The organism is Methanosphaera sp. BMS (genome assembly GCF_003268005.1).
Taxonomy (GTDB): domain Archaea; phylum Methanobacteriota; class Methanobacteria; order Methanobacteriales; family Methanobacteriaceae; genus Methanosphaera.
Genome location: NZ_CP014213.1, coordinates 1,672,467 through 1,730,137 on the forward strand (window position 1 = coordinate 1,672,467; position 57,671 = coordinate 1,730,137).

Annotated in this window: 43 protein-coding genes and 1 tRNA gene (2 of these 44 cut by a window edge); 17 read left to right on the plus strand and 27 right to left on the minus strand. The window is 33.8% G+C overall.

Translation table 11 applies throughout. From position 1 onward, the window contains the following. A protein-coding gene (locus AW729_RS05980) for a heavy metal-binding domain-containing protein (protein ID WP_112124250.1) crosses the window boundary here: on the minus strand, positions 1-46 show its beginning. It extends 773 nt beyond the left edge of the window; only the first 46 of its 819 coding nucleotides appear in the window; its start codon is at positions 44-46; its stop codon lies beyond the left edge, outside the window. Positions 47-257: 211 nt separating this feature from the next. On the opposite strand from AW729_RS05980, the gene AW729_RS05985 reads away from it, so the two are divergent. Together AW729_RS05985 and thiC (AW729_RS05990) are read left to right on the plus strand one after the other, a co-directional pair. Further along, positions 258-1,199, plus strand: coding sequence for a carbohydrate kinase family protein (locus AW729_RS05985; RefSeq protein ID WP_112124251.1), 942 nt, complete (start codon positions 258-260; stop codon positions 1,197-1,199). 429 nt (positions 1,200-1,628) lie between these two features. Further along, entirely contained in the window at positions 1,629-2,933 is a 1,305-nt protein-coding gene (gene thiC / locus AW729_RS05990; protein ID WP_112124252.1) for a phosphomethylpyrimidine synthase, read from the plus strand. A gap of 106 nt (positions 2,934-3,039) precedes the next feature. On the opposite strand, the gene AW729_RS05995 is transcribed toward thiC (AW729_RS05990), so the two are convergent. Then, on the minus strand, positions 3,040-3,693 hold the full coding sequence (locus tag AW729_RS05995) for a TrkA family potassium uptake protein (protein ID WP_112124253.1): 654 nt from the start codon (positions 3,691-3,693) through the stop codon (positions 3,040-3,042). 287 nt (positions 3,694-3,980) lie between these two features. On the opposite strand from AW729_RS05995, the gene lysS reads away from it, so the two are divergent. Then, the gene (lysS, locus tag AW729_RS06000; RefSeq protein WP_112124254.1) at positions 3,981-5,570 is read left to right on the plus strand and encodes a lysine--tRNA ligase; all 1,590 of its coding nucleotides are present in this window, start codon (positions 3,981-3,983) and stop codon (positions 5,568-5,570) included. A gap of 84 nt (positions 5,571-5,654) precedes the next feature. Here the strand turns inward: lysS and AW729_RS06005 are convergent, their stop codons facing one another. Continuing rightward, complete coding sequence (locus AW729_RS06005; RefSeq protein ID WP_112124255.1) at positions 5,655-6,527, minus strand: LysR family transcriptional regulator; 873 nt, start codon at positions 6,525-6,527, stop codon at positions 5,655-5,657. Positions 6,528-6,659: 132 nt separating this feature from the next. On the opposite strand from AW729_RS06005, the gene hxlB reads away from it, so the two are divergent. Next, complete coding sequence (gene hxlB / locus AW729_RS06010; RefSeq protein WP_112124256.1) at positions 6,660-7,244, plus strand: 6-phospho-3-hexuloisomerase; 585 nt, start codon at positions 6,660-6,662, stop codon at positions 7,242-7,244. Between the two features lie 92 nt (positions 7,245-7,336). Here hxlB and AW729_RS06015 read toward each other — a convergent pair whose 3' ends face one another. The 6 genes from AW729_RS06015 to AW729_RS06040 are packed head-to-tail and all read right to left on the minus strand — an operon-like array spanning position 7,337 to position 12,165. Next, positions 7,337-7,609 carry a DUF2097 family protein gene (locus AW729_RS06015; protein ID WP_112124257.1) on the minus strand — a complete coding sequence of 91 codons (273 nt, stop codon included), beginning with the start codon at positions 7,607-7,609 and terminating at the stop codon, positions 7,337-7,339. 4 nt (positions 7,610-7,613) lie between these two features. After that, the gene (locus AW729_RS06020; RefSeq protein ID WP_112124258.1) at positions 7,614-8,405 is read right to left on the minus strand and encodes a formylmethanofuran dehydrogenase subunit C; all 792 of its coding nucleotides are present in this window, start codon (positions 8,403-8,405) and stop codon (positions 7,614-7,616) included. 1 nt (position 8,406) lies between these two features. Next, entirely contained in the window at positions 8,407-10,131 is a 1,725-nt protein-coding gene (locus AW729_RS06025) for a formylmethanofuran dehydrogenase subunit A (RefSeq protein WP_112124259.1), read from the minus strand. Beyond that, entirely contained in the window at positions 10,131-11,474 is a 1,344-nt protein-coding gene (locus tag AW729_RS06030) for a formylmethanofuran dehydrogenase subunit B (protein ID WP_112124260.1), read from the minus strand. The genes AW729_RS06025 and AW729_RS06030 overlap by 1 nt, the downstream gene beginning before the upstream one ends. A 3-nt stretch (positions 11,475-11,477) precedes the next feature. Further along, positions 11,478-11,930: a molybdopterin dinucleotide binding domain-containing protein gene (locus AW729_RS06035; RefSeq protein ID WP_112124261.1), complete on the minus strand. Its 453-nt coding sequence runs from the start codon at positions 11,928-11,930 to the stop codon at positions 11,478-11,480. Between the two features lies 1 nt (position 11,931). Beyond that, on the minus strand, positions 11,932-12,165 hold the full coding sequence (locus tag AW729_RS06040; protein ID WP_112124262.1) for a ferredoxin family protein: 234 nt from the start codon (positions 12,163-12,165) through the stop codon (positions 11,932-11,934). A gap of 714 nt (positions 12,166-12,879) precedes the next feature. Here AW729_RS06040 and AW729_RS06045 point away from each other — a divergent pair. Beyond that, positions 12,880-13,971 (plus strand): formate--phosphoribosylaminoimidazolecarboxamide ligase, encoded by a 1,092-nt coding sequence (locus tag AW729_RS06045; protein ID WP_112124263.1) that lies wholly within the window; start codon positions 12,880-12,882, stop codon positions 13,969-13,971. Positions 13,972-14,184: 213 nt separating this feature from the next. Here the strand turns inward: AW729_RS06045 and AW729_RS06050 are convergent, their stop codons facing one another. The 5 genes from AW729_RS06050 to AW729_RS06070 all read right to left on the minus strand — a co-directional run bounded on the left by AW729_RS06050 (position 14,185) and on the right by AW729_RS06070 (position 18,389). After that, positions 14,185-14,373: a 4Fe-4S binding protein gene (locus AW729_RS06050; RefSeq protein ID WP_112124264.1), complete on the minus strand. Its 189-nt coding sequence runs from the start codon at positions 14,371-14,373 to the stop codon at positions 14,185-14,187. A gap of 9 nt (positions 14,374-14,382) precedes the next feature. Beyond that, positions 14,383-14,580: a 4Fe-4S binding protein gene (locus AW729_RS06055; RefSeq protein ID WP_112124265.1), complete on the minus strand. Its 198-nt coding sequence runs from the start codon at positions 14,578-14,580 to the stop codon at positions 14,383-14,385. A 313-nt stretch (positions 14,581-14,893) separates the two neighbouring features. After that, entirely contained in the window at positions 14,894-16,549 is a 1,656-nt protein-coding gene (locus AW729_RS06060) for a DUF128 domain-containing protein (RefSeq protein ID WP_112124266.1), read from the minus strand. 103 nt (positions 16,550-16,652) lie between these two features. After that, complete coding sequence (glnA, locus tag AW729_RS06065) at positions 16,653-17,990, minus strand: type I glutamate--ammonia ligase (protein WP_112124267.1); 1,338 nt, start codon at positions 17,988-17,990, stop codon at positions 16,653-16,655. Between the two features lie 290 nt (positions 17,991-18,280). Then, positions 18,281-18,389 (minus strand) — tRNA-Met (locus AW729_RS06070). Between the two features lie 381 nt (positions 18,390-18,770). Between AW729_RS06070 and AW729_RS06075 the strand changes: the two genes are divergently transcribed. The 3 genes from AW729_RS06075 to AW729_RS06085 all read left to right on the plus strand — a co-directional run bounded on the left by AW729_RS06075 (position 18,771) and on the right by AW729_RS06085 (position 22,059). Next, complete coding sequence (locus tag AW729_RS06075) at positions 18,771-20,327, plus strand: sodium-dependent transporter (protein WP_394339555.1); 1,557 nt, start codon at positions 18,771-18,773, stop codon at positions 20,325-20,327. 171 nt (positions 20,328-20,498) lie between these two features. After that, positions 20,499-21,776 carry a phosphomethylpyrimidine synthase gene (gene thiC / locus AW729_RS06080; RefSeq protein WP_112124268.1) on the plus strand — a complete coding sequence of 426 codons (1,278 nt, stop codon included), beginning with the start codon at positions 20,499-20,501 and terminating at the stop codon, positions 21,774-21,776. Between the two features lie 112 nt (positions 21,777-21,888). Next, positions 21,889-22,059 carry a preprotein translocase subunit Sec61beta gene (locus tag AW729_RS06085; protein ID WP_112124269.1) on the plus strand — a complete coding sequence of 57 codons (171 nt, stop codon included), beginning with the start codon at positions 21,889-21,891 and terminating at the stop codon, positions 22,057-22,059. Positions 22,060-22,442: 383 nt separating this feature from the next. On the opposite strand, the gene AW729_RS11265 is transcribed toward AW729_RS06085, so the two are convergent. After that, on the minus strand, positions 22,443-22,652 hold the full coding sequence (locus tag AW729_RS11265) for a hypothetical protein (RefSeq protein ID WP_162685818.1): 210 nt from the start codon (positions 22,650-22,652) through the stop codon (positions 22,443-22,445). Positions 22,653-22,677: 25 nt separating this feature from the next. Between AW729_RS11265 and AW729_RS06090 the strand changes: the two genes are divergently transcribed. The 6 genes from AW729_RS06090 to AW729_RS06120 all read left to right on the plus strand — a co-directional run bounded on the left by AW729_RS06090 (position 22,678) and on the right by AW729_RS06120 (position 34,625). Next, positions 22,678-23,379, plus strand: coding sequence for a hypothetical protein (locus AW729_RS06090; protein ID WP_162685819.1), 702 nt, complete (start codon positions 22,678-22,680; stop codon positions 23,377-23,379). A 287-nt stretch (positions 23,380-23,666) separates the two neighbouring features. Beyond that, positions 23,667-24,857 (plus strand): Mtc1 family protein, encoded by a 1,191-nt coding sequence (locus tag AW729_RS11270; protein ID WP_162685820.1) that lies wholly within the window; start codon positions 23,667-23,669, stop codon positions 24,855-24,857. A gap of 21 nt (positions 24,858-24,878) precedes the next feature. Beyond that, positions 24,879-25,283 carry a DUF126 domain-containing protein gene (locus tag AW729_RS06105; protein ID WP_112124272.1) on the plus strand — a complete coding sequence of 135 codons (405 nt, stop codon included), beginning with the start codon at positions 24,879-24,881 and terminating at the stop codon, positions 25,281-25,283. A gap of 168 nt (positions 25,284-25,451) precedes the next feature. After that, on the plus strand, positions 25,452-25,673 hold the full coding sequence (locus tag AW729_RS06110; RefSeq protein ID WP_112124273.1) for a heavy-metal-associated domain-containing protein: 222 nt from the start codon (positions 25,452-25,454) through the stop codon (positions 25,671-25,673). A gap of 23 nt (positions 25,674-25,696) precedes the next feature. Continuing rightward, entirely contained in the window at positions 25,697-27,883 is a 2,187-nt protein-coding gene (locus AW729_RS06115) for a cation-translocating P-type ATPase (RefSeq protein WP_162685821.1), read from the plus strand. A gap of 2,347 nt (positions 27,884-30,230) precedes the next feature. Then, complete coding sequence (locus AW729_RS06120) at positions 30,231-34,625, plus strand: Ig-like domain-containing protein (RefSeq protein ID WP_112124275.1); 4,395 nt, start codon at positions 30,231-30,233, stop codon at positions 34,623-34,625. Between the two features lie 787 nt (positions 34,626-35,412). On the opposite strand, the gene truD is transcribed toward AW729_RS06120, so the two are convergent. Further along, the gene (gene truD / locus AW729_RS06125; RefSeq protein ID WP_112124276.1) at positions 35,413-36,663 is read right to left on the minus strand and encodes a tRNA pseudouridine(13) synthase TruD; all 1,251 of its coding nucleotides are present in this window, start codon (positions 36,661-36,663) and stop codon (positions 35,413-35,415) included. A 67-nt stretch (positions 36,664-36,730) separates the two neighbouring features. Next, complete coding sequence (locus AW729_RS06130) at positions 36,731-37,201, minus strand: hypothetical protein (protein ID WP_112124277.1); 471 nt, start codon at positions 37,199-37,201, stop codon at positions 36,731-36,733. Between the two features lie 456 nt (positions 37,202-37,657). Between AW729_RS06130 and AW729_RS06135 the strand changes: the two genes are divergently transcribed. Beyond that, the gene (locus AW729_RS06135) at positions 37,658-38,731 is read left to right on the plus strand and encodes a DUF1616 domain-containing protein (protein WP_162685822.1); all 1,074 of its coding nucleotides are present in this window, start codon (positions 37,658-37,660) and stop codon (positions 38,729-38,731) included. Between the two features lie 29 nt (positions 38,732-38,760). Here the strand turns inward: AW729_RS06135 and AW729_RS06140 are convergent, their stop codons facing one another. The 8 genes from AW729_RS06140 to AW729_RS06175 form a co-directional block, all read right to left on the minus strand. Further along, on the minus strand, positions 38,761-40,080 hold the full coding sequence (locus AW729_RS06140; protein ID WP_112124279.1) for a UDP-glucose/GDP-mannose dehydrogenase family protein: 1,320 nt from the start codon (positions 40,078-40,080) through the stop codon (positions 38,761-38,763). Positions 40,081-40,229: 149 nt separating this feature from the next. Then, the gene (locus AW729_RS06145) at positions 40,230-41,801 is read right to left on the minus strand and encodes a glycosyltransferase family 39 protein (RefSeq protein WP_112124280.1); all 1,572 of its coding nucleotides are present in this window, start codon (positions 41,799-41,801) and stop codon (positions 40,230-40,232) included. 32 nt (positions 41,802-41,833) lie between these two features. Beyond that, entirely contained in the window at positions 41,834-43,225 is a 1,392-nt protein-coding gene (locus tag AW729_RS06150; protein WP_112124281.1) for an undecaprenyl-phosphate glucose phosphotransferase, read from the minus strand. 118 nt (positions 43,226-43,343) lie between these two features. Continuing rightward, positions 43,344-44,195, minus strand: a complete 852-nt coding sequence (locus AW729_RS06155; RefSeq protein ID WP_112124282.1) for a glycosyltransferase family 2 protein — start codon at positions 44,193-44,195, stop codon at positions 43,344-43,346. Positions 44,196-44,206: 11 nt separating this feature from the next. After that, positions 44,207-45,154: a glycosyltransferase family 2 protein gene (locus AW729_RS06160; RefSeq protein WP_112124283.1), complete on the minus strand. Its 948-nt coding sequence runs from the start codon at positions 45,152-45,154 to the stop codon at positions 44,207-44,209. A gap of 47 nt (positions 45,155-45,201) precedes the next feature. Beyond that, positions 45,202-45,957, minus strand: a complete 756-nt coding sequence (locus AW729_RS06165) for an ABC transporter ATP-binding protein (protein ID WP_112124284.1) — start codon at positions 45,955-45,957, stop codon at positions 45,202-45,204. A gap of 12 nt (positions 45,958-45,969) precedes the next feature. Continuing rightward, positions 45,970-46,758 carry an ABC transporter permease gene (locus AW729_RS06170; protein ID WP_112124285.1) on the minus strand — a complete coding sequence of 263 codons (789 nt, stop codon included), beginning with the start codon at positions 46,756-46,758 and terminating at the stop codon, positions 45,970-45,972. Between the two features lie 162 nt (positions 46,759-46,920). Beyond that, positions 46,921-49,776, minus strand: coding sequence for a glycosyltransferase (locus AW729_RS06175; RefSeq protein ID WP_112124286.1), 2,856 nt, complete (start codon positions 49,774-49,776; stop codon positions 46,921-46,923). A gap of 137 nt (positions 49,777-49,913) precedes the next feature. Here AW729_RS06175 and AW729_RS06180 point away from each other — a divergent pair, with 137 nt between their 5' ends. Continuing rightward, the gene (locus AW729_RS06180; RefSeq protein WP_112124287.1) at positions 49,914-50,621 is read left to right on the plus strand and encodes a DUF4012 domain-containing protein; all 708 of its coding nucleotides are present in this window, start codon (positions 49,914-49,916) and stop codon (positions 50,619-50,621) included. 80 nt (positions 50,622-50,701) lie between these two features. Here the strand turns inward: AW729_RS06180 and AW729_RS06185 are convergent, their stop codons facing one another. Both AW729_RS06185 and AW729_RS06190 read right to left on the minus strand, forming a co-directional pair. Further along, positions 50,702-54,751 carry a glycosyltransferase gene (locus tag AW729_RS06185; protein WP_112124288.1) on the minus strand — a complete coding sequence of 1,350 codons (4,050 nt, stop codon included), beginning with the start codon at positions 54,749-54,751 and terminating at the stop codon, positions 50,702-50,704. 66 nt (positions 54,752-54,817) lie between these two features. Next, positions 54,818-56,095 carry an amidohydrolase family protein gene (locus tag AW729_RS06190; protein WP_112124289.1) on the minus strand — a complete coding sequence of 426 codons (1,278 nt, stop codon included), beginning with the start codon at positions 56,093-56,095 and terminating at the stop codon, positions 54,818-54,820. 434 nt (positions 56,096-56,529) lie between these two features. On the opposite strand from AW729_RS06190, the gene AW729_RS06195 reads away from it, so the two are divergent. Then, a protein-coding gene (locus AW729_RS06195; RefSeq protein ID WP_112124290.1) for a 2-isopropylmalate synthase crosses the window boundary here: on the plus strand, positions 56,530-57,671 show its 5' portion. 358 nt of this gene lie beyond the right edge of the window; 1,142 of the gene's 1,500 nt are visible here — the first part of the coding sequence; its start codon is at positions 56,530-56,532; its stop codon lies beyond the right edge, outside the window.

Consider the following 57,671-nt stretch of genomic DNA (forward strand, 5'->3'; position numbering starts at 1 on the left):
TAAGAAATGATAATTTTTTATTATTTATTTTATCATAAACACTCATGATTAATTCCTCTGATTAATTATTAGAATGACATTATTTAAATCATTTCGTAATAATTATAAAAACATAAATTGTATAATATGAAAGGTACATAATAATAAAATAGCGAAAAATTTTTGGATAATATAAAATTAATACCTTGAAAGAAAGACATGATTATACGCTTTAAAATTAATCATATTATCATAAATAACGTTAAGAGGATAGAACAATGAAAGACGTAGATTTACTAGTATTAGGACACACAGCATTTGATTACATAATGCAAGTAGAAGAATTTTCAAAAATTAACACATCCGCCATAGTTAATAAAATGGAAACATTTAATGGTGGTGCTGCCGGAAATGTAGCGGTTGTTGCAAGTAAACTTGGATTAGACGTAGGATTAATATCCTGTATAGGTAAAGATTTTAAAGATAGTGATTATGAGAATTATTTAAAAGATTTGGACATCGACATATCAGACATGATAGTATCAACAACTGCCAATACCCCTACCGCATTTGTCTTGACGAATCCCGAAGATGAACAGATGTTCTACTTTTACTGGGGAGCAGCAGAGATGTATGAAAAATCAGACATTCCTAAAGAGGCAATCGACAAATCAAAAGCTGTTCACTTAGCAACCGGTGATCCGGAATTCAATATTAAAGCTGGAAAATATGCATATGAACAGAATAAATTAGTATCCTTTGATCCAGGGCAAGATTTACATTTATACACTACAAATAACCTGAAAGAGGTAATATCCAACTGTAACATCCTATTCGGTAATGAACACGAAATCGAACATATATGCTTCCTCTTGGACAAGGATGTTAATGAATTACTTGAAGCCGGACCGGAGATGATTGTAAAGACTCTCGGTAAGAATGGAAGCATAATTTATGTTAAAGATGAAGACCCAATGGAAATAGAGGTAGTGTCCACTGAAGCATTTGATCCTACAGGTGCAGGAGACTCATATCGTGCAGCATTTTTAAGAATGTATTTAAGAGACAATGACATTAAAACCTGTGGCCGCTTTGCAAGTACGGTTTCATCATACATTGTTGAAAGTCAGGGCACACAGACAAACATCCCAACGATTGACCAGGCCCTCGACAGAATGGACTACAACTGGTCAAAAAGTACAGACAACATTAATCATTAAACCCCCTCTTTTTATCCCCTTTTTTTATCAGATTTAATCAGATATTCTTTTTACTAAAGGTTTAACCATCCAATCCAAAGAAAGTAATCAGCCTGCATTTTAAAAAAGTACCCCTCAATCACACCATAACTATTTTTTAAAAATGCATAAATAAACATAATACTGTTATATAAAAAATAATTGAAAATCATTGGAAAAAATAAAGGATTAGTTTATTGAAAATAAATAATGCTTTATGTAAATCAATCAGAATGGATAAAAAAGCTGTTAAAATCATTGATATAACCTAATCTATATATAGTATTAATCATTAAGTAAGTATTAGTTTGTATGAAAGCAATCGTTGAATAATTCAACTTTTCATAAAAACAAAAAATCTAAAAAAAATCTAAAAAAAATCTAAAAAAAATCAATAGTGGAGTAATTATCATGACACAGATGCAAGAAGCAAAAAAAGGTAATATTACAGAGGCCATGAAAAATGTGGCCGAAAATGAAAAATTAGATGTTGAATACATAAGAAAAATGGTTGCAAAAGGATACATTGCCATTCCTGACAACAATCAGAGAGAAAGCGTTGCAGTTGGCATAGGCCAAAACCTACGTACCAAGGTAAATGCGACAATCGGTACATCCACCGACATCATCGATGTGGATATGGAACTGGAAAAGGCAAAGATAGCCGAAGAAGCTGGTGCCGATACACTGATGGAATTAAGTATCGGAGGAGACCTGGATGCCATAAGAAGACGCGTACTTAAAAATACCGAAAAACCTGTTGGAAGCGTACCCATATATCAAACAGCGGTTGAATCAATACAAAACAATGGATCTGCAATATACATGGATTCAGATGATATGATAAAGAATATTGAAAAACAGGCCAAAGATGGAATAGACTTTATGGCAATACACTGCTCCGTTAACAGGGAGACATTGAAAAGATTAAAACATGAAGACAGAAAAGGCGGACTGGTAAGCAGGGGAGGATCATTCATATCCTCATGGATGGTTGAAAATGATGCCGAAAACCCGTTATATGAAAACTATGACCAGATATTGGACATCACAGAGGAGTATGATGTATGTTTAAGTATGGCAAATGCCATGAGAGCAGGGGCCTTGACCGATTCTACCGACAGGGCACAAATCCAAGAACTAATAGTTCTCGGAGAACTTGTGGACAGAGCCAGGCAAAGAGGAGTTCAAACAATAGTTGAAGGACCGGGACATATACCTATAAATGAGATTGAAACGAACATCAACATTCAAAAGAAAATGTGTAAAAATGCTCCATTTTACATGTTAGGTCCAATAGTAACAGATATTGCACCTGCATATGACCATATTGTATCGGCTATTGGAGCTGCCCAATGTGCAAGATATGGTGCAGACTTCATCTGTTATGTAACACCGGCAGAACACTTGGCATTACCTGGACGTCAGGACGTGAAAGATGGAGTAATAGCTACCAGAATTGGAGCTCACGCAGGGGACATAGCAGTCGATATGGACAGATTTGGAGAAGATGACATCAGGATGGCGGATGCCAGAAAATCATTAAACTGGAACAAGCAATACTCATGTGCCTTGTGGCCGGAAGATGCTAAGGCAATAAGGGACAAAAGACCACCTGAAGAGGCAGATACATGTACAATGTGTGGAAATTACTGTGCGATAAAAATAGTTAACAAGTGGTTGGATAAAGCCAGTACCGATACATTTGATGATTAAATCGCTACGGCCTTTAGTGAAATATCCTGACGGATAATGAAAAAAAATTTAATAGGAAGAATATTCCTATTATCACTCCTTTTAAAAAATAGATTAACGTAATTTATTATGGTGCAAAGAACTTTGTAACCTCTTTAACATAGTCTGCCTTTGACAGTACCGATATCTTCTGATTCTTATGGAATACTGTATCTTTTTGTGGTATAATCAAATCGTCATCATCATAAACAGCACATACAACATAATTCTCAGTTGGACTATAATCAAGCACACGTTTTCCATATAGCTGACTGTTTTCTATCCTTAAATCCAAAAGTTCCGTGGAACCTCTACCGAGCACTATCAAATCGGCTACTTTCGGCCTTGTAATAACCCTTTCTAAATATGCTGCCACGGTTGATTCAGGGCTTACTGTAATATCCACGCCTACCTTCTTAAATGCATCCACGTGGGCCAAATCGTTTACACGTGCAATAACCTTTTTTACGTTCTCGTAATCCTGACATAACACTGACGCCAATAGATTTATACTGTCCTTTCCAGTTGCGGCTACAAATACATCCGCATCTGCTATATCCGCATCTTCCAATACCTGAATGGACGTTGCATCACCATGAATTACCATTGCATCTGTCTGTTCGGCTATCTCTTCTGATTTGGAATATTCACTCTCAATTATAGTTACATTTAAACCTTCTTTAATTAATGATTGGGAAAGATTTAATCCAACCCTTCCACCACCAACTATAATCACATACATGAAATAATCACCATAATATAATTCAATATTAATTATTTTATCATAGCTAATATAAAAATAATTACACCATCAAACAATAAAAATATTAAACATCAAAAACAGATATTTATATAATATAGTTTAATGAAAAAAGCTCAGAGAGTAAACTCGAGTTTATAAACTTTAAAATTAATATTTCAAAATAAACATAAATTATTTAATGAAAAACTAATTTTAAGATAACAATAATCAATAATAAAGTTTTATACTTATCTATTTACCTTACAAAAAAATATTTTAGTGATAAAATGAGTAAACATTGGACAGAAAGAATTGCAGAAGAATTAAGTAAAGAAGATAGAGACGAATATGTAGTCGGTAGTGGAACATCAATTTCCGGTTCAATACATATCGGAAACAGTTGTGATGTATTCATTGCAAACGCGGTGAGTAAAGAATTAAGAAAACTGGGTAAAAATGCCAGGACATTATGGATTGCAGATGATTATGATCCATTAAGAAAAGTTCCATATCCATTACCTGAATCATACACACAATATCTGGGACAGCCTTACTATGAAATACCATGTCCTGAAGGTTGTTGTGAAAACTTCGTTGAACACTTCCAAAAACCGTTTACAGATGCACTTGAATCATTTGATATCCAGGATTTGGAAATAAAAAGCGGAGCATACATGTACAAAAATGGCCAATATACCGAAGCTACCAGACTGGCCTTGGAAAATGCCGATAGAATCAGGGAAATATTCAACGAATACAGAGAACATCCCCTTAAAGATACATGGCTACCATATAACCCCATCTGTAGTGAATGTGGAAGGGTAAATACAACAGAGGCATATGACTATGAGGACACCACCGTCAAATACAGATGTGAATGTGGTCATGAAGGTGAAATGGATTATACGACGGGTAAAGGAAAGCTAACCTGGAGAGTAGAATGGGCTGCCAGATGGAAAATATTAAACATTACCTGTGAACCATTCGGTAAAGACCATGCCGCCAGTGGTGGTTCATATGATGTAAGTAAAATAATATCCGAGGAAATATTTGATTATCCTGCACCATATCCTGTTCCATATGAATGGATTACATTAGATGGAGATGCCATGAGTAAATCCAAAGGTGTATTCTTCAGCCCTGAAGCATGGATTAAAATAGGAAAACCGGAAACGTTAAATTACTTTATATTCAGGAACAAACCATTAAAACCTAAGGATTTCTCCCCTAAAATGGGATTCTTAGACTTGATGGACCAATATGATAGAGTAGAACGTATTGCATATGACATTGAAGAGGCAAGCAATGAGAAGGAAAAACAGAAACTGACAAAAATCTATGAAATAGCCCAAATTAATGAAATGACTGATGAAATGCCTTTCCAACCATCATACAGATTCCTGACTGTCAGTTACCAGATAGCTAATGGGGATGCCGCAAAGATTTATGAAATATTAAAAAACAATCACCAGCTTCCTGCAAGATTGGAAGATGTTTCCTATGAGGACTTATCAGACTGGGACAGACAGACCTATCTTCAAAGGCTTGAATATGTACATAACTGGTTAGATACATATGCCCCTAAATTTGTTAAATTCCAGGTAATGAAGAAGATGCCTAGAATTGAAATTACTCCTGAACAGACAGAGTTTTTAAATCAAATAGCAGACGTACTTGAAAACGAGAGCTTTGAAAATGATGTGGCATTCCATGACAGGATGTATGAAGTTCTTGAATCACTTGAGATGAAACCTCAAAAGGCGTTCCAGGCAATATATAAAACAATTCTTGGTAAAAAACAGGGCCCTAAAGCGGCTTCATTTGTATTATCATTGGATAAGGACTTTGTTATAAAAAGATTTAGATTAGAAGAATAGATTATTCTTTTAATAATACTTCTTTTTAAAAACCTTTTTTAACTTTTATTCGACATTTTTTATTTGACTTTTTTTAGTATGAAATTATATGTGTTCAAAGCCATATTTTTCTGTTAATTTTTGTGCACGATGTGATGCATAATTAAGAAATTTATCAATTGAAGTATCATTTTTAACATTCAATGCACTGATTATATGTTGTGTCTGTTTAGAAATTACATCATAAGTGTATTGACATCTATATGACATGCTTTTATTTACAAATGTATACAGTGAATCCTCCTGTTCAACCAGTTTGATAGCTTCATGAAATGAATTGACCACATTAACTATGTCAAAATCCAAATCATAATCTACAAGAGTATTCCATGCAAGCCTATGGGCAGATCCGTCAACTTCAACAAAATTAAGTCCATCAAGATCATGAATATCATTAAATTTCTCCTTTTTATCAGACAATAACAATAAATTATCCCTTGCAAGTGGTACCGGCTCCAAATTCATCATATAAGCACGTACCGGATCGTCAAAACTCAAAATATCAACCATTCCCTGATTCGTAAGTTTGATAGCCGATTGCATATCAGTCTGCAGTATACGGACGTCAATATGATATGCCATGGCCAACTGTCTTAGAAATTCACAGGATACAAATCCACCCGATATCGTGACAACATCATCATCCTTTAAACGCTCTTCGTACAACTCGTAATCGGACAAGATGTCCAATGCATAATCAGTCAAAACAGAACCCTTATTTGAAACCAGGACCAGTTTCTTATCCAACAATTCTTCAGCCTGTAAAATTCTACGATTCAAGACTGTGTGAGCTATATTCAATGAATTTGCAGCCTTTCTCTGAGATTTATGAATATTTATTGCCTTTAACGTGTCAAATAACTTATAATCAAACAGGATGTCATTGACTTCATAATTTAATTTTTTATCTTCAACCATGATAGACACTTCAATTAAAATATTTAATAAAAAGTAAATATATATTTTAATATATAATTAAATAGGAAATGTTAATTTTCCATTAGCAATAATTTTTAAATTATAATCGATAAATAAGAGGGTATTATAAAAATGGTATATTATGATGCTGTTAATGAAATAATAAGTAACGTAAAAAAATCAACACAAGAAGTAAATCAAGACGACCTTAAAGAAATGATAAACACTATAAAAGAAGCAGATAGCATATTTGTAATGGGATTAGGTCGTTCAGGTTTAGTTGCAAAGGCATTTGCAATGCGTCTAATGCACTTAGGATTAAACGTGTATGTTGTAGGTGAAACAATAACTCCTGCAATTACTGAAAAAGACTGTTTAATTGCAATATCCGGTTCCGGTGAAACAAGCTATATTCTTAGTACCACCGATACTGCAATAGACATAGGCTCCAAGATAATAGCTATTACATCCTATCCTGAAAGTAGTTTAGGTAAAAAATCAGATGTTGTTGTTGAAGTAAAAGGAAGAACAAAAAATGAAAATGAGCCTAGTTATATAAAAAGACAAATAAGCGGACAACACCAAACACTATCCCCTCTTGGTACATTATTCGAGATAAGTGCATTAGTATTCCTGGATTCAACTATTGCACAATTAATGTATGAATATGGCCTGACAGAAAAAGATTTAAAAGCAAGACATACCGTGTTAGAATAAAGAATCCTAACACACTTTTTTTATTTGAAAAATCACTTTTTTATATCTTTAATCACATTTTTTAGACTCCATCCATGCCATTAAAAAGTTGGCTATATTACCACCAAATTTATCTGTTCATCCACATCGCTATATCTTATCTCCACTACCTCACTTTTTATTTCATCAATGTTAATATCCACCGTTTGATGAAGCAATTGTCCCTGCAGACGCAGCGTCAGTATCAGTTCATCATCATCATTTATATTCAATAATATTCCGGGAATGAAAACCCTGTTAAATGATATTTCAACAAGCGAGTTTTCAGTGAAGTTATCTATGATAAAATCATTCAGGTTATCTTCCTTAATAGTTATAGTTTCCATAATATTACCTGACTTTTACCCATAGCTGGCCCTTACCGTTTGCTCCGATATCACCAATATATAAATCATAGCTGCCGAAGAAATATTTGTTGTTTATAAGGGGATTACATACTCTTTCCTTACGTTTGAATCCTTGAAGCATATCCTTTATGTGGCCATTTACAACTATGACTCCCTTTTTCATCTGTCCACCGGGCCAGCTTTCAACATCACCGTCTATCTGTATAAATCCTCCGGCCATATGAACTCCGGGCAGTATGTCACAGTTTCCCTTGATGTGTATATAACCGTTCAGCATACAGTCTGCCAGTTGTTTTCCCGCATTTTTTTCAATTATGATTGTTCCACCATTCATTCCACGCCATTCACCCACATATGATGAACCGCAGAATTCACGTACGCTCCCGTTTACCTCTATCAATCCACCGGTCATTTCCCGTCCAAGGTAGCTTTCGGCGTTACCGTTTATTATCAGATGTCCACCTGACATCATTGCCCCCGCATGCAAATCAACATCACCGTTGGCTATGATTATGCCACAGGACATTTCATTTCCAATGTATTTTATCCTGCCAAGCTCTCCATTGATTATTACTTTGCAGTCGCGTGGCTTATCAGCACTGCCCTCTACTTCCACGTCAAAGAATTCATTCAGTTTCTTCTTTCTGTTTCCCTGATAGACTATGACTTCATTTAGTTTATCCATGCTTTTGTCATACAATAGTTCAGGCAGAACATTGTCAAATTCCAGCGGAATTTTTACCTGCCTTTTCAATGACAACCTGATTGTCCTCATATTAATCCACCTCCGAATAGTTTATATCAAACCGCGTGTCCGGTTTAATGTAATGATTGTTTACCCCATAGTTTTCATACTTTATGGTGTAGTACTTGTTAAATAGGGGCCGTATTGATTTGATTAATTCCTTTTCCTTATCCTCCATTCCACATACATTACACCATAGATGATTACTTTTTACCAGTTTAACTATTTGTCCATCCTTTACGAGTATATTTCCATCTTTAATTGTGTATAAACTGTTTAACAGTTTATTCTCCAGTATTTTGGAGTTGGACTTTAATGTAGCGTCAAAGTCATCAACGTCAATATCATATACGCTCACGTCGGCCTTGGCATTTAAGCCCAAATGTCCCCTGTCATTTAATCCAAGTATCTTTGCCGGACTTGCACGGGTTATTACTGCAATGTCGTTCCAGGAGTATTCCCTATCATATGATGCTATTGCAGTACGTCGTGTTGCCCAATTATGCACATGATTATCAAGCATGTCATTTAATTTTTCATTACTCATAAGCCAGCTTATCACCCTTGGATATCTGATGAATGGCCCACCATTCGGTGAATCTGTAGTCAATGCAATTTTCCATGGATTCTTTACTCCCAGGAAGAATTCCAATCCAACTGCCCATTGCAGTACACTTACGGGTGCCCTTTTGGAGTATATTGATGGTATTAATCCTGATGCCGTTTCCACTTCTATGTCCTTGTTAGCCCATTTTAATCCCGTCAGCCTGAATAAATCATACTCCATCGGTGCATCTGCAGTCATTGTTGTAGTTTCATCAAATGTTATCTGGCCGATATCACATGTCAGGTGATCGTTTTTGTTGATGTAGTCTATCAGTTCTGTAGCACCGGATGTTACATCCCTCCAGCTTGTTCCCTTGTATGCATGGAACTGTACGTGTGTACAGTGGAGTATCTGGTCACGTTCCACATTCTTATTCTTCTTCAATCCCTTGACGCAGTCAAATGTTTCAAGTGTTGTCTCATAGTTTCCAGGATGACCTAGGTCGTTTGTATGAACATGTACGGAATGGGGCAGTCCAAGTCTCTCATTAACCTTTGTCAGTGATGTTATGACCTGTCTTCCTGTTACGTTCCAGTGAGGCTCCGGATCATCCAATCCATCCACGTTCTTTCCCCAACCCCATGCTTCACTTCCGCATGGATTTACAATCTTAATACCGTACCCTTTTGCCAATTTCAGCCATTTGGAGATGAATACTGTTAAATCATCCATGTTGTTGTCTCTTACATACTTCAGCATGAACCAGTTGTTTCCGAATAGGGTTAATGTGGGAATATCCAAGTTTGGAATGCTTTCTATTTCTTCATGTGCATGTTTTGCCTCTAGTGGCGGTACTGCTGCTTCTGTGACTGTAGTGTAACCCATCTTGGTATATCGGTATCCTATTGTCGGACATGACGGTATTGAAAAGCCCGTTTCAAATCCCTGTACAGAGTTTGGTGCCTTCTTAATTCCACGTCTTGTATCCTCCGGTCGGTATAGTCTTCCTACGGCCAACTTTGGACCTGCTATGTGTGAATGCAGATCCACTCCGCCGGGCATTACCAGCTTACCTGATACGTCCAGCACTTTAGCATCTTTTGACACGGCATCCGTGATGAATCCATCCCTGATTAGAATGTCCTTTGTTTCACCATTAATGTTATTTTTGGGATCAAATACGACCCCTCCTTTCAATATATATTCCATTATAATGCCCCATCCTTTTGTTTTAAGGAGTTAACCCTTTGCTTTAACTGATTTAATATCCACCAGTCGGAATGACAATTTTCCGGTTTTTCAACTACCTTTTTCATAAATAGTGGAATTGAATCCATCCTGTATCCGGTACCCTCCGTTTCAACACCTATTCGTGTACTTGGGAGAACTATATCAGATAATTCCGTGTACGGTCCCCAGTGGGTATCTATCTGTACAACCGGTATGTCAACCAAGTGTCTGATTGAATAACCCGGAAATTGAACTCCTGGATCTGCGGCCACCGCTAAAAAGAAGTCCGGTTCTCTCCTGTTTAGTAAATCAATTGTGGTTGTTTCTCCAACCATGTATCGTGGATATCCTCTTGAGAAGTCAACTCCATACGGATAACCTGTCTGTGTTGTCATGGCTATGTTGAAACCGTTTACGTTGAAAAATCCCCTCATAGGCAGCATAGCCCACTTTGTATACCTGTTTAAGTCTTCAATCAATTGAATCAATATGTCCACATTTCTTTGTTTGGCCAATGTCTGTGACAGTCCCAGTCCGAAGAACAATGAACCGCATTCGGCATTTTTCATGATATCTATCAGTTCATATATTTTTTCTTTTTTAACTCCTGCCACTTCGTCAACATCCAACTTATTGCCCTTCAAGACCATTCTCATTGCATTAAAGAGTTCATAGTCCTCATTCATATTGAATTGTATCCACTCGTCAGATACCTTGGCGGTGTTTGTGTATTTGGGATCCAGCGTTATTACTGTTCTGTCATCACGTCCGTTTGGTCTGAAATAGCCCTGCGCAAATGTGGTGTATCGGGATAAGTGTCTTGGATGGTCATCCATTGGATTTGTTCCTATGTATATTATTACATCGGCACGATTTTTTACTTCTCCCAGCGTCATTACAGGATGACCCACATTCTGAAATGCCTGTATGGAAGTTCCGTGACAGATTGTTGACTGGTTATCTATTACAGAACCAGTACTTTCTGCCAGTGATATTCCCTCCTTTATTGCCTCTACTGATGTTTCTCCCCATCCATATAATACCGGCCGTTGACTGTTATACAGCAAAGTAGCCACCTTATCAAGTGCAATATCCCATGTTGTTTCTTCAAGTATTCCATCCGTGTTGCGTATCATTGGATTTAGCAATCTTTGATCCTGGTCGTTTATTATTTTACTTGCACCCAATCTACAGGCATGTCGTACTCCCACGATTTTTTTATCCTTCAGGAGATATGTTATGTCGTCACAGTTGTTTCCACAATAGGAACAGCAGCAGTGTCTTACCTCTTCATCATAATCTGTTATAGGTTTATGTTCCATAATTTAACCTCTTTTTATATAAATTGGTAATTGACCCAATGACTGGTCATTATTTGAGGGATATTTGTTATATGTTTTTCTCATAAGATCAGCTACCAGTAGTACTTGCCTGTCTGATTTTCTGATTTTACCTTTTATTCCCTTATATGTCGGTATGTTACAGCAGTACGTCTCAGGACTGACTATGATGTTTGACCATGGCCCCTTTGGAATAAAAATCATTCCCCTATGTGGTGCGTCATGTGATATATCAACAAATAAGGTAACTTCACCCCATTTCGTGATAACATCTATCTTATCCCTGGGATTTAAGGATAATAATTCCATATCCTCCTGGTCCATAAATGCGACTGCCGTTGCTTGTCGGTATTCATCCTTTAATGTTGAACCTTTCTTTTCATAAAAAGCCTGGATGACGCTTGAACCGGTATTGATTATTATATCTAATTCATCCATTTTAATTCTCCTTATGATAAATAGCCTTTGTTGGACATGTTTGATTACATTTCATACATTTTTGACATTTTTCCGGATGGAATAACGTTACAACACCATTTTCAACTAGCATTATTACTTCCGTTGTATTCGGACCACTTCCACCACTGATTTCCGGACATATACTTTGATTAACCGGACACACTATTACACATGCCCCACATCCTAAACAATACTTTTGATTAACTTTTAACATGAAATACTCCCTAAAAAAATCATAAAATATCCGATGATTAAAATTCATGAAATAATTCTTACTCTGAAAAAAAATCTTTATAATTATAATCCATTGAAGAATTATACCATGAATTCTTTGAATAAAATTATATTGTTTTTAGTTAATAAAATTTATAGGAATATAACACTCCTAGAAAATAAGCTTTTTTAATCTTAAATCCACATATCACTCAGTTATCTTCAAGTTTCAAGTTCATATAATCACCACTTTGAAATAATAGAGAGGAGAGTTTAAAATTACTCGACAAGATGAGTAAAACATGACACTTTTTACTCTACAGGATGAGTAAACATATTAATATAAAAATGAGTATATAAAAATTACGAAAAAATAGAAAGATAGTTTTTATTGACTGATTAGGATAATTTTTTGAATATAAATTGATAGAGCAAGAGTCTCTTGTTTCTTGGATGTTAATTCCCGTTATATTTTAACTTCAAAAATTATAGAAAGAAACAATAATGGGACAATGTTGAAATAAAGCATTTAGATAATCTAAAAGAAATATCTGATATCAAAAAGTTTATTTCCATATAGGATATTATAACTATTTATGAAAATTTGATTTTGTAATTAATTAAAATTCAATTTGAAAATATTGATAATAAATAAAAGTGATAAATTACAAAGATATTATTATAAAAAAATTTTAAAATTACGGATGTAATATATATGGGAAAAGTAAAAAAAGAAGACATATTATCAATCGTGGACAGCTATGACAAAAGTGACATTACCATCGCTACATTAGGTAGCCACACAGCTCTTCATATCCTAAGAGGAGCTAAACAAGAAGGTTTTAAAACAGCAGTCGTATGTGAAAAAGGAAAAGAAGTACCATACGAACGATTTGGCGTAGCCGATGAATTCATATTTGTAGATGAATATAAAGATATTGTTAATGAAGAAGTTCAGGAACAATTAAAAGCTATGAATGCTATCGTAGTTCCTCATGGTTCTTTTGTTGCATATGCAGGATTAAGCAATGTTGAAGATAAATTCAACGTACCAATGTTTGGAAACAGAGATGTTCTAAGATGGGAAGCTGAACGTGACAAGGAAAGAAAAATGATTACTGAATCCGGTATCAGAATGCCTATGAAATATGAAAACCCAGAAGACATAGACGGTGCAGTAATGGTTAAATTCCCAGGAGCCAGAGGTGGACAAGGATATTTCATATGTTCCAGTTACGAGGAATTCCAAGAAAAAATCAATGAGATGAAAGGAAGAAACTGGATTACTGATGATGATGTAAAAGAAGCACATATTGAAGAATATGTATGTGGAACAAACTTCTGTATCCATTACTTCTACTCAGCACTTAAAGATGAAGTCGAAGTGTTAGGTATGGACAGCAGATATGAAACCAACATCGACGGTATCGTAAGAATTCCTGCACAGGAACAAATCGAAGCCAACTTAAGTCCTTCATATGTTGTAAGTGGTAACCACCCAGTTGTTATCAGAGAATCCTTACTTCCACAGGTATTCAAAAACGGTGATCAATTAGTGGAAACTGCTAAAGAATTAGTTAAACCTGGTATGAACGGTCCATTCTGTTTACAATGTATGGTTAACGATGACAGAGAAATTGTTATCTTTGAAATGAGTGCCCGTATCGATGGTGGAACAAACACATTCATGAACGGTTCAGCATACTCATACATCCAATTTGGAGAACCTATGAGTATGGGTCGTAGAATCTCAAGAGAAATTAAAAATGCAATAGAAGAAGATAGATTAGATGTTATTTTAACATAAATCTACCAATTCTTTTTTTTAATGTTCTAAACCCCTTACTCTTGTTTTAAAATTATTACAATTATCCTGATTACTTAAAAATAGACCCATTATGATAAATCGAGTATAAATTTTTTAATTCTTTAACTACACGAAAAAAAGCAAAAAATGTTCGTTTTTAAAAAGAACCAATACAAAAAAAAGTTATCTAAAAAAATATAGAAAAAAAGAGTATTATTTGGATAATGCTCCATTAGGACAGTTCAGAACACATAATCCACAATCAAAACAATTTTCATCATCTATTAGAGGCATATTCTCGCTATCAGATATGGCGTTTAATGCACATATTTTTATGCATACGCCACTTTCTGGACATTGATCTATCCCATTGCATTTATCAGCAAAAACTGATATAGTCATATCTTCACCCTAATCTCCAGATTTAGAGATAGCCTCGTTAGGACAATTCATGACGCATAATCCACATTCAGGACATGCTTCCTCATTTACTTTTGGTTTGCCATTCACATTTTCCATGGCATTCAGAGCACATATCTCTATACATAATCCACCCGCAGGACAAGCGTCCACTCCATTACATTTGGTTGTATCTATAATCACTGCCATAATTAATCACTTATTTAAAACTTTTAAAAAAATATATAACTTAGACTCCCCTTAGTTATACACTTAAATATTAAATCACCTATTATACCCTATTACATATTGGAAATAAATGTTATATAACGCAATAATAATAATGTATAATTTTAGTATATAATCAAGAGTATTTATAAAAATTGATTTTTAGGAATGCTTAAAAAAATTTACTCAAAAAACAATTAATAAAGAAAATCTAATTTAAAATAAAAAAATAATTAAAAAAAAGAACATTAAAGTGAGTTCAACAAAGGACAAATGTAAAAAAAATAAATAAATGTCAGAAGGTTTCAAAATACTTGAAGTCCATGATTTTTTCAATGGATTTGACATCAACACTTACATCTGACTCTTTTACCTTTTCAATAGGATTCAATCCACCCGCAGTCGCATATCCAAAATGATACATGTCAATCTTTGAATTGTATATATATTGATTTGGTTTACCTATATCCAAGAAGTTAAAACCTATATCACTTATTGAGTCAAAGATATCCAACGCATCATCCCTTGCTATATACGGTACCGAGTGGACACTTGCCAATATCTTATCGGAATTTCCGTCAACGGTAGCTATATTACACATGTCCTTATTGATGAATATTTCATGAGGATCCACCGATGAACCTGTATATGATATCAGCTCTATGAATCGAGGCTGTCTTTTGTCAATATCCAATAGTCCACTATAGATTGGTATGGACACTATTCCATTATTTGTCAAAATACCATCAACCGTCAGACCACATATTGTTGCAATACCCACTTTTCCCTCTTTATCATCCAACAATGCATATTTGTCTCCCATAAAGTAATGAGGGTAATCCTTGTACAGGTTATTGATTATCTCCAATGATTCATCCAGATTTTCCTTGTTGACATATGAGATATTTGTTATTATGTCCCCTTCATATGTATTGTAATCAAAGGTTACCTGTGACATCAGATTAAATATTTTTTCAAGTACAAATGAAACGTTGCTTGCTTTTTTAGTGGCATTGGATAATATCGGCCGTGTATTATACTTAACGGATGTCATTGATTCATAACTTACAAATTCATCGGCCAGTTTAACATTCAAGTCGTATCCATCTTCTTGAGCTGCACATACAGGTGTTATGCCCCCTATGATTGACACACCAATCATGCCTTCGGGTACGTTTATACCCAGTACAGACTCACCCGGTTTTCCCATCTTGATTAAGCCACCAATGCCTATGTCATTAAGTTGAGACAAAAGTTGTTTTGCCTGTTTTTGTTTTGTCATTGGTATTGTCCGGAAGTTTGCCGGAATTACTCCGTCACCCGATGATATCACGTCAAGGATGGATGTGTTTCCTTTTCCGGAAAATGCTTCAAGCGGCGTTATCGATGTTTTTTCATAGGCTATCTGTTCTACGAATTCCAGGGGAGTGTTGTCCTCCACCTTTACTAATCCCCCATAGGATGGTCTGGATATGATTCCATTTTTTTGGAAAACTCCATCGATTGTTGTCCCACAGACCGTCTTTATATACTCGGTATCATCCGATTTGGTGTACATTATGTTTTTACTTACTGCCAATCCATATTCAAATACTGATTCAATAGTATCTTTTGCATCTAATTGATTTACTGAGGAAATATTTGCAATAACCAATCCAGTAGCAGATGACAAGTCAAGTGAGATATTATATATTCTTTCCTGGAATCTGGAATATGCAAAGTCAACTTGGTCGAATATCAACCCGTTGTTGAGTTCATTTTTTCCTTCCTGAGTGATTATTCTTCCCTTGTGCCCAATTTTCTCTGTAAATCCTTTTTCATCCAAGATTCTCATATGATATCTTACTGCCCTTTCACCTAAGGAATATCCTCTTTTTCTTAATTCATTGGATATGTGCTTTGCACCTAGAACTTTATCTTCTGAATTTAAAATTCTTAGTATTTCCATCATTTTTAAATCTGTTTCTTGTTTAATAGTGATGATTTAACCTCCATATTCTTTGAAATTGTTTGAAAAAAGAAAATTGAAAAAAAAACTTGGTGAAGAACGTATATTATATGTTTAAGAACTTTTCTCTTTCATAGTCAAATACTTGTATTCTATAATCATCCCATTCGGCACGTTTGATGTTGTAGAATTGATTATATACATGTTCACCCAAAGCATTCTGAACCACTTCGTCTTTTTCAAGTGAATGATATGCTTCCCATAAACTTGTAGGCAATGTATCGACACCTTTTTGGGCCAGTTCCTCAGGAGTATATTCAAATGCATTGAATTCTGTTGGTTCTCCAGGATCTATTTTTTTATCCATTCCTTCAAGACCTGCTTCAAGCAATACAGCAAATGCCAGATACGGGTTACATGATGGATCAGGTGATCTGCATTCTATTCTTGTTCCTAATCCACGAGATGCCGGAATTCTTAGATATGTTGACCTGTTTTTAAGTCCGTAGGCGATGTAACATGGTGCCTCATATCCCGGAACAAGTCTTTTATATGAATTTACTGTTGGGGATAATATTGCGGATAATGCTTTTGCATGTTTTAATAATCCTCCTATGAAGTATAATGCTTCCTGGGACAATTGTGTTTCTGTATCCGGATCATAGAATATGTTTTTACCGTCTTTAAATAGACTTTGGTTACAGTGCATTCCACTACCGTTTACTCCGAAGAATGGTTTTGGCATGAAGGTTACCTTATGACCCAAGTTAGCCACAAACGCCTTGATTGCCTGTTTGAATGTTACTACTGCATCGGCTGTTTTCATTGCATCGGCGAATCTGAAGTCTATTTCATGTTGTCCTGGTGCAGCTTCGTGATGGCTTACTTCTATGTTGAAGTCCAGTTGTTCCAATCCCAGTACTATTTCTCTTCTTAAATCTGTTCCGGAATCCAATGGTTCCACGTCAAAATAATCTGCTTCATCCGCTGGAATCAGATTTCCATATTCATCTTCGTCAACTATGAAGAATTCAGGTTCAGGCCCCATATTGTATTGGTAACCTCTTTCTTCTGCTAGTTTTAATGATTTTTTAAGGACTCCCCTAGGGTCACCTTCAAATGGTGTTCCATCGGTATGGTATACATCACAGATAAATCTGCATGAACCCTTTTCTTCAGGCCTCCATGGTAATGTAGAGAAGGTGGATATGTCCGGTTTTAACAGCAGGTCACTATCGTTTATATCTACAAATCCTGCTACTGATGATCCATCAAATAATAGACCATTGTTTATTACATCTTCAGCATCTTCCGGCTTATTCATGGATATTGCCATGTTCTTTGGCGTACCGTGAATATCACAAAATTGAAATCTTAAAAATTTAGACCCGTATTCATCTATTTTCTTGATTACTTGGTCTATCTGTTCATCTCTTTTTGACATTTGCATAAGTCTCCTAATTATAATTGTAATAAGAACTTGAAATACTTAAATATTTATAGTTAGATTATAATCTACTTTATTATACGCTTTAATCGGAAAGATAATTCCTATAATATTAGTTTATATGATATATGATATAAACATATTGAAAAATAGAATATGCAATTGTAAATTAATTCAAATGTAGAAGAAATAATCATGAAAATTAAACTGATACTAAAAACAATAAAAAAAGATATAAGTGTACAAAAGTACAATTATTTTTTTAACTTATCCCTAATAAAGATAAGTGCCGGGGGCGGGATTCGAACCCGCGACCTCACGGTATCCCAGGAAAAAGTCAGAGCTCTGCTTAATACCCTATGAGCCGTGCGCTCTAACCAGCTGAGCCACCCCGGCGTGGCTACTATTACAATTTATATTAAACATGATATATATAGTTTATGATATTAATGATGTCTGTCAAAACAGAAGTTAGATTTTATTTGAATTGTGTTATAATAATCATTACTCATTTTAATATTCTCCAATCATTAAATGCCGATAAATAATAAACAGAATCCGAAGCTCATTACACATCAATAATTAATACCGGTTGTAGAAAATAACCGTGAAAATCATAAAAAATATACATCATCCCTTATTCCACTTGATTAATCCATTAAACATAAATACCAAGTATTTTAATATAATAAAATATATTGAAAATAGATTAGAATATTTGAATACTATGTTCAAAATATGTCCAATTATTATAAAAAGGATTAACATGGACAATCCATGACTACATATCACTATTTAAGAGTGCTTCTGTGTATCGTTGCAAGTTATTTATCAAATCCGTTATTGGACAAAACTTTAGGTTGTGTTATTATCACTGCAAAAAATGAGTATCAATGGAAGAATTCATTTTCATTTTTAATGGCATTAATTGGAGCCGTAATTGGTTTAGGCAACATCTGGCGTTTCAGTTACGTGTTATACTCCAATGGGGGTGGAGCATTTTTCATACCATACATAATTTCAATACTTATTATGGGAGTGCCATTTTTAATATTGGAATATGGATTGGGAGCAAAGTTCAAGGATTCGCTTTCCAACATTTTAAAGACCATTAACCCACGATTTGAAATAATCGGATGGATAATCTCATTTATCATATTCTTGGTACTTACATATTACATAGTGCTTGTTGGATGGGATTTAATATATTTTGTATTGAGTTTCTTTAAAGGATGGACGAGCAATCCCAATAATTACTTTGTCAATAATATAATAATAGGAACAAATGATTTGAGCGGTATGGGTACTTTTGTATTGCCTACACTTATCTCAACAACCTTCATCTGGATATTGACTTGGCTTATCTCACATAAATCATTGGATGAAGGAGTTTCAAAAGTAGTAAACCTCCTGATGCCCCTTTTGTTTATCATGATGGCTATAATAGTCATATATTCCTTTACACTTGATGGTATGGACATCGGTATCAGAGAACTGTTGAATCCGGACTGGAGTTATCTTGGAAACATCAACATGTGGCTGGCGGCATTAGGTCAGACCGTATTTTCATTATCCATAGGTCAAGCAATAATTGTAACTTATGCTAGTTATCTTCCCGAAAAGACAAAACTGATTGATAATGTACTGTTGGTTGTTGTAGCAAATTCCATATTTGAGATTTTCACTGCATTGGGTGTGTTTAGTATACTGGGATTCATGGTTAATGAAAGCGGAATATCATTAAATGAAATAGCTACAAGCGGTACAGGTCTTCTATTTGTCGTATTTCCTAAAATTTTCAATATAATTGGGGACACGGCATATGTAATTGGACCGTTATTCTTCTTGGCAGTTTTCTTTGCCGGATTAACTTCATTACTAGCGTTTTTGGAACCTTTGAGTTTGGGTATTTCCAAGAAATTTTTAATCCCACGTAAAAAGGCCATGACAATTTTATGCATATTCGGATTCCTGTTATCCCTGATGTACATGACATATTCTGGAAATTACGTTCTTGGAGTTGTAGATGGCTTCCTTAATGATTTTGTAATAATACTAACCGTTATCATTCAAACAGTAATATTTGCATGGCTATTTGATCTTGAAAAATTATTGCCTACATTAAACAAATATTCAAAAATTAAAGTAGGAAGAACTTGGGTTAACTGCATAAAGTATGTTTTACCCATATTTTTATCAATATTATGGGTTTTCGGCATTATTCATTTGATTAATACAGCACATTCATCGGAAATAATTATTGAGGTACTGTTTTTATTGTTGATTATCATAGTACCATTGATTTTAACTATTCTCCCCTCCAAAAAAGTATAATCACCCATTTATACTTTTATAATTATTCTTTTTAAAAATAATTCATTTTAAGCAAATAAAATAATATCTTTTGTAAAATTACAAAAATAAATGAAAAAAATAAGGTAAAATAATAAATAATTTTATCTATAAAAATTATTAATAATAACCAAACAATAGGAGAGTATTCTTTTGACACAAATTGAAGATGCAAAAAAGGGAATTATAACCCCTGAAATGAAATATGTAGCAGAAAAAGAAAATATATCTCAAGAAAAGTTATGTAGATATATAGCAGAAGGAAAAGTAGTAATTCCTAAAAATAAAAATAGAGATACACTCCCTACAGGAATTGGAAAAGATTTACATACAAAAATTAATGCCAATATAGGTTCCTCCACGGAAAAGGAAGACATAAATATAGAACTGGAGAAAGTAGACGTACTTGTAGAGTACGGAGCAGATGCCGTGATGGATTTAAGTACCGGGCCAAAACTTGAAGAAATAAGACAGAAAATACTTGAAAAAACCAACATTCCACTGGGAACCGTGCCGATATACGAAGCAGGTGCTCAAACGTTAAAGGAAAATAAAAACATTGTGGACATGGATGATGATGCAATATTCAAAACCATAGCAAAACAGGCAAAGGAAGGTGTTGACTTCATAACAGTTCACTGCGGAATAAACAGGGAAAATGTGAAGGCCGTTAAAAATTCAGGCAGATTGATGGGAATTGTCAGTAGAGGAGGAGCATTGACTGCTGCTTGGATACTGCACAACGATAAGGAAAATCCGTTATACAAGGAATTTGATTACCTATTGGAGATATGTCATGAAGATGATGTGACATTATCACTCGGAGATGGATTAAGACCGGGCTGTATCCATGATGCAACCGACATAAGCCAGATAAGGGAATTAACGACACTTGGACAACTGGTAAAAAGATCCCGAGAAGCAAACGTACAGGTAATGGTTGAAGGACCGGGACATGTACCCATAACACAAGTAAAAGCCAATATGCAAATACAAAAAACAATATGTGATCATGCTCCATTCTACGTATTGGGACCATTGGTAACGGATGTTGCTCCAGGATATGACCATATTAATGCGGCTATCGGTGCAAGTATAGCCGGTTCAAGCGGAGCCGATTTCCTATGTTATGTTACACCTGCAGAACATCTGTCCATACCAACCGTTGAACATGTTAAAGAGGGCGTGATAGCTTCCAAAATAGCTGCGGAAGTATCGGACATTGCAAAGGAAATTCCATCAACACTCCAACGTGAATATGACATGGCTGTGGCAAGAGAAAACTTTGACTGGGAAAAACAATTTGAGTTGGCAATAGATGGTAAAACCGCCCGTCAAATATATGAAAATGGCGGAGCATCAGATGATGAGATGTGCAGTATGTGTGGAGAATTCTGTGCTATTAAAATGGTTAAAAGGTATGAAAAATAGGGTTATTGAAAAATGACAATATTTAATATAAATAAAGAACATAATACAATATTATTAAATATTATATAATATTATCACATTACAGTACAACAATTTCAGTGGAGGTAAAACAGTGGCACGAAAGGATAAAAAAACATTACCAGCTAGTGGTGCAGGTATAGTAAGATTCTTTGATGATGAAACTTCAGGAATGAAAATAACACCAAACCAAGTGGTAATAGCAACAGTTATAATTGCATTAATTTGTATAGCATTAAGATTCACAGTAAATGTGGGTTATTAAATTTATACATCCCTTCTTTTTACTTATTTTATTAACTAATTTATACTTATTTTATATTTGATTACTCATTACTATCAAACTATTTTATTTAATCATTTTGTTTACTAACATGAAATTAAAATTCCAAAGCAAATGGAGTACTTTAACGCTCTGCATGAAATCAAATCCGACAATATCTTTGAAAAATAAGAGCAAATATAATCACATCCCAATAAATAAGCAAATGTAGCATAAGTGATTTTTAAATATCATTTAACATTAATTTTAATTCAAGTTTATACTATTTTATGACTGATAATAATCTATCGATTATGAAGGATTAAAAAAATACATTTTAATACTTTTTAAAACATATCAATAATTATTGATAAAGATAAAAATAATTATAATAGGAGGAAGAGTATGATAAATACCCGAATAGCATACATTGAACCTAACTCAATGGCCAAGATATCTACCGCGATGACTTTGATTGGAAGCATAATTGCGTTAGTTATTTCAATAATTGCAATGATTTTATTAGTTAGTTCTGTACCACAATTAAAGTCATATGCTTCAAATAATGTTTCATTGTTTGTTATTCTCGGAATCATCATAGGCCTTTTAATAACGTTAATAATGAACTATATTCTGACATACCTAAATGCGTTATTATACAATTACCTGTTAAAATATTTTACAGGAATACAAGTTGAATTAACGCCTCATAATGAAATCAAAGAAATAGATATCATTCCAACGTTAAGTATAAACATAATCATCTCGGCGATTTGGTTTATAATTATAGGAATAATATTATTTTTAACATTTTCAGTAGTATTGTCAGCGTTAAGTCACGTGACAAGTGTATTTGGTAACTTAAACCTTGCCACAATTACTACCAGTTCATTAGTGGTCGTTACATTAGTCGTGTTAATAGCGTTGATCTTTTTGGGAATTATATTGGTTATCACAATGTTCATATTTAATTTCTATGCTAGACGAAATCCGTTGAAATTGGATATAACGGAAAACAATGGACTTGAATTGAAATCCATAGATGTTATGAGTTACGTGATGAGTATTGGGCTAACCACATTAACTATACAGTTAATAAGAACACTGATAAATATTATGGTTGGTGGAAGTATGGAAGTTGCTTTACTTAGTATAGTAAACACAATAGCAATTTGTTTGATATTTGCAGCCGCTGTACCCTACATCTATAATTTTATTGCTTCAAAATTTGGTGGTTTGAAGTTTGATATTGAACCTAGCAGCAATATGATTCAGGAATATCCGGTTACTGATAATTTAACAGAATCCGATATTCAACAATAAATGATAAATTGAAAAAAAATAGTGATGTGGAACATGCTTCCACTTCTCTTCACCAAAACTTTTTTTGTAAAAAAATTATAAATATTCGTAAAAAACATGATAATTTTAATTATAAATTATGATAAATATATAATATAAGAAAAATATCGGTTAATGATGATATTTTTTGTTAAAAAAATTCAAAAATACTTTAATGATGGTATGTTAATCGAATTTGATTATTTGCTGAAACATCATCTAATTAAAAATGATTATGAAATAACTTTAAAATAAGGGATGGGATAAAAATGAGTAATGAAAAAATTGTAGATAATAATCCAGAAAACTGTAAACCAAAACATATTAAAGGAGCAAATCCTAAATCTGTTCGTAATTTACACAAGAATACGATTAAACCAAAAAGTGCATCAGAAGATGTGAATATTGACAAAAATCCTTCTTCAGAAGACACAGAATACCAAAACGCTGCCAGTTATATTAAATCAAAACTAGACATTAAATTAACTAAAAGAAACAAACCAGGATTATCAGAGATAATTCTCAGAAAAAATGAAGAGAGAAAACAGAAAGAACAAGAATTAAAAGCAAAAGCCGAAGCTGAAAAAGCAAAACTTGAAGCCAAAAAACAAGAAAAAGAACAAGAATTAAAAGCAAAAGCCGAAGCTGAAAAAGCAAAAGCTGAAGCTAAAAAACAAGAAAAAGAACAAGAATTAAAAGCAAAAACTGATGCTGAAAAAGCAAAAGCTGAAACAATAATAGAAAAAGCAAAAGAAGAAACCAAAACAATGAAAGATGTTGTCAAAGAAGAAATCAAAGGAGCTACAACAAAAGTCAAAGAAAACATTGGAGAAGCCAAAACAAAAGTTGAAGAAGAAGCAACCAAAGTCAAAGAAGAAGCCAAAGTAATCAAAGATGTTGTCAAAGAGGAACTTAAACCAAAACCTAAAGAAGAAGCAAAAGCTGAAGCAGAACCAGCACCAACAGGGCCTTCATTCACACAACAACTAAGACAACAAAACAAAATACAAACAGGAACACTAGAACAAACAGAAACACCAGAAAAAGAAACAAAAACAGAAACACCAAAACCAGAAACAAAAGAAGCACCAAAAGCAGAAGCAGAACCAGCACCAGCAGGACTTTCATTCACACAACAACTAAGACAACAAAACAAAATACAAACAGGAACACTAGAACAAACAGAAACACCAGAAAAAGAAACAAAAACAGAAACACCAAAAGAAGAAACTAAAGAAGCACCAAAAGCAGAAGCAGAACCAGCACCAGCAGGACTTTCATTCACACAACAACTAAGACAACAAAACAAAATACAAACAGGAACACTAGAACAAACAGAAACACCAAAAGAAGAAACTAAAGAAGAAGCTAAAGAAGCACCAAAAGAAGAAGCTCCAGCTGAAAGTACCGGTGAAGTAAAAACATTTATTGATTTGATAAGATCTGAAAAATTACTTTAAACGTAAAGGAGAACTTTATTCATGTCTAATGAGATTAAATGTAGAGTAATATCAAAAGGAATTGAAGAAGGAGAAGCTATTGTAACTAAAGATTCCATAAGCTTTTTAGGTGGAGTTGACCCTGATACAGGTATTGTTATTGATAAAAAACATGAACTGTATGACCAATGTATAACCGATAAGATATTAATCATTCCTTCAGGAAAAGGTTCAACGGTAGGTTCATATGTTATTTATCAAATGATCAAAAACAACACCGCTCCAAAGGCAATAATTTGCCAAAATGCTGAGCCCATCATTGCAATTGGTGCTATAATATCCAAAATTCCTATGGTCGATCAACCTGATGTTGATATTATCAACCTCATTAAATCAGATGATTTGGTTAAAGTAAACGCTGACGAAGGATATATTCAAATCCAATAAACATAATCCCCCAATTTTTCTTTTTTAAAAAGATTACCCTTATTCATACTAATTAAAATATATATTAAAAAATAATAATAATCATACCCATATATCTAAAAGTATAAATTAAGGTTATACTAAAAATTATATTAACCAGTAATTATTGAACATAAAGGAGTGAAAATTATGAGCGAAGAAGTATTCATTGTAGAAGATATGATGTGCAGTGCCTGTGAAAACACCATTACAAAAACATTATCCAATAATGAAAACATATCCAATGTCAATGTAGACTTAGAAACAAAAGAAGTAACTGTTGAATATGACGAAAGCAAGTTAGACGTTGAAGAGATACTAAGTTCACTAGACAACGTTGGATTCCCTGCAACCATTAAAAAAAAACCATAAATATCGCTGGCATGACTTGTGTAATGTGTACACGCTCAGTCACGACAGCATTATCAAGAACCCCCGGAGTATATTCAGTTAATGTAAATCTGGTTAGTGAAACGGCAGATGTCCTATATAACCCTAAAAAAATATCAATAGAAAAGATAGGAGAAAAGATTAACGCAATAGGCTTCGAATATATGGGGTTACATGATGATAATTCCACCAATAATGAACTACTCGAAAAAAAACATAAGGATAGTTTAAACAAAAAGTTATATAGAATTATCATCGGATTCTTTTTTTCAGCATTATTAATGTATTTAATGTTCTCCGATATAGATTTAGGTCCACACATGTCCTACATCTTATTGGCCATTACAATCATACCCCTCATCTATGTAACATATCCAATTTTTAAATCAGGATTCAATGCCCTTAAATTACATAATTTAAACATGGATGTGATGTATTCTCTGGGTATTGGGGTAAGCTTTATAGTAAGTGTACTTAGTACATTTCATCTGTTGGGCACATCCCATTTTATGCTATATGATACCAGCATAATGTTGGGATCATTTTTAATGCTGGGCAAATACCTTGAAGATAGGGCAAAAAGCAAGACATCCGATGCCATAAACAGTTTGGTAAAGTTGAAGTCCACAACCGCGATTGTTGAAAAGATAGTTGACGGAAAACTAGTTCAACAGGAACAAAACATCAATGATGTATTGAAAGGAAATGTTGTAGTGGTAAAGCCTGGAGAAAAGATACCTCTGGATGGAGTACTTATTGAAGGAAAAAGTTATGTGGATGAATCCCTGGTAACAGGTGAATCCAAGCCAGTACTCAAACAAAAGGATTCACAGGTTATTGGCGGTTCAATAAACAAGGATGGAACATTTAAGTTTAAGGTGACAAATACCGGAGATAAGACAGTCCTATCTCAGATTATAAACATGGTCCAGGAGGCTCAAAACTCAAATCCGCCTATCCAAAAATTAGCGGACAAAGTAATCACATATTTCATCCCGACAATATTGGTAATAGCAATCATTGCATTCCTGATATGGTACTTTGTACTGGGCAGCCCATTTTTATTTAGCCTAAGCATATTCATATCAATAGTTGTCGTTGCATGCCCATGCTCACTTGGACTTGCCATACCAACAGCATTAACTGTAGGTGTGGGTCAAGCGGCAAAATATGGAATATTGATTAAGGACGGACAGACAATAGAAGTATCAGATAAGATAAATAGTGTACTGTTGGATAAGACAGGAACCATTACCGAAGGAAAACCTACACTAAGCAACATGATTAACTATTCATCCAAGACTGATGAGGAAATTATCAGGATATTGCGTTCTATTGAACAATATTCACAACATCCATTGTCATCCGCATTGTTTAATAATGAAGATAAAAGCAACTTCGAGTTATATGATGTTGAAGACTTTGAAAACATATCAGGTATGGGTGTTGTCGGAAAAATCAATGATATTGAATATTTCATAGGAAACAGGAAGCTTTTAAATGAATATGATATCACGATAGATGGACATGTTATCAGTGACTTGGAAAATCAGGAAAGTGACATGAAAACAAGCATTATGTTAGCATCCAATGAAAAAGTGCTGGCTCTTGTTTCTGTTGAAGATGCCATTAAAGAAAATAGTATTAAAGCCATTGACCAATTGCATAAGATGAATATCGAAACAAGCATGATTAGCGGTGACAACAAAAACACTTCCGAGATTGTTGCAAGAAAGGTTGGTATTGCAAATGTGATATCCGAAGCGTTACCTCAGGAAAAACTGGATTACGTTAAAAAACTTCAAAAAGAGAACAGAATTGTTGCATTTATTGGTGATGGCATAAATGATGCACCATCACTTACAAAGGCGGATGTCGGTATTGCCATAGGTACGGGTACAGATGTTGCCATAGAATCCGGAGACATGATTCTTATCAACGGTGACTTGACAAGTGCCGTTGCCGGACTGCAATTGAGCAAAAAGGTCATGGGCAGGGTTAAGCTCAATTTGTTCTGGGCATTTATCTACAATATCATATTGATACCGATAGCAGGAGGAGTGCTGATTCCATGGAATATAATATTTAGACCAGAGTATAGTGCTTTTGCCATGGCATTAAGCTCAGTAACGGTAATAACATTATCATTACTGCTTAAAAGATACACTCCCGAAATACTGAAAGAAAAATGAAATATTTTTTCTTCCTTATTTTTTTAGGACACAAGAGTATGCGACAATATGAAATTATCCTATCTTTTTATTCGACAGTACATCATATCGAATGACTAGTCCTATTTTTCAATTAAGAATAATTAATATCCCCTATTTACTTGTTCTTTTAGTTTTTAGGACAGGTATCCTAAACATATTCTATAATGATATGAGTTGTACATATCAAGAATGACTTTCCATTGTAACTATTATCCCATCAGGAGTATCTAAATGAATCTTTGACACATATACAATTATGTACTGGTTTAACTGGGACACATTTTAAAAATATGTACACACAATTAGCATTGTTCCCACAAAAACATATACAATCTCCCCATTTGACCCACAAAATCAAAACGTTCCCACAAAACCAGTATCAATTTAAATTTTGTACCCACAACACTACAATTGTACCCACAATAGTCCAATCCAATTATTAATCTCCAAGTCCACCCCCATTAAGTTACCCATCACCTGATTAACACATAATACATAGGTACACAAAACCAAAATGTTCCCACAACCAATGCCAACACATAACTTAACATACCAAATGTAGATTATCCATCTAAAAATATTAAACTAGAAACAAGCATTTAATTTAATTATCAGTTGCCATGATAATTTGATATTTTATTCAAATCCCCCCATTAATTATAGTTAGTAATTTTAATATAATGATAAAATGAAAAGAAGATTTATTGTATCATTTTCCTAAGAAAAGAATAATTATACAACAAATCCTACAAATATAAAATAAAGCCAAAAATCATTTAACCATTAGTTTTCATAGAATAATAATGTATTGTAGATGAAAAGAGCCTTTATTGAAAAGTATTGATAAATAAGAGCATGGAACAATTTCATTTTCAGAATCTATCAACATATAATATTAACAGATAAATAAAAAGAATACAAGATGTAAACATTAATGTTACGATATTGTTCGTATTAATGTGATAATACTCCCATGTTAGTATTAGTAATCCTATGACACATGATAATGATCTGTCGGATGTGGATTATGGAATACTATGTTGGACTCAGGGCCGGATATGCTTTTTCTGATGACTTTTATATTTTATTTTGCTATACCTATATATAACGAAGTAAAAATCAAACAATCACCCCCAACTAGAAGCACCAACATAGCAAAAAACGCCGAAAACACCAAAAAATAACCACCACATATACTAAAAGAAAATGAAAATCAAATAGAAATATAAAATATAAACTAATTATACTAATTTAATAAAAGACACCAACTCAGCTTGGAGTATAACTAGAACATACTCTCTAATCACAATTGTTACACAATCTCTTATAAAATATTAAAATTTATTAAGATCCATACTATAATGTGATAATATTCACCTGTTAGTCATTAGTAATCATATGAAACATGACAATAATCTCTTGGATACGGATTATGAAATATTATGTTGGGCTTCAGGCTCAGATATGCTTTTTTTGATGAGTTTTATATTTTATTTTGCTATACTCCGATATAACGAAGTAAAAATCAACCAATCACCCCAACTAAAAACACCAACATAGCAAAAAAACAAGAAAAACATCCGAAAACACCAAAAAATAACCACCACATATACATGTCACAAAACAAAACATGAAAACTAAACCCCCTAAAAGAAAAATAAAAATACAAAAAAATGCTAAGACCACCCCATAACACAAACAATACACAAACACACAAAAAATATACACTAACTTAGATACCGAAATATGCAAATAAATACCCACACCTTCACAGCACCCCCTCTACATTAAACCAAAATGAAACAAACAATAAAAAATAATAGAAAAAATATTAAAAAATTAATAACACTAAGTAAAAATACAAACAAACCGGCGAAAGAACTTTAAATAATGAAACATCCAATCTTCCCCCCCCCCCTTTAGTCTAAATATATGAATAATCCGTTAAACCCCCAACAAACGAAAAAAATTCAGATAAATAAAACAAAAACTATGAATAATTATCTTATAAAATAAAAAGCTAAAACACACTTTCTAAATAAGTAATAAAAAGATTATATTTATTAATTCGTAATTCTAAAAGATATAATTGATAATAAAATAGGATGAGATTATGTTGAATACTACCAACCTACAAATGAAAAATACATCAAAAACAATAAATTATCATAATTTATTAAAAATATCCAACAACACATACTTACTCCCACAACTCCATAATCCCATGATAAAACCTTTTTATTATCAAATATAAACATTTAAAAGAAGATGAATAAGAATGTAAAAAAATATATTCTTTAAATCTTATAGGAGGAACTATAATAACATGAAACTTAGCAAAAACAAATTGTTGTTACTTGCAATCACACTTGCAACCGTGCTAATACTAGTTACAAGCGTAAACGCAACAAACACAACCGACCACAACACTGACAATACCATCAGTGAAAAAACCAGCACACCAGCAAACAGTGAAATCAAAGAAACAACAACAACCAAAGAAAAAATAACTACCAAAAACAATAAAATAGAAGAAAAAACAATAAACAAAAACAATAAAACAGAAAAACAAACCAAAAAAGATTCCATAACAATAAATGGAATAGAATATACAAATATTATTGAAAATCAGGAAATTAATGAACCAGTTGAATATTTTAGTGAAAATACATACATTAACAATTCAACATTCAATACAGAGGAATTTCCTGGAGTAACATTTGACGATAGTAGAAGAAAAGTATTTATAAACAATTCTGATATAAATGCATTTTTATATACTGCGGATGGAGAAGTTAAAATACACAATTCCGTTTTAAATAACGGTTTTTTAAATTGGGGTGCAAGTGTTTACATATATGATACTGTTACATTAACTGATAATTTTTATTTATTAAACGATGAACAAGAAGACTTACCCTTTAATGGAGGAAATCTTGGTAAAATATATACAAACAATCCATTATTAATTCAAAAATTACAGGAAATAGGAATAGGATATGAACCACTAGATGATCCCTACGATGGAAACAATGAAATAACAAACGAAAACATCACAAGAGACATAACCATCCCAGTAACAGGAAACATCACTTTTACTAACTGTAATATCTCTGCAAAAATCACCAACCAGGGAAACATCACCCTAATCAACTGCTCACTCTCCAATAATAACATGACAACAACAGGAAGTAAAACTGATGGATTCCTACTAGAAAACAAAGGTAATGCTACCCTGCTTGATTGTCGTGTAGAAAATAACACGTTCAATACTACAGCTGATTCCATTTATTATTATATGTATCCTATTGGTGGTGCTATAAGTAATTTTGCTTTGATGAATGTTGTCAATTGTACTTTTACTAACAATAAAGTAGGACAAATTAACTCAACTGCTGATAAAAAAATTGGTGTAGGATCATGTTTATATAACAATGCTACACTTAATATCGCAAATAGTTCTTTTGACAACAATTGGGCTGGTTTAGAAGGTGGTGCAATTTATAGTAGTTCAAATGCAATACTGAATATTGACAAATCCCAATTCAATAATAACTCTGCTACTTTTTACGGAGGAGCAATCTATATTGATTTTAGACAAGGAACTTCCTGGACTCTAAATAACACACTTGGATACAATATAACAAACACTTTCTTCACAAACAATAGTATTGACAATCAAGTAGATGGATCACATATTGGTGGAGGTTATCTATCAGGTGGTGGAGCATTATGGATAGGATTTGAAAATGGTGTCATCGATAACTGCGAATTCATAAACAATAATGTAGGAACTAAAGATGGAAAAATAAACTTCAATACATTCTATGGTGGAGCAATAATACTATCCTCAGGTTCACACAACATAACCAACACAAAATTCATAAACAACACAGCAGAAGCAGGAGCAACAATATACATCTCCGAATATATGTCAGATTTTAAAACAACTATAAACAACTGTACTCTTGAAGAAAACTATATAGAACGCAACGAAGATTTATTAAGTAGTATCATAGCTAATAAAGGAACTATAAACATTTTAAATTCCGAATTTAAAAATAATTATAATGCCACCAATTTAATAGCAAGCACTGCAGGATATTCATATGCACCAGATGAAAACAATCACCCAAAAATCATATCAAACAATAAGTTTATCAATAACAGTATGACTTCAAATACACTATTTTCACAATACCAAAACAACTGGACAATATCAAACAATATATACATGAATACAACAATAGACGACACCCTCAACCTAGACATACCAAGTAAAGTCTACACAGATGAACCAATAACAATTACAGGAACATACCATATCAACAACCCACAAGACTATGACACAGACATATTAGATCAAACTAAGTTCAATATATTCCTTAACGGTGAATTTTACCAAACAGTTGACACCCTTGAATTTACTATCACACCTACTGCAGGAAACATGATAATAACAGTACAACCTACCATTTCACAGACCAGAAAATCAGCCAGCATAAAACCAACCACATTAACCAACATAATAATAACACCAGAAAACTACAGCGAATACATCTATGAAGGAAAACTACTAGTTGCAACCAAAGACACTAAAATACTATTCCAGGGAACATTCACAGATAAAGAAGACATAGCAATTAACACAGAGGACATTATCTTAGATGGAAGTGGTGCAACCTTTACCAACACGATTTTCAAACTAGAAGCAAGTGGCATAACACTCCAAAACATGTTTATCAACAATACACAAACCGAATATCCAATCGTAAACTCAAAAGACAACAACATTATTACCAATAACACAATCATATTAGTAAATACTGATGGAAAAACGGCAGCAATATACAACAAGGCCAACAACACTATCATATCCAAGAATAAAATATTTGTCGATGGACCAGCATACACCATTAACTATTCTGAAGGCTATGGAGTAGCCAACACCCAGGCAATACTACTGCTTGGCGGAGACCAGAACATAGTAGAATACAATGACATTGAAGTAACAAGTAGTGGAACTAGTGGAGTATATGGTACTGTAGAAGGAATAACCAACCACAAACAGGCAACTAACACACAGATTAGATACAACGACATTACAGTCGGCGGAAACGGCAAATTCAACTACGCAATAAACACTCTAGCAAACGTTGAAAACATCAGCATCACAGGTAACAACATCATAGTGACCGGTGAACGTTATGCTGCAGGTATACAAGCTGGAAACAGCGCACAAAACATAGTCATAAACGATAACAACATCAAATGTATCTGTCAAAACACTACACCAGTTGATGAGGAAGCTATTACCTATGGTATTATCACAACCAACATGGGAAGCGGAGTATCAAGTAACATCAACATCACCGACAACAAGATAGATCTTACTGGAACTGTTAACTATGGTATAGAAGTATACCAAACAACCAATACCCTAATAACAGACAACATAATCAATGTAAATGGCTTACAAAGCATGGGAATAGGATACTCACACAGCCCAAACAGCACAATAACCGGAAACACCATCTTAACAAATGGAGACAGCACCATACCATTAGGAACCGTTACAGAAGAAATACAACCAGCAAACATCGGAATACAAATACAACAAGACTCAGACAACATTCTAATAGAAAACAACACCATAACAACAAATGACAAAGCAAACAGAGATAATACAATAAACACAGATTCACTGAACACAACAATCAAAAACAACCAACTAACAAGCAGCACAGGATATGGAGCAGACACCATCAAAACAAGCCAAACAGATACCATGATAGAAAACAACATAATAGAAACAACAACAACACTATCTGATATCTCAGCATTAATAAACACACCAACCACACTAACAGCAACAGTAACCACAGAAAATGGTGACAACATAAACGGCGGAACAGTAACATTCACAGATGCTAATGGTAACACCATAGCAACAACAGCCGTAACAGACGGAACAGCAACAGCAACAGCAACATTCACACAAACAGGTGAAAGCACAATCACCGCTACATACACGCCAACAAGCACAGGACTAACAGACAGCTCAACCGAAGCAACACTCACAGTCAAGGACAAATTCCAAACCAGTATCACAATCGATGAAATAACAGCAACAGCAGGAGAAACAATCACAATCAAAGCAAATGTACTAGATGAAAATGGTGACGCCGTAACCGGTGGAAAAGTAACATTCAAAGTAAACGGTAAAACCATCAAAGACGCAAGTGGTAAAGTAATCTATGCCAAAGTAGTTGACGGTGTAGCAACCGCCCAATACACTGTACCGGAAAACCTTGGCGGACAAGACATCACACTTACAGCAGTATACAGTGGAACAAGCAAATACAACAAAGAAACAACAACAATCACAACAACCGTCACAGCATCTGAAGCAACACTCACCATAACACCAATAACAAGTGACGTACAAACAGGCAGTACAGTAACACTTAAAGCTAAAGTAGCAGTTGGTGACAAAGCAATCACCGCCGGTAAAATAGTCTTCAAGATAAACGGTAAAACTGTTAAAGACGCTAATGGTAAAGTTATCTATGCTAAGGTTGATGCTAATGGTGAAGTAAGTGTAGACTACACCATACCTGAATCATTCAAAGCAGGAACTTACAACATTGAAGCTGTATTTACCGCATCCGGTTATGAAAAATTAACAGATAATACTACGATGACTGTTGTAAAATCATAAAAAAATATACTCATACAAGCAATTTACAACATATCATCCGTTAATTATATTGGATATAACTTAATAATAGACTATGAATAATAAGACTGATGTGGAGATAACACTTCTCCACAACACTTTTTATTTTTGAAATTATTATATTGTTTTTAATTTTTTAAATCTATCAACAACGTCTTTTTCTTTTTAATTAGTGTACACTTGTGTTGTCGTGATGTTTTCATTACTCAACGATGTTAGAATCCATTACGATCTTTACTATGGTATTTTTAAAAATCTAATTTTTACATAGCTTACTTCATAATTACATAATTTATATACTATTTTTTTACTTTATTATCTTGTATCATATTCAATTTTTCCAGTATTATCTGTTCGCATATTATACAAATATACGACAAAACAACACAAAACACACCCCACAAAATAAACAAAACAACAATAATATCAATCATTCGATAAACAAAATAACTATAAAATACAACAAATACTAAAAAATAAAAAAATCAACTTTTCCCAACACAAAATAAACAAATCACCAAAAAAATACCTCACAATACAAAAACATAGAAAAAAAATACATGACCTACAACTATAAAGAACAAACAAAAAATAAGATATTAATAGATTTAACTTAATAAATATAACAAGCACATCATATACGCCATATATTGTATACTCTTTAAATAATTAATTATAAATCAAATCAATTATTTTAGAAAAAAGATTAAATAAAAAAGTAGTATCAAAGAACAAGTATGATGTATCATCATAATTGTTGACACGTTCATTAAACGTTCTTTTTCATTATTTCCCTTAGGACTGATGTTGCAAAGCATCCTTTTGGTATGAAAAATTCGACTTCTATTGCATCGTCCATTTTTTTTACATTTGTTTGGTCGACCTTGAATCGGACTGATCTTCTTATTCCATGACTTCCAAGTTTTGGTGTTTTTGGACATGCAAATGCTTCCTTGGATACCTGTTCTTCTTCTATGATTTTCTTTTCTATTTCACCTTGAATTCCCTCTGCAAATGGAACTTTTGAACCTATTAGTGGTGCGGTTGGATTTAGTGTGAACTTATTTATATCCTCTTCAATGGTATCTTCATCTATTTCATGTACCCATCGTTCTTCTTTGTCTATGATTATATCTCCTGGATAATATTTGTTTATTCCTATTTTTGAACGTTCGTTGATGATTTTATTGAATAGGTATGACTCATATGCGTTTACGAACATTCTTTTTAATGGTTTTGGTAATGCCTCTATTGATTTTATATAATCCTTTTCTTCCAGTTGCCCCTTTTTGTTTGAATGTATTAATTCTTGAAGCATGTATTTTTCATATCTCATGCTTTTAGGCATAAGATCATATGATTCTTGTAACTTTCCTTCATCGTATAATTGTCTTGCTTGATAGGCCTGTTCATATTCACCATCAGCAGGATTTCCTATATATGTGTCGACTGCTTTTTTAACATTTCCTTCAACTAGTGCTTTTCCAACAAGATGGGTATTGGACCTTAGCTCCCCGAAACGCTGATAACCATAATAATTTGGAACACCGGTTAATTCAAGCGAATCCAATACACTTCTGGCATTATCACATGCCTCATCGGGATTTTCAATATCCCTGATTACTATTTTGAACTTGTTTCCTTCAAGCTGACCTATTCTTAGTTTTTTCTGATTGGATTTTATATCCAGTATCTTCACGTTATAAAGAACATCCTCCAAATCATCGGGCAATTCCTCCGGAGTTATGTTACTTACACATATCCATTGACGGGTTATGGCTGATTTATCTTTCATACCTGCAAAGCCCATTCTTTTTCTGCTTAGATGTAAATGTCTTGCCACATCCAATACGATGTCCAAAGTTGTTTTTCCATTCTTTTGTATTTCAATCCACGTATTTGGTCCTTCACCTGTAGGTAAGGCCAATGGAACTTCTTCAACATAGAAATCCTCGTTACTACATCTTATCATTCCACCGGTTCCCTTAAAATCTGTTATAAAATTCTCTGCATTTAACAATATTAAATCCTCCGTAAAATTAGTAAAAATGATATTTAAAAAGAAAAAATAAAAAAATATTGGATTATTATCCTTCGGATTCTGGCGTATTAACTGGTTCCAGATTATCAGAAGTATCCGAATCACTTCCAGGATTATCTGCAGGAACAGGATTATCTGCAGGAACAGGATTTACTGGTTCTTCAGTGCCGCTATCAGCCTGATTCGAATTACCTTCATCTGTCGTGGCAGTTCCAGTATCAGTACCGGTAGAGCTAGAAACTTGATTTGATCCACGATTCGTTGTATTTTGAGAAGATACCACATCTGATTCAATGTCATTAGAGTCATTATTGGAATCCTCCTGGACCAATAATGATAAAGTGTCATTTGTAGATTTTTCTATTAATGATATGATATTGTCTTCAATACCTGTTTCATGAAGTGATGGTACGAATGCGTAAGCTAAAACTAAGGACAATATCAAAATGACCGGTATCATGACCAGTAAAAACTTTTTATCCTTATTGAGTATCTCTTCAAGTTTTTTATTTTCCATATGAATCTCCTCATCTCTATATTTATATTACTTTTTCATAACATAATAAAGTATTGAAAAATATAAAATAATATTTTTTAAAAAAAATAGTTCAAACATGAAAAAATAGCAAGATAATATAAAAGAAATTAGGAAGATGATGAATAGGTTAATAATAAAAACCAGACAAATACTTTGAAAAAAAAAATTTAAGAAAAAAATAATAGAAAAGGATTTAATATTTAAAAACCAAATATTATAATAAGTTTAAATATTTACGTTGGAGGGATAAATATCATAGAAAAAGTATCAAAAACTATGATTGCTCTGATAATAATAAGCGTTATTTCCCTGTTATATGCTTTAATTGGACCTATGAAAAATTTATTCATATTTTTAGCAATATTTACTGTGGAATTTATTATTATTGGCCTGTCAAGTGCTAATATTCTATATCCAAAGGAAGATATAAAGTATATGGCTAAAAAGCCAATACAAGTGATTACTCTAGCGATATTTTTATCATTAGTCGGTATGATAATAACCAAATCTCTTATTGGTGCTTCAACAAGAAATTTCATAATAGTATTGTCAATAATCAGCATCATAGTCACTTTACTAACTAACTTTGAACATTCAAAGAATTTCGATTACAGTGACAATAAGATAGTCAAAAAATACTTTAGTAAAGGTACTCATGAATCAATATATGCTATTGCAGTTTATTGTTTGGTTAGTTTCTTTGGAATTAATGTACCGCCATTTAGTGTTATACCATTATGGTTTGGATTATGTGTGCCATTCCTATTGTTTATTCCAGGATATCTAATTACAAACACGGTAATACCTAAAAAGGATGAAATTGAATTACCTGAAAGACTGGGAATCTCAGTATTTTTAAGTCTAATCACCATGTCAATCATAGGATTTGCTTATGCACAGTTAAAACATGGATTGAACATGAGAATAGTGACTTTAATATTGGTATTTATGACATTGTTCATATTAATCCCATTATATCTTATTAGAAGTAGAAATATACCATTAAAAGTTAGGTTTAACCATCCGTTAATTGAAAGACTATTGGTATTAATGGCAATAATCAGTTTAATCTTAGTCATACTCTCAGGAATATACGTTAACACGTTAAGTTTAACTGCAAATCCTGGAAATACAACATTCACGATTGAAGGAATCACGGCATCAAATAGTTCGGATGGATATTATTCATTTGATGAGGGACAAGAAGTAGAACTGAACATAAGTTTAACAAATCAGGAAAATGAAGACGTTAATTATAAGGTGGTTATAGAGAGTAAGAATGAATCCGGAAACACTACTGTAGATGAGCTTACAAAAAGCCTGAAAGTTAACGAGTCGGCCAAAATACCTGTGAACATTACTATGACACCGGGTAAAAAGGATATTACGTTTACATTATATAAAAATGATAAGGTATACAAGATACGTCATTTATATGTAAATGTAGGAGGAGAATCTTCTGAAACTGAAGGAGAATCTTCAACATCGGGCGGAGAATCTTCAGAATAAAAAAAAAAATAAGTATTATGCTGGAAATATTATTTTCCAACAGCATAATATTTAAAACCTAATTTTTTCATATAACTATTTTTAAATTGATTTCTACCATCAAAGATTATATCATTATTTAAAAGGTCTTTCATTCTATTAAAGTCTGGACTTCTAAATTCTTTCCACTCGGTTAGAAGCACCAGTGCATCAGCATCTTTTAATAATGAATATTTATCATCATAATAATTTATATCCAAATCCTTGAAATAATACTCTTTTGCTACATCCATGGCCTTCGGGTCATATACATTGATTTTCGCACCCATCTTAAGCAGTTGTCTGATGACAATTATGGATGGTGCTTCCCTCATATCATCGGTTTCAGGTTTGAATGCCAGTCCCCATATGGCAAAGGTTAATCCCTCCAAATTATCGCCCAGCACATCAATGATTTTATTTATAAGATAATATTTCTGAGAATTATTGACCTTTTCAACACTTTCCAGCAGTACAGGGGTGTAATCATGATCCTTTGCCGTTTTAATAAGTGCCGTTACATCTTTTGGAAAACAACTTCCACCATATCCGCATCCGGCATATAGGAAGTTACTTCCTATCCTGGAATCACTACCCATTCCTTTACGTACATAGTCAATGTTCGCACCGACCTTGTCACATATATTGGCCATTTCATTCATGAATGAAATTCTGTTGGCCAACATGGAATTTGAAGCGTACTTGGTCATTTCAGCACTGCTTACATCCATTACAATCATCCTTTCATGATTCTTTGTGAACGGTTCATAAAGTGTTTTCATCATTTCCTCTGAATCCTCATCATCACATCCAACCACAATCCTGTCTGGCCTCATGAAATCATTGACCGCATTACCCTCTTTTAGAAATTCCGGATTTGAAACAACAGATACATTGAAATCCTTTCCCCTTTTGTCCAGCTGTTGTTGAATGATTTTTTTAACTTCATATGCCGTGCCTACAGGTACTGTTGATTTGTCCACAACTATAATATCATGAGTAACTATCTGCCCGATTTCCTTTGCCACTTGATGTACATACTGCAAATCAGCACTTCCATCTTCACCCATTGGGGTTCCCACAGCTATAAAACATAAATCGGCATTTTCCAATCCTTGTGATAAATCTGTTGTAAAGTGTAAGTTTCCTCGTTCATAATTTTTTTTAATCAATTCCTCTAATCCAGGTTCATATATTGGCACTATTCCTTTTTTCAATGATTCTATCTTTTCTTCGATTACGTCAACACAGTAGACCTCATTTCCCATCTCTGAAAAACAAGTCCCTGTTACCAATCCCACATAACCCGTTCCTATAATAGTTATATTCATTAGATAACCTCAAATGTTTATACTTTAAAAAAAATAATTCGAACATATTACTATTATTTATTTATCAAATAAATCTAATTTAAAATTTTCTAAAAAATAGTTATCCTCCTATCCTTGTATTAGATAGGATTCAAAAAAAGATAAGGTAATTATTGTACTTGACAAACAATAAACCTATTGTTTTCAAATACCTTTGTACCCACTTGTATTTGATTGAAGTTGTAGTCATCAATCTCTTTTGTAAAGTAGTATACCGGATAATAGTCCCCTTCTACATATACCACGTCCAAATCGGAGTAATCGGTGGAGTTGTTCATTACCAGTGACTTATCATATACAATATATGATATGTTCTCATCGGCCAGTGCATAACTAGATGATTTACGTGATGATGGACTGGTATACACATCGAAGCTGTAATGCATTGGTATTACATCACTACTTGACAATATCATTCCAAAGAAGAGATTGTTTGTTATCATTGATTCATTGATTGATGTATTTTGTGTCTTAAACCAGTCAATTACCTCTGTCTCTTCAGCTGAAGGTGGTGCTATGTGAAACTTTGATTGGGACGTGCTTACACTGGAGTATTGGAATGATTCATCAGATAATGAAAATCCCAAACTGATTAGTGAGAGCAATAAAAGCACGACTATCGACATGTAAATAAACTTGTTATTATCCTTTTTATAGTTTTCCAATAGTTGGCTAAAGGCATATCCACCCAGAAGAACTGTTGGAATTACAAAGTATATCAGCATTCTGTAAGTATAAACCGGCACTCCAATCCAGTGTAAATTACTGATAATAAATGCCAGTAATGCCCATATAGCTATAAATACATGTTTTCTATTTTTTATTGAGTAGACAAATCCTATTATGCCTAATATCAATGGCAATATGCTTACACATTTAATGTATCTTTCAAGTCCCATCGCCTTTTGGCCCATGAACAGTGACATAGGATCGTTTATTATTGAAAAGGTCCCGTTCAATAGCTCCAATGCCTTTTCAGGACTTAACATGTTTATCATCATATACCCTATAGCCAAGACCACCAGCAGTGGTATGAGAAACATGAGATAGGATGAGATTACACGTAGTTTTCTGGATAATATCAGATATATCAGGGATAATGCGGATATTATGGCCACATAATATACGAATGTTGAAAAATGAACCGCAAGTATTAATAATCCCATCAGTACACTTATAAATACATACCATATGTTTTCATTATCAATGGCCATGTAATAGAAGTACACTCCCCACAAGAAGAATATTACCGCTATTGTCTCCGGAATAGGAAGTAACAAACGCGTAAACATAAAACTTGCCAACAACAGCATACCTGATACGCATCCTGCAACTGATCCATACAGTTTATGTGAAATATATACTACACTTATCACAGCTACCGTTACAAAGACAACCTGAAATACTTGAGCAGATTGTATTAGGCTTAAACCTGATATTGATGATGTGAGAATCAACAATATGTGAAACAGTGGTGCATATCCGATGGTTTTACCTATAGGAGCATTCAACAATGGGTCGGTAGTTGTCAATCCATTAATCAGGTATGCTAATGAATAGTTTATATGCGTATATATGTCCCAGCTCAATGGCCCATTAGTAGTTAATGTCACATATAATGCTATCAGAAACGTAAGTATTATAGGGACAATCAATAATTTTTTGTTTTCATATTTAATCATTTTATCACTAATTTTTTTTAATTGAAGAAAATCTAGTAGGCATTTTGATCAAATAGCAACATTGGAATTGTTCTTAAAAATATTTTTATATCCAACCATATAGACCAATTTTCCACGTAGAAAATGTCATATTTAATACGTTCAACTATGGATGTATTTCCACGATATCCATTTATCTGAGCCCATCCTGCCATTCCCGGACGTACATGATGTTTAATCATGTATTTTGGTACTGATTCCCTGAATTTCCTAACAAAATATGGGCGTTCTGGTCGTGGTCCAATAAGACTCATATCTCCCTTAAGTATATTGTAGAATTGCGGCAATTCGTCAATACTTGTTCTTCTTATGAACTTACCGAAGTTGGTGACTCGGGGATCGTTTTTTTGAGTCCACTTTTGATCATCAACATATTCATTTTCAATAGTCATACTTCTAAACTTATATATCATGAAAACCCTACCGTTTTCACCTACCCTTTCCTGTTTATATATTACCGGACCGGGAGAGGTTAATTTAACCCCCATGGCCACTAGAATTAATAACGGTGAGATTATTATAGATACCACAATTACAAAAACCACGTCGAATATTCTTTTTATGTATCGGTTAAATGTAATATCCAACGGTAAGTTTCTGACACTAATCAGTGGAATATCATCAATCAACTCTACATTAAAGTTACTTGATACATACTGATAGTAATCAGGGACGATATCAGCACGTACTCCCATCTTTTCACAACTTTCTATAATCTGTCCTAATACATTGTAATGTCTTGGAGAGATACTTACGATAACCCTGTCAACAAGGTTACGGGCCAGTATTTTTTCGATGTCCGTTATTTTACCGATTACCTTAACATTGTTAATTTCACCAGTCACGTTATCATCCAAAAATCCCATGATTTTATATCCGAGATATGAATTAACACTTATTGTATCGGCTAATCTAGCACCTACTTCTCCTGCGCCAATTATCAAAACGTATTTGATGTTAAAACCTTCCTGACGGAATTTTCTTAGAGTTAACCTTAACAATGACCTTTCTACAGCGGCAAGTACGAATGTTACCAGGAGTATTGAAACTATGTAATATGCATCAACTCGAATCACGTTCAATAATAGCAATACTGACATGAATATAAATTCCACTACAATAACTCTTAAAATCTTGGATGATTCTGAAAAAATACTTCTGTTGGTCCTTTGAGGAGTATATAAACCAAATATATAGTAAAAAAGTATATAACTTGGTATTAAAAAGATATATAAAACCAACTGTGACAAATAATCATGATTAAAGAATAAATGAGTGTATTTTGTAAATATTGATGAATTAACTATCGATACGGCAAATAGTACAATTAATGCATCAATTACAACATTCATCATATTAAATAATCGTTGGTTTTCTCGAATCATAATACCACTCTATTACTATTATTTATAGTGATTTTAAATATAATATTTTTCTATTAAAAAAAAAGTTGAAAAAAAATATAATGGGAAAAGAAAACCAAATAAAATTTGAGAATCTGGATTACAAGAATAAAAGCTTGATGTAATACAAGGACCATATTCCAACATGGGTAATGACATTTATTAAAATATTATCAGAGGCTTTATAATGTTTATCGTAAAATATTTGCATTGAATTGTGAAATTCATACAATAACTTTTTGGATTTGCCACTGGCCCCCTTATAATGTGTTATTTCTGCCTTTCCATAATACACGACATCATAACCCAATTGCTTGATGTTGTAGCATAGCTCAATATCCTCACCATACATGAAATATGATTCATCCAAACAGCCACACTTTAGCATTACATCTCTTGGAATTAACATGAACGCCCCCACAACACAATCGACCGGATAAACCTCATTTTCATCAAGATATGATAGATTATATCTGTTGAATCTCCTGCTTTTTGGAAATATCTTTGATAAACCCGTTAATCTATAGAATGATACTTCGAATGTGGGAAAAGATCTTCTGCATGCTTTATCCAAATTTCCATCGGGTAAAACCACCTTACATCCCAGACATCCGATGTTTGTATTTTCCTTTATATGGTACAAGCATTGATTTATCGTGTTTTCCTTTACTATGACATCACTATTTAACAGCAGTACATATTCACCTGTAGATTCTCTTATTCCAATATTGTTGGCCGTTGCAAAGCCGTCATTGTTATCGTTTTGTATAAGTGTGACATTCTCATAATCAGAAAAATCATTGCATAACATGTTAAAACTATCATCGGGTGAATCGTTGTCAACTATTACTATTTCATATCCTATATCATTTACTGTGGCAAGTATTGACATTACGGTATCCTTTGTTAATTGATAAGTTGCATAATTGACGATTATTATAGACAAATCCATATAACTCCTCCCTATAATATGTATCCCAATGTATTTTTAATCATCAGCCATTCAATCTTCAAGAGATTTTTATGTGATGTTATTTCAGTCTTTTTGAGTTTGTTTCTTGTGGACAATCCTTCATTTATTCCTTCAATGTATTCATCAGCATATCCTTTTTTATAGAAGAAAAGAATTTTAATCAATATTCCAATCATGAAAAAGATTGCATTAACGATTAACATCCAATTTGGCATGTTTTTATAGATTAAGTATATGTTGTTTCTTGCAGATATTTTTACCTTGAATGGATTGTATCTTGATCCGGTCGTTGCACTTCCATGGTGGTATACTATTGCATCTGCACAATAATATGAGATATAACCATGGATTCTGGCTCTGAAGGATAAATCCATATCTTCAACATAACTTTCAAAGTTTTCATCAAATAATCCTATTTCATCGAAGTACTCCCTACGATATAAAGCCGCACCTGCACATGCACTGAATACTTCACAGCTGGTTGTATATTTGGATATGTCCCTGTTGTTTCCTCTTTTTTTACTCCAGGAGAGTATTGTGTATTCGTCACCTGCATCATCAATTAACTGCGGGTTGTCATATTGAATCATTTTTGAGGATACTGAAAATATTTTTGAGTCAATCGCTATTGTTTTTAATAGCTCTTCAATCGTATCATCGCATACAACCGTATCATTATTTAATAAAAACAAGTAAGGAGTTTTGGCTACCTTGATTGCCTGATTAACAGCTTTTGCAAATCCTTCGTTTTGTTTATTGACTATTAATTTTATTTGAGGATAGTTTTCCTTGATAAATAATACGCTGTCATCCTGTGAGTTATTATCAACGATGATTATATCAAAAGGTGTTTTTATTTTATCTAATGAAGAAAGCAGCTCTTTTAATAAAGAAACATTGTTATAATTTGGTATTATTACACTTACTTGAGCATTCATAGATACACCTCAATAAAAATTTTTGAAAAAAAAGTAGGAGAAACGGGTTATAAAAGTTTGTTTTTCTGCACATAGTCAATAAACTCATTACAGACAGTGTTTACTTCCCCTTTAGACATTAATTGTCCTTGATTTAACCATACTGCCTTGTCACATAAATCCCTTACCTGTGCAATGGAGTGTGATACAAACAGCAGTGTTACATCATCCTGCATCATATTGGACATTCTTTTCTTACATTTTTTCTGGAAGGAAATGTCCCCTACTGACAACACTTCATCCAATATCAATATTTCAGGATTTACTGATGATGCTATTGAGAAGGCTAGACGGGATTTCATACCTGATGAATAGTTCTTTACAGGTACATCTATAAAATCACCTATCTCAGAAAATTCAACTATTTCATCGAATTTATCTTCCATGAATGCTTTACTATGACCCAATATTGCACCATTTAGGAATATGTTTTCTCTACCGGTGTAATTTGGATCAAAACCAGCACCTAATGCCAACAAAGGAGCTATTTTTCCGTTTATCTCCATACTTCCCCGAGTAGGTTTCATAACTCCTGAAATAATTTTTAGAAGGGTACTTTTTCCAGCACCATTTAACCCTATGAATCCTATCTTATCTCCCCTGTTTATCTCAAAGGAGATATCCTGTAAGGCCCAAAATGATTGAAATCTTAGTTCTCTTTTTATTACTTTGATAAAGTACTCTTTTAAGTTATCTGTCTTTTCCTGACTTAAATTGAATTCCATGCTTATATTATTAGCCCTAATTATCACATCATCATCCATAATTTCCCCTCACTATACATATAATATAAATTTATCCTGATATTTGTAAAATAACAACAAACCAATTATTAACAGCACCACTGCAAATATTGCGGGATAGTAAATCATAAATGGATCATATAATTTCCCATACAAGAAACAATCCCTTAATGCCTCGATTATCTGTAATATTGGATTATATGTCTGAAATACTCTGAAACGTGCAGGCACTATATCTGCCGGGTAAAATATAGGCATAGCGTACATCAGCATTGTACAAAATACCGCATACAAGTGTTGCATATCCCTAAAGAATACATTTATCGTAGCCATTATCAGACCGGCAGCTATCGTAATGATAACCAATATCAGTATAGGCAGGCTTGCAAACAATATGAAAACTGTGAATTTCACATTCAGTACGAACATTATCCCAAATAATACCGATAATGAAAGAATATATGTTATAAAGTTTGATATAACTGCAGATACTACATAGATATACTTCGGAACATACATAACCTTCCAAATACCCGATGACGAGATAATACTTCTCATAGCCTGAGTAGAACCGCTTCTAAATAAACTGAAAGCAGTCATCCCGGTCAAATAATAAATTGGATAATTTTCTACACGTTTAAATAATGTGGAAAAGATTATTGTTAATAATATCATGGAAAGTAATGGGTCAAGTAAACTCCATAGAATACCCAATACAGACCTACGATATTTGATTTTTATATCACGTCTTACTAATTCAGCCAATAACGGTTTATATTTATTGAAATTAGTAAAAATTCTGTCAAATCCAGCGTTATTCATAATTAATCCCCATTTATGATAGAATTTAAATTTTTCATATAATATCGATTATTGATATACAAAAAATGACATATGAAAAATATATTCAACCATAAATTAACTATTATAATATTATGTAATCCAAACATATTAAATATTTTTATACAAAAAGAGGTAAGGAAATTATTTAAATAATTTTATAAATTGATTGACCCTCTCACTGTAGGTGTGTTGGGAGATGATGCTGACATCATACTCTCTACTATGACCCAAGTTCTCATCAATCAATTCCTTTAATTGCTCAGGAGAGGTGTATGTTAAGACCCTATTCTCAAACAATTCATCCAATCCATCAATGTCATCAGATATCACGCATGCACCACATGCCAATGCATCGAAAATTCTATTTGATATGAATCCTTTCTCACGCATATCATCCCAATGATCATTTAAGAGAATATCACAGGACGAATAAGCATATCTTAACTGTTTATTGTCTATATGATCTGCCTGGATATATTTCTTGTTAATTAATTTATTCCAGTCTGAACCATACACTGCCAAGTCATGCTCTGTTGGAAGCAGATCCTTAATTATTTTCCTATAGACCTTTCTTGAGTTTCCCACAAACAACAGTTCATGCTTATAATCCTCATTATAATCAGGATAGAATCTGTTTGTATCTGTACATTGCCACATACACTCTACAGGAGTGTCTATTTTTGAGGATATTTTTTCAGCCCACTTCTTTGATGCTATGAATACATAATCATATGAGCAATATTCATTCAGTCCCACCAAATCCGGATGAGATATGTTCCACATTATGTTTAAATGTGCAAGTTTTGTCTTATATCTGGATAAACCCCTCAATACTATTACAGCATCACATATTGAATCAGTATCATCCCCCCATTGTGGCAATACCTGTAATTTTACGGCATATCCTCTTTTGATAAATTCCTTCATCAGTCCCTCTGCCAAATAGAAGTCACCCCATTTATGTGCTTCATTCCATGAAGGGGCAGGTATCTTTATTGCTATCTTATATTTATCATAATATTCTGTTAGTATTTGCTTGAATCTGTTTGCCCTGTGGGAATAGGTATGATTGTTTAATACTATTTCCTGCAACTGTTGTACCTTTTGGTCATATTCATTTTTATTTTCAAGGTAATGAGTCAGTTGTTCTTGTAATTCCTGTTGTGAATGATATTCAGGTAGTTTTCCATCGAACACTTCCATATTTCCTTTAGATCCATTGGTAAATACCAATCTGCCACAACTGATGGCGTCAAATACACGGCTGTTGACGGATCCAAAACCACGAGTCACATGATTGGCATCATCCAATACGACACGACATGATGCGTAAACACCCGGCAAATCACCATAACTGACAAAACCACTGGAATACTTACTCAATGAGGAAACCTTCTCCCAATTGGCACCATACAACTTAAATGTATACTCATCATCATCGGGATTTAAACAGTCAACAATCTCACGGTCAGCATTCCAATAACTGCCGGTAAAACAGTAATCACATGTAAAATCATCAACTACTGAAACATCACCGTTAAACATGGAAGTATCAGTAGCCAATGGAAACAGGAATGCTTCCATACCTGTGTGTTGGCTGACAAAGTCACAGGCTAAGCTGCTGCTACATAAGACTATATCATACATCATAAAATATGGCATGGATACCCAACGTTCAAACCAGTTTCTAAGCCATGCAACCTTAACGAGCATGGAATTGGCACAACGTACCTTACTTAGGTCATAGCGATCCAACAAGCTAATAATAACATCCACATCATCATCAACATAATACCAGCTGCGTCTTCCACGCTGTGGTAAAAACTTGACTGTCCAACCGAATTGTTCGAATCTTCCAGCCAATCCAAGTGCAGTGAAATAATCACCTGCCGTGGCATCTTCACCATCTTCAGTTACAACAAATGCGACTGTTAAAGGACTGTCACTGAAAATTCGCTTTCCATTTAATTTGTCATCGAACAATTTCTTACGAAGCCAAGAGTTCCAGCGCTCCACAAAGACACGCCTATTGTTCAATCGACGATTGCGAACCTCACGATTACTGTCCGTTTGTTGTGTGCCGAATTCATAATGATACAGACGGGCACGTCCATCACAGAGAATATCCAAACCGTTACGCACAAGTTTCAAACAAAAGTCCACATCCTCATATCCATATACATATGACTCATCAAATCCACCGACCGATTCAAAATCATCACGACTTACCAATAGACAGGCAGCCGTAACTCCTGCAACGGAAAAAACATCACCTGTGGAATCATATACTTCCACACCATTTTCACGATTGAATGGACGTATAAAACCCTCTGATTCCTTAAAAATTATTCCATTGTGTTGGACGGAGAATGATTTTTCATGATTTATTCTGTTACTGGAACAGTCCGGGTAAAATAAACGAGCTCCAACTGCACCAACATTTTCATCGGATAACATTGAATCCATCATGAAATTTAAAAAACCGCTGAGTGGTTCGACGTCATTGTTTAAAAATAAAAGGTATTCTCCACCCGCAACTTCCAACGCCTGATTGTTGGCATGTGAAAAGGATTCGTTTACGTCATTTTGTATACATGTAATGTTTAAATTGTTTAAACTGTTAATGAAGTCCACAGAATCATCACTGGATGCATTATCAACAATTATAACCTCAAAATTAGGATAATAATCAATTATAGCATCTATTGCATTGAATAAACGTTTCAAGTGACCTAGACCATCACGATTAACAATCACGATAGAAACCAAAGGGGCATTTTCATCAAAAACAGGAATGCTATTTAAATCAATATCTTCAATAACATTAGCCAATTCTATCATCTCTTCTGAAGATAAAACACGCTTAGGTCTTCTTATTTCCTTAATTTTATTTGATAATTTATCCTTTAATAAGTTTTTGGAGTCGATGACATTATTGCGTATGAGACGTAACTTATCAAACTCCTGAGATTCCCTGATTTGTTGTGGTATTTTCATAAGACATTCCCCTTTGGTAATATATACTTATCTTTTTATTTCATAGATTAAAAATGTTCTTAATTAATAATAAGATTAATTAATAAAATAGAATATAATAATATATTAATAAGAAAAATTATTAGAATAGGGATTATATGTTAAGTAAAAAGAAAATGATTTTAATTGGATTGATTATAATCCTCGTAGCAATAGGAGGTTATTTCTTATTCAATTATGCAGAGGGGCAAAAAGCATTTGCCGGTGAACATAATGTCTTAATTCTGTGTGCCGACCCTTCCGAGCCTAGACCGGGTGTTGGAGCAGTAGACATGGCATTTGTAATACAACTGAATAATGGTAAGGTAGGAGAAATTACGAAGGTTTATCCTGGAGGTTTAACACACCCTACTAAAGAACCTAGTGCAAGTATGAGAGCAGAGGGTTTATCCGTGGTTTACCTGCATGACTCTTTGTGGAGTGAAAATCTAACAGAAGGTACTACTACCGCCCAGGAAATCGTGGAATACCATACCGGATTAAAAACAGACATGGTTCTTGTGATGACACCTGAAGCTATTGATGCCTTGGTAAAATCAGTAGGTCCTGTATATTCCAATGGAAAAGAAGTTACCAATGATTCAATTAATTTCTTAAGAGATGATCAGGATCAAGGTGCTACAAGAGGAGATGCAGTCGAGAATTTAGCAGACGGAATTAGGGATGCTGCTTCAAAAAACAATAAAAAACCTGCATTAATACAGGCTGCCATGGATCAATATTCAAAAGGCAATATAAAAGTAGTTCCTGAGGATAAATTTGGACCATTTATATCATATGGTGGTATAAGCAATGTCCTTGGATAAGAAAAAAATAGTGAATCATAATCAGTTTTTAACTGATTAATCTTTTTTTTAGTTGTTATTTTGATAAATTTACTCATTTTTTAGTAATCATCTGACTTCAATACAGCCATTATTTGATTTACCCTTCTTTCATAGGTATGTTTTTTAATTATTTCCTGATTGAATACCGTTTTTTCTTTTAAACAATCGTTTACTAATTCTTTTAATTCCTCTTTGTTTTTATAGGAATGTACCTCATCGGAAAATAGTTCTTCCAATCCATCAATATCATCGGTTATTACGCAACTGCCACACGCTACTGCATCAAAGATTCTGTTTGATACAAATCCTTTCTCACGCATGTCCTCCCAGTGATCATTCAATAGAACATCACATGACGAATACAGCTTTCTTAAGTCCTTGTTGGATACGAAGTCTCCCTTTATATATTTTTCATCGATTAAGTCTTCCCAGTCTGAACCGTATACTGCCAGTTCATGTTCTGTTGGAAGTAAATCATTTAGTATTTTTCGATATACCTTACGTGAATTTCCTACAAATAGTAATTCATGTTTATAATCTTCATTGTAATCAGGATAGAACCTGTTTGTATCTGTACACTGCCACATGCACTCTACCGGAACATCAACCTTTTTGGATAGTTCATCCGTCCACTTCTTAGAGGCTATGAATACATGGTCATATTTAGAGTATTCTTCAAGACTTACCAAGTCCGGATGGGATATGTTCCACATTATATTTTGATGATGCATTTTAGGTTTATATTCGGATAATCCCCTTAAGACCAATACGATATCAGAATTCGAATCTGTGTATCCATCCCATTCTGGAAGTACTTGTAGTTGTACTCCCATGTCCTTTTTAACAAATTCCTTCATCAGTCCCTCTGCCAAATAGAAGTCACCCCATTTATGTACTTCATCCCATGATGGGGCGGGTATCTTTATGGTTATTTTCTTTTTGTTAACATATTCCATTAGTATTTCCTTTAGTCTGTCGGCCCTGTGGGTGTAGGTATGGTTGTTTAATACTATTTCCTGTAATTCCTGTACTTTCTTATCATATGCATCCTCGTTTTCCAGGTAATATCCCAGTAACTTAATTAGTTGATCCTGTGATTGGTATTCAGGTAGCTTTCCATCAAATACCTCATCATTTCCCTTGGATCCGTTGGTAAATACCAATCTGCCACAACTGATAGCGTCAAATACACGACTATTGACGGATCCAAAACCACGAGTAACATGATTGGCATCATCCAACACAATACGACATGATGCGTAAACACCCGGCAAATCACCATAACTGACAAAACCACTGGAATACTTACTCAATGAGGAAACCTTCTCCCAATTGGCACCATACAGCTTAAATGTATAATCACCGACATCTGGATTTAAACAGTCAACAATCTCACGGTCAGCATCCCAATAACTGCCTGTAAAACAGTAATCACATGCAAAATCATCTACAACCGTAACATCACCCTTAAACATGGAAGTATCAGTAGCCAATGGGAACAAGTATGAATTTTTTCCTGTATACTCACTGACAAAGTCACAGGCCAACCTGCTGCTACATAAGACTATATCATACATCATAAAATACGGCATGGATACCCAACGTTCAAACCAGTTTCTAAGCCATGCAACCGTAATCAGTGATGAATTTGCACAGCGGACCTTTCGGAGGTCGTAGCGATCCAACAAGGAAATCAGAACATCCACATCATCATCAACATAATACCAGCTGCGTTGACTTCCACGCTGTGGTAAAAACTTAACAGTCCAACCGAATTGCTCGAATTTACCGGCTAACCCTAATGCGGTGAAATAATCACCTGCCGTGGCCCCTTCACCACATTCTGTAACTACCAGTGCAACGCATAATTTTTGATTTGAATACATGGTGTTTCCATTTAGTTTATCAAGGAATAACTGACGACGAAGCCATGTGTTCCAACGATCTACAAAGACACGCCTATTGTTCAATCGACGATCACGAACTTCACGGCCGCTATCCAACTGTTGTGTACCAAACTCATAGTGATACAGACGGGCACGTCCATCACAGAGAATATCCCGACCATTTCGGACTAGCTTCAAACAAAAGTCCACATCCTCATATCCATAGACGAATGCCTCATCAAATCCACCGACCGATTCAAAATCATCACGACTAACCAATAGACAGGCAGCCGTAACTCCTGCGACAGAAAAAACATCACCGGTAGAGTCATATACTTCCACACCATTTTCACGATTGAATGGACGTATAAAACCCTCTGATTCCTTAAAAATTATTCCATTGTGTTGGACGGAGAATGACTTATCTGCATTTATCGTTGATGAAGAACAGTCAGGGTAAAATAATCTGGCACCCACTGCACCTACATTATCATTAGAAAGAAGTGACTCCATCATGAAATTTAAGAAACCGCTTAGAGGTTCGATGTCATTGTTTAAAAATAACAAGTATTTTCCATTCGCAACTTCCAATGCCTGATTGTTGGCATGTGAAAATGACTCGTTGACATTATTTTCAACACATGTAACCTTGAATTCATTCCAACTTTTTACAAACTCGACCGAATCATCCGTGGAAGCGTTATCAACAACAATAACTTCAAAGTTAGGATAATAATTGCTGACAGCATCCATTGCATTAAATAAACGTTTTAAGTGATTTAAACCGTCACGATTTACTACAATAATAGAAACCAGAGGAGCATCTTCACCAAATGAGGGGATACTGTCCAAATCAATATCTTCAATGATTGAGGATAGTTCCTTCATTTGTTCTTTTGAAACTGTGCGTTTAACATGTACGTCAGTTGAGGTTATATTGTAGAATGATTTTACGAATGAGTCTATTATTATCTTATTTGAATCCAATAATTTGACGAAATGTCTTTTTCCGTCAAGGAAGTTTTCGGGAATTACAAATTCAAAGCGATAGAATGAATCGGAATCATTTTCCGTATTGGATTTTTCATCTATGGATATTGAATCTTCTATAGAGAATTCCTGACGATCGATGACAAGTTTTCCATTGACTTCTTTGTTTGTGTTTGTTGAAAACCAACCTGTTATCAGGTCATCTTCCAATTGGATATTTCCTTTGCTGCCCGTGGTGGGCCTGTTATCTTTTTGACCTTCCTGAATATAGTGAATTAACGGATTTATGGTGTACATGTTAAAATCATCATACTCATTCACATAGAAGTCCGTGTTAAATGAGGTTGATGGATTTCTTTTTTCCTTATATCCAAAGCGAACATAATGTTCAATAGGATGTAGGTTTGAATTTAAAACATCCTCATATTTATCCAGATAAAATGCCTCGTTAAATAAACCTGACTCATGTATCAGTTCCACATCATCCTTGATACTTTCCGGGATGGAGTCCATATCCAAATCGAAGTTTAAGTTTCTTTTTTCGCTTCTACCATATAATGCATAGTGAACAAGTGGATTATAGTTTTCCTTTTTTACATCGGGATTTAAGGATAAGTATCTATTTCCGTCAAAGTTCTTATGTGGTTTATATCCTAACTTTTCTCCTTCGTAGATGTAATGAAGAAGCAAGTCAGTACCATCCTTCAGTATGGCGGGATTGTTATTAATATAATAACCTACATCAAATAGGGATTCTTTCTTGATGATATGACATGCCTTAATGGTTTTTAATGTATTTTTAAATGTACCGAATTTTTTTCTATGTAATAACAAACTAATAGGATAGAATATCGATTCCAACCTTTGTTTGAATGATCTGTAGACGTTGTTTTTATAGTCCATTTCGTATTGTTTTAAAAGTTTGTATTCGTTTGGGTCATGTTCAAGGTAATGAAACATGAATTGTTTTTTGTCCAATAGTTGATTTGTTGCATCATCATATAATTCTACATTATGCAGTACACCATCTTCATATTTTATTGGTACATAAAACTTAAATGATTGTTTATTTCTTTCATATTCAGTATCCAGGGTAGTGTTAACTAGGAAAGACTGGTTATCAATGACTATCTTCAATAAATGTGTTTCATAGTCCGTTGTAGTTATATAACCGACTATTGAATCATTTATCGTGTTGTCCATACTACCTGTTATTAGTTTATTGGAATTCATATAATCACTTTTATTATCGGTACAATATGTTCTAATTATTATTTGATGTGCCTGTTCAGTTAACAGCTATAATTGAGTATATATTTCTTTGATATCTTCCATTATTTCCGATTCGTTTATTTTTGTCAATTCTTTGTTTTCAAGGATTATTTCTCCATCACAGATAACTGTATCCACATCATTTCCTAATGCAGAGTAGACTACATTGGATAATGGATTTCTAAGTGGCAACATGTGAGGAACGTTTACATTCAGTAAGACTATGTCCGCCAATTTGTCTTTTTGTAATTTTCCTGTGTTGAGATTCAACGCTTTTGCACCGTTTTCGGTAGCCATTTTGATTGTTTCGTTTGTAGGTATGACTTTTGGATTTAAGGTATCGACTTTCTGAAGCAGAGGGGTTAATTTCATTTCACTAAACATGTCCAGGTTATTGTTTGAGGATACTCCATCAGTTCCTATTGAAACGTTGATATCATTATCCAGATATTTCTGTATTGGTGCTATTCCTGATGCTAGTTTCATGTTACTGGAAGGGTTATGTGCTATCGATACATTTTTTTCATTTAATATTTTCATTTCTTCATCTGTTGTCCATACTCCATGAGCCGCTATGGTTTTATCATTTAGAAAATCTATGTCATTCAGATATTCGAATGGCGTTTGATTTCTCTGATTTTTTAAGTCGTTAACCTCTTTTTTTGTTTCTGATACATGGATGTGTAGGTTCAAATCATTTTTATTAGCCATTTGTGCGGACTGGCGTAACAACTCTTCGGAACATGTGTATGGTGAATGTGGTGCTACTGCTACTGTTATTCGTTCGTTGGCTGTATTGTGACAATTTTTGATGAGTTTTTTTGTTACGTTTAGTTCGCTTTTTCTTTTTTCATCATCAAATAGGTCAATCATACCATAACCTAGGACTGCTCTTAAACCGGATTCCTCTACTGCTTTGGCTGTTTGTTCCATGAAGAAGTACATGTCGTTAAATGTGGTGGTTCCTGTCTTTATCATCTCGGCCATTGCCAGTCTTGAGGCAGAATACACAAGTTCATCCGTAAGTTTAGCCTCTTTAGGCCATATATACTCATTTAGCCATGTCTGTAACTCTTGATCATCACCTACACCACGAAGTAATGTCATTGCAACATGAGTATGGGTGTTTACAAGACCGGGCATTGCAATCTTATCTTCTGCATCAATAACTATCTCTGCATCATTGTCGGATAGTTTTGTGCTGATTTCTTCAATTTTATTATCTACTAGTAATATTGATTCTTTTTTTATAGAATCTGATAGGATATATGGATTTTTAATTAGAATAGTATTTGTTTGGCTCATGATATCACAAATATTTTTTATTATCTATATATATTTTTATTATTTCTTTTTAAAAATCCTAATGGTTTACACTTGAGAAAAAATGTGTGAAAATATAAAAATTGAGAAAAATCACATAATCAAGAAAAATCAATGAAAAAAATTTAACTGATTATTTCTATTTATGAACTTATAATTAACACGCATCATTATCATAGAACATGGGATTCATAATAAAAAAAAAACAATAGTAAACTATAATCTAGAAGATTTAATGTAATTAAAAAATAGATAGTCCTTTATAGCCTGTTACAATAATTAAATATTGTTTAGCATTAATAATTTCCATAATCTATTTATTAATCTTTTTTTAAAGAAATTTAAGTATTTGTTAGATAAGAATATATAGAATGACGAAAAATATAATATTATAATAAATTAGGAGTGAAAATGAGATGACATACAACCCACCATCAGATGTTATGATTTATGATACCACCCTAAGAGACGGTGAACAAACACCTGGTGTAACTATAACAACTGATGAAAAAATAATAGTAGCAGAAAAATTAGATAAACTCGGTGTTGATGTTATAGAATTGGGTTTCCCTGCAGCATCACCCGGTGAACAACAGACATTTAAAGAGGTCGCCAAATTAGGATTAGATGCTCAGATAAGTGGACTTGCAAGATCTTTAACTCAGGACATCGACAAAGCTATAGATTCTGATGCAGATTACATCCACACATTCATAGGAACATCCCCACTCCATAGGGATTATAAACTAAAAATGAGTAAAGAGGAAATTCTTGAAAAGGCTGTAAGCGGTGTGGAATATGTTAAAGACCATGGAATTACTGCAGAATTTTCTTGTGAAGATGCAACCAGAACAGAACTCGACTACTTAAAAGAGGTATTTGGTGCCGTTCAGGATGCAAAAGTTGATAAAATCAACGTACCCGATACGGTTGGAGTAACAATACCAATTAAAATGAACGAATTAATAGCAAACCTTAAGGAAGTTATCCATGTACCTATAAGTGTACATTGTCATAATGATTTTGGTTTAGCCGTTGCAAACACATTAGCGGGTATTGAAGCAGGTGCTAAACAAGCACAATGTACCATTAACGGTCTGGGAGAAAGAGCAGGAAACGCTTCCCTTGAGGAAATTGTAATGGCACTGCACAAGGCATACAACATCAATACAAACATCAATACTAAACTGTTATACAGCACGTCCGAGACTGTTTCAAGAATATCCGGTGTAAAAATGCCTCCAAACAAAGCAATCATTGGAGAAAATGCATTTGCTCACGAAGCGGGTATCCACGTTCAGGGAGTGCTTGAAAAGAGTGAAACATATGAAGCATTTAAACCTGAAGAGGTCGGCCATACCAGAAGAATTGTTTTAGGTAAATTAACTGGTGCCAATGCCATCAAGTCAAAACTGGAAGAGTATGACATTAACCTAGAAGATGAACAATTTGACCAATTATTCCAAAAAGTCAAAGCATTAGGTGATTCGGGTAAGACCATTACTGATGTTGACTTTAGATCACTTGCAGAATCCATCCAAGGAAAACCTACAGAAGA

Coding starts and splice junctions, on each gene's coding strand:
- AW729_RS05985 (WP_112124251.1), top strand. CDS start 258: ATGAAAGACGTAGATTTACTAGTATTAGGACACACAGCATTTGATTAC.
- thiC (WP_112124252.1), top strand. CDS start 1,629: ATGACACAGATGCAAGAAGCAAAAAAAGGTAATATTACAGAGGCCATG.
- AW729_RS05995 (WP_112124253.1), bottom strand. CDS start 3,693: ATGTATGTGATTATAGTTGGTGGTGGAAGGGTTGGATTAAATCTTTCC.
- lysS (WP_112124254.1), top strand. CDS start 3,981: ATGAGTAAACATTGGACAGAAAGAATTGCAGAAGAATTAAGTAAAGAA.
- AW729_RS06005 (WP_112124255.1), bottom strand. CDS start 6,527: ATGGTTGAAGATAAAAAATTAAATTATGAAGTCAATGACATCCTGTTT.
- hxlB (WP_112124256.1), top strand. CDS start 6,660: ATGGTATATTATGATGCTGTTAATGAAATAATAAGTAACGTAAAAAAA.
- AW729_RS06015 (WP_112124257.1), bottom strand. CDS start 7,609: ATGGAAACTATAACTATTAAGGAAGATAACCTGAATGATTTTATCATA.
- AW729_RS06020 (WP_112124258.1), bottom strand. CDS start 8,405: ATGAGGACAATCAGGTTGTCATTGAAAAGGCAGGTAAAAATTCCGCTG.
- AW729_RS06025 (WP_112124259.1), bottom strand. CDS start 10,131: ATGGAATATATATTGAAAGGAGGGGTCGTATTTGATCCCAAAAATAAC.
- AW729_RS06030 (WP_112124260.1), bottom strand. CDS start 11,474: ATGGAACATAAACCTATAACAGATTATGATGAAGAGGTAAGACACTGC.
- AW729_RS06035 (WP_112124261.1), bottom strand. CDS start 11,930: ATGGATGAATTAGATATAATAATCAATACCGGTTCAAGCGTCATCCAG.
- AW729_RS06040 (WP_112124262.1), bottom strand. CDS start 12,165: ATGTTAAAAGTTAATCAAAAGTATTGTTTAGGATGTGGGGCATGTGTA.
- AW729_RS06045 (WP_112124263.1), top strand. CDS start 12,880: ATGGGAAAAGTAAAAAAAGAAGACATATTATCAATCGTGGACAGCTAT.
- AW729_RS06050 (WP_112124264.1), bottom strand. CDS start 14,373: ATGACTATATCAGTTTTTGCTGATAAATGCAATGGGATAGATCAATGT.
- AW729_RS06055 (WP_112124265.1), bottom strand. CDS start 14,580: ATGGCAGTGATTATAGATACAACCAAATGTAATGGAGTGGACGCTTGT.
- AW729_RS06060 (WP_112124266.1), bottom strand. CDS start 16,549: ATGATGGAAATACTAAGAATTTTAAATTCAGAAGATAAAGTTCTAGGT.
- glnA (WP_112124267.1), bottom strand. CDS start 17,990: ATGTCAAAAAGAGATGAACAGATAGACCAAGTAATCAAGAAAATAGAT.
- AW729_RS06075 (WP_394339555.1), top strand. CDS start 18,771: ATGACTACATATCACTATTTAAGAGTGCTTCTGTGTATCGTTGCAAGT.
- AW729_RS11265 (WP_162685818.1), bottom strand. CDS start 22,652: ATGATTCCGAGAATAACAAACAATGAAACATTATTTGAAGCATATGAC.
- AW729_RS06090 (WP_162685819.1), top strand. CDS start 22,678: ATGAACTATATTCTGACATACCTAAATGCGTTATTATACAATTACCTG.
- AW729_RS11270 (WP_162685820.1), top strand. CDS start 23,667: ATGAGTAATGAAAAAATTGTAGATAATAATCCAGAAAACTGTAAACCA.
- AW729_RS06105 (WP_112124272.1), top strand. CDS start 24,879: ATGTCTAATGAGATTAAATGTAGAGTAATATCAAAAGGAATTGAAGAA.
- AW729_RS06110 (WP_112124273.1), top strand. CDS start 25,452: ATGAGCGAAGAAGTATTCATTGTAGAAGATATGATGTGCAGTGCCTGT.
- AW729_RS06115 (WP_162685821.1), top strand. CDS start 25,697: ATGTGTACACGCTCAGTCACGACAGCATTATCAAGAACCCCCGGAGTA.
- AW729_RS06120 (WP_112124275.1), top strand. CDS start 30,231: ATGAAACTTAGCAAAAACAAATTGTTGTTACTTGCAATCACACTTGCA.
- AW729_RS06130 (WP_112124277.1), bottom strand. CDS start 37,201: ATGGAAAATAAAAAACTTGAAGAGATACTCAATAAGGATAAAAAGTTT.
- AW729_RS06135 (WP_162685822.1), top strand. CDS start 37,658: ATGGCTAAAAAGCCAATACAAGTGATTACTCTAGCGATATTTTTATCA.
- AW729_RS06140 (WP_112124279.1), bottom strand. CDS start 40,080: ATGAATATAACTATTATAGGAACGGGTTATGTGGGATTGGTAACAGGG.
- AW729_RS06145 (WP_112124280.1), bottom strand. CDS start 41,801: ATGATTAAATATGAAAACAAAAAATTATTGATTGTCCCTATAATACTT.
- AW729_RS06150 (WP_112124281.1), bottom strand. CDS start 43,225: ATGATTCGAGAAAACCAACGATTATTTAATATGATGAATGTTGTAATT.
- AW729_RS06155 (WP_112124282.1), bottom strand. CDS start 44,195: ATGGATTTGTCTATAATAATCGTCAATTATGCAACTTATCAATTAACA.
- AW729_RS06160 (WP_112124283.1), bottom strand. CDS start 45,154: ATGAATGCTCAAGTAAGTGTAATAATACCAAATTATAACAATGTTTCT.
- AW729_RS06165 (WP_112124284.1), bottom strand. CDS start 45,957: ATGGATGATGATGTGATAATTAGGGCTAATAATATAAGCATGGAATTC.
- AW729_RS06170 (WP_112124285.1), bottom strand. CDS start 46,758: ATGAATAACGCTGGATTTGACAGAATTTTTACTAATTTCAATAAATAT.
- AW729_RS06175 (WP_112124286.1), bottom strand. CDS start 49,776: ATGAAAATACCACAACAAATCAGGGAATCTCAGGAGTTTGATAAGTTA.
- AW729_RS06180 (WP_112124287.1), top strand. CDS start 49,914: ATGTTAAGTAAAAAGAAAATGATTTTAATTGGATTGATTATAATCCTC.
- AW729_RS06185 (WP_112124288.1), bottom strand. CDS start 54,751: ATGAATTCCAATAAACTAATAACAGGTAGTATGGACAACACGATAAAT.
- AW729_RS06190 (WP_112124289.1), bottom strand. CDS start 56,095: ATGAGCCAAACAAATACTATTCTAATTAAAAATCCATATATCCTATCA.